The sequence below is a fragment of the Parabacteroides sp. AF48-14 genome (assembly GCF_003477465.1).
GTDB classification, from domain to species: domain Bacteria; phylum Bacteroidota; class Bacteroidia; order Bacteroidales; family Tannerellaceae; genus Parabacteroides; species Parabacteroides acidifaciens.
In genome coordinates this window covers 1-57,098 of the sequence record NZ_QUDI01000036.1, presented here as the reverse complement: position 1 = coordinate 57,098, position 57,098 = coordinate 1, and the positions used below count along the sequence as shown (strand labels likewise).

Genomic DNA, 57,098 nt, shown 5'->3' with positions numbered 1-57,098 from the left:
GTCCAAATCGCCATTACGACCGTGCTAATCTTCGCGAGGTGCCGAGTGCACTACACATAGCACGTCGTAATGGCAAAAGAGGACGGTCGTAATGGCTGGAAACACTCAAAAAAGGCGAAAAAGTCCCTTTTTGAGGTCGAAAAAGTGGATTAACATTTGTTGGGTTTCGGGTCTCTTTCGGGCCTGAAAGATGCGTTTTATACAATAAGCCCCCCCGCCGCAGGCTCTCTTTTGCCAAATAATGAATTTATTTATCCCCAATGATTATCAGGTGAGCTTGAATGAATCCTTAATCAAATTTCCTGAAAAGAGCATTTATACCTAATATTATTTGTCGCATCCAATAAAAGGCTTATCTTTGCAAACAATATGACCTCCCACGCTTCCCGTTAGAACAGCGCACCCGGGGAGGTCTTCGAGTTTTATAAAAACCTGAACTTAAAATGGAAAAAGAAATAGAAAGAAAAGAATATTCCAAAAAACCTTTGTCTATTAAACAACAAGTTGCAAAACTTAAATCGAGAGGCTTAATTATAGATGATGAAAGTTTAGCAGAAGGCTATCTTTCGAATATCAGTTATTATCGCCTTCGCGCATATACGTTTCCTTTTCAAAATAATGTTGATAAAGATGCAGATCATAAATTTATCAGAAAATCGATTCGTTTTAAAGACATTATAGACTTATATTGTTTTGACAGACGTTTGCGTTGCTTGATTTTTAATGCACTGGAGAAAATAGAAGTTGCCATACGAACAAAGATTATTCAAATCTATAGCGAGTCTACGGATGACAGCCATTGGTATGAAGACGAAGCCTTATTCAATGATGATATTTGTTATCTTCGAAAAAGGAATGAAGAAACCGGATTGATTGAGACAATAAAAGAATATAAATACAATATTTTAGAAGAAGAGATATTACGTGAGGTAGATCGAAGCAATGAAGACTTATAGAACATTACAAGAGTACTTATTTCACTCCTAAAACTCCTCCTGCATGGATGGCATTAGAGGTTATATCGTTTGGAACATTAAGCCGTTTATATGAATTACTCCTGAAAGACGATAATAAAAAAGACGTTGCAAAACAGTTTGGTCTGAAGAAGATCGATATTATGGAGAATTGGTTGCATGCACTGTCTATATTGAGAAATAGTTGTGCTCACCATAGTCGTATATGGAATAGACGTTTTACTGTACGGATATTGCTACCTTACAATACCGTTTCCCCTTTTATAGATCGGGTAACTATTTCTACAGTTAAACAGAATAAATTATTTGCATACCTTTGCTGTGTAAAATACATTTTGGATATAATCAGTCCCGATAATGATTTTCAAAAAAAGTTATTAGCATTAATAGATGATGGGGGAAATCTGCTTTCGCTAAAAGAAATGGGATTTCCTGATAATTGGAAGTTTTTGAGTGTTTGGAAATAACAAACAGACAATTCTGCCTACATGAATAGCGGTAGAATAAACGGATAGTCTTTTTTTGCTTATATTTGTCTCTCCTAAAAGGATTCATTGTAACAATATATCATATTATGGAAATGTATAAAGCAAAAGAAAGCCGGTATGCCGATATGGTTTACAGGCGTTGTGGAAAGAGCGGATTACTGTTGCCCGCCGTTTCTTTGGGATTGTGGCATAACTTTGGCAGTGTGGACGTGTTCAGCAATTTTATACAGATTGCACATGCTGCTTTCGACAATGGAATCACGCACTTTGATCTTGCCAATAACTACGGCCCTGCTTATGGATCGGCGGAAGAGAACTTCGGCCGTATATTAAAGAAAGGTTTGGGGCATTACCGCGATGAGCTTGTCATTTCCACAAAAGCCGGATATGATATGTGGCCCGGCCCGTACGGGAACTGGGGAAGCCGTAAGTATTTGATGGCGAGCCTGGACCAGAGCTTGAAACGGATGGGGTTGGATTATGTGGACATCTTCTATTCGCACCGCCCGGACCCGCAGACGCCTGTCGAGGAAACGATGGGAGCACTCGTCGATATCGTGCGCCAGGGAAAAGCGCTCTACGTAGGTATCTCGAATTATAATGCCGAGCAAACGGAAAAGGCGCTTGCCGTATTGAAGGAACACCGGGTGCCCTGCCTGATTCACCAATCACGTTATTCCATGTTGGACCGTTGGACAGAACCCGACCTGCTGCCTCTGCTGAAACAGGAGGGAGTCGGGATGATCGCTTTCTCTCCGCTGGCACAAGGAATGTTGACGGACAAATACCTGAACGGTATTCCTGAAAACTCCAGAGCTGCTAAATCCACGGGACATTTGCAACGGGAACAGGTGACGGACGAGGTGGTTGCCAAAATCCGTCAACTGAACGAACTTGCCGGAAAACGTGGTCAGACGTTGGCCGAGATGGCACTTGCCTGGTTGCTGAAGGATGAGCGGGTGACAAGCGTCCTGATCGGTGCCAGCTCCGTAGCCCAGTTGATGGACAACCTGAAAGCATTGGGGAATATCACTTTCTCAGAAGAAGAATTGCAAACGATAGAAAATATATTAGCTTAATACTCAGCTTAATGAAACCATTCTTATATCAGGTCGCCTCCCTGTTTTACTCTCAATACGGGGCGGAGATCAGCCGGTTGGCCTTTGTTTTTCCGAACCGCCGTACAGGACTTTTCTTCCAGAAATACCTGTCGGAGGTAGCCGGGAAGCCGCTTTTCTCACCGACTATCCTGACGATTAACGACCTTTTCGTGCAACTTAGCGGTAAGCAGACTGCCGACCGGATCAGTATGCTGTTCAAATTATATGGCATTTATCTGGAGCACAGCGGTTCGTCCGAAACGTTCGACGAATTCCTCTATTGGGGCGAAATGTTGTTGAACGACTTCGATGACATCGACAAATATATGGCGGATGCCCGTATGCTGTTCACGAACGTGACGGACCTGCGCGAGATTGAGAATGATTTCAGTTTTTTGAGTCCGGAACAGATTGCTGCTATCCGGACGTTCTGGTCGTCCTTCTATCCGAAGGGAGATACCCCGAATCAGGAAGAGTTCCTGGCTGTCTGGCAAATCCTGTATGCTCTGTATGCAGACCTGCGGGAAGCATTGTCTGCTGAAAATAAAGGTTATGAGGGGATGATTTTCCGGGAAGTGGTCGAGCGGATGGAGAAGGAGGAATGTTGTGACCTGCCTTATACGAAGATTGTATTTGTCGGTCTGAACGCCCTGTCTGTGGCTGAAGAACGTTTCCTCGCCCTACTGCAAAAACAGGGTATCGCAGATTTCTATTGGGATTATGCCTCTCCGAAGGTGACTGATCCGGATAATAAGGCTTCCTATTTTGTGGAACGAAACTTGAAGCAGTTCCCCTCGCAATATCCGTTGGCAGTCGGTAATGAAGACACAGACGAACACGGTTCACCTCAAATCGAAGTGATTGGTATCCCCTCCGGTATCGGGCAGGCCAAACAGGTGTATAGCATCCTGAGCGATCTTTGCAAGGAGGATGAGATGAGTGCCGAAGAGGCCTTGAAGACTGCTGTAATCCTTCCGGACGAACACCTTTTGATCCCGGTCCTGAATGCAATTCCTGAACAGATCAAACGGATCAATGTGACGATGGGGTATCCGTTGGCAGGTACGCCGGTGGCTTCCCTGATGGAATATATTCTGGCTTTGCAAAAGAATGTGCGTTATGTGGACAGACAACCGGTGTTCTATTTCCGGGATGTTTTGCCGATCCTGAACCACCGTTACATAATGACGACTTCCCCGGATGTGATTTCCGGACTCGTGAAAGATATTTCGGAGAATAATAAGATATACATTTCGTATGCGGATCTGAACAAGACCGCTTTGCTATCCATCCTTTTTACTCCGGTAACGGCTGTAGAAACATTCTCCGATTACCTGATCAATGTTTTGCAGGAGTTGAACAAAGCGATTGGTAGTGAAGAAAGCGACGATGAAGAGAGCCGCTTGTCAATTAAAGACGTGGAGCAAGAGTTTATCTTCCATTACTTTACGACAGTCAACCGAATGAAGGAAGTCATGCAGGAGGCCAACGTAGAGATGAAGATCGACACCTATTTCCGTCTGCTGAAACGGGTGACGGATACGATTACGATTCCTTTCCATGGTGAACCTCTTTCCGGATTGCAGATTATGGGTGTGTTGGAAACGCGTGCGCTCGACTTCGACCGCCTGATCATCCTTTCCATGAATGAAGGAATCTTCCCGTTGAAGAAAGCGGCCAATTCGTTTATTCCTTACAACCTGCGCCGCGGTTTCGGTCTGCCGACCTATGAGCATCAGGACAGTGTCTGGGCCTACCATTTCTATCGCCTGATCTACCGTGCCAGCCATGTCAGCCTGCTCTATGACACACGTAGCAACGGATTACAGACAGGAGAGGTGAGCCGCTTTGTCCACCAGTTGCATTATCATTACGAGGAACCGATACAAAATAAGTTAGTTGTCTATAATGTCTCTTCCTCCAAGACCCCGGCCCTGCAGGTCGCCAAGACGAATGAAGTCATGAACCGTCTGGCTGTCTTTCGTAAAGACGGGCCGCGTGCGATTTCGGCCAGTGCGATCAATACGTATCTGGATTGTCCGTTGAAATTCTATTTCTCGGTTGTCGAAGGCATCCAGGAAGAAGAGGAGGTGAGCGAGACGATCGAAAGCAATGTCTTCGGGAGTATCCTGCATAAAGTGATGGAGGAATTGTACAAGCCTTTCTGCGGAAAGATGGTAACAGCCGATTTGCTGAAGGCGATCCGGAAAGATACGCCTGCTCTGACGGGAGCCGTTGCCCGCGCCTTTGCCGAAGTGTTCTTCAAGACAGATGTTGTCCGTCCGCTTACCGGACAGAATTTCCTGATCGGTGAGATGATCCGCAAGTATGTGGAGAAGGTGCTCGAGCGTGACGGCAAACTGACGCCTTTCCGGTATATCGAATCGGAAAAGAGGATTAACAGACTGTTCACGCTTACGGATAAGAGCGAGATACAACTCAAAGGCTTTATCGACCGTATAGACGAGGTGCGTGATGCCGTCCGTATCATCGATTATAAAAGTGGGAGCGGCACACCTCAGTTTACATCTGTCGACGCCCTTTTCGATAAAGAAGAAACGGACCGCTCCAAAGCCGTCATGCAGGTGTTTATGTATGCCTGGATGTATGGCATGGCTCCTGCCGGAAAGGTGATACAGCCAGGCATATATTATATGCGGACGCTCTTTTCTCCATCCTTCGATGCCGGCGTCTACCAACGTATCGACCGGAGTAAGACGGAGCAGGTTGTCGATTTCGCCAATTACTATACGGACTTCGAGAATGGCCTCCGGAAGTGCCTGGACGAGATATTCGGAACAGAAACACCGTTCGTGCAGACACCTAACGGAAAGGCATGTACGTATTGCCCGTTTAAAGATATTTGCGGGAAATAGTATTTTTATTTATTATGAAAGGAGAAGGAGATTATAACTATTTTTCAGATGAAGATTTATTATCCTTGTTGGGTAAGGGTGATGAACAGGCATTTACGATTATTTATCAGCGCTATCATAAATTGTTGTATGTTGTGGCTTATAAATATCTAAAGAATGATTGTTCAGCAAAAGATTCCGTGCAACAGATTTTTTATAGATTGTGGGAGTCTCGTTCTGTATTGATTATAAGCATTAATTTAAGGAATTATTTATATACTATGCTGAAAAATCATTTATTGAATGAGATTCGTAATAACTATACAGCTATGGAGAAAAATTATGAATTAGCTCAGGAGAAAGTGGAATATGAAGATGATTTGTTGGATAATATAGAGAAGAAAGAGATAGAAGAACAACTCTATCGGGCAATAAATGATTTGCCGGAACAAAAAAAACAGGTATGCTTGTATAAGCTAAGAGGTAATTTGTCGAATTTGGAAATTGCCAATAAATGGGAATATCAGTTCCGACTGTTAAGACTCATTATACGCAAGCTGTTAAAATGTTACGTGAGCATTTTAATAAATTGTTGTTTATACTTTGCTCATTTTGGTTATCTTGAAATCATACTAATTTCAATTTTATGTGTCTATTAATAAAAACAATCTGATAGAAGATGAAAATGCCTGATAAACATACTATAGATAAAGTTCTTAGAAACGCAGCTTCTAAAGAAGAAGCAAAAGAAGTTATTTGTTGGTTTGCCACATCGGAAGGACGTACCTATTTGGAGAATCTGATCACGGAAGATGAAAAATATATTTTACCCGGGACGGAAGAACATTATATAGATGTGCAAATACCGTCTGAAGACATATATGATCGGATTATGTCAATGATACGTTGGCAGCGCCGTAGACGCACATTGTTCCGTGTGGCCGCTATTTTGATCCCTTTTATATTACTTGTCGGGCAATTCTGGTATCTTGATAGGAATATTGATCTGTTGGGCAATTCTGATCTGGAAGAGGTGTATGTACCTAAAGGAGAACGTACATTGATTGTCTTCCAAGATGGAACAAAAGCTTATATAAATTCAGAAAGTCGGATTAAGTATCCTCGAAAGTTTGGGTTATCGGAAAGAAAAGTTTATTTGGAAGGCGAAGCCTTTTTTGAAGTTTCTCCAAACAGGAAACGTTCGTTTATTGTGAGCTTGGATGATTTAGATGTCAAGGTATTAGGGACAACATTTGATGTGAAGGCTTATCCGGAAGATTCGGAAATATATGTGATGTTGGAAACCGGCCGTGTATCGATCTCTTCTTTTTCCCAGCAGATTGCTCATTTGAGCCCGGGAGATCAAGCTATTTATAATCGAAAGACCAATATTTGTAAAATAAATAGACCTGAAAATTTAACCAATAATTCAGTCTGGAGAAAAAATCAGATTGTTTTTGAGAATACTTCCTTAAAAGAAGTGATTGAAATATTATCACGTTGGTATGATGTAGAATTTGTCATTGACGATCCGTCTACTTGCCACTATAGTTATACATTGACATCTTCAAAAAAGCAGATTCATCAGATATTGGAAGAGTTGGAAAAAATATCTCCGGTTCGTTTTACGGATCAGGATGGAAAAATACGTGTCTCGATGAAAAAATAAAAAAGTTGTGATAAGACTCATCCTTTTTTCCTCCATATGTGTCTACTATATGTAGTGGAGATTGGAAACGATATATTCTTCCTTTTTTGAAGAATGATATCATTGTTGAACTTAAATAGAATGCTTATGGTAAATATGATTTAAAAAAATAACCGGAAATGCCCCACATCTCCGGTTATCGAACCGTACTGAAATTCAAATTAATTTCTAATACTTAAAAACAGTTTCAAATATATGCAAAAAAAATATCAATGCCTAAAAAGGCGAGGCCTTTTAATATTAATTGAGAAAATCCCAAATGCCATGAAACTTTCATTTCTTTTCATGCTTATTTCTTTTATGAGCTTTACAGCAAAAGCTACAGCTCAAAAGGTTTCGGTTACATTTAATAATGTGAAAGTAGAAAAGGTTCTGTCGGTAATAACGAAACAGACGGGGCTTAGTGTTGCTTATAGTAAGCAGGTCGTGAATTTGGACCATCGGGTGAGTATCCATGTGGAAGATGCAGAAGTAAACCATGTATTAGACCTTCTCTTTGCAGAAACAAATATGGGTTATGAAGTAAAAAATGGAAAAATCTATTTGTTCGATAAGAAAAATGAGCATGCAATTCAACAGCAGGAGAAAAGGAAAATTACAGGTGTTGTAAAAGACAAGCAAGGAGAAGCTATTATTGGGGCAAATGTTGTAGTTAAAGGTACAACAATTGGAAACATGACAGATATGGATGGTAAATTTAGTCTGGAAGTTCCGAAAAATGCAACTTTACAAATTTCTTATATAGGATATAAATCTACAGAACTGCCTGTCGGAAAACAAACTTTCCTAAATATACTTTTAACAGAAGATACCGAAATGTTGGAAGAAGTTGTTGTTGTTGGGTATGGTACAACGAAAAGGCGTGATGTTGTCGGTTCAATTTCAAAGATAAGCAGTGACGATATAGTAAAAATACCATCTACAAATTTAGCTGAAAGTTTACAAGGAATGTCCAGTGGTATGATGGTAACTAATAATAGTGGTCATCCTGGTTCAGCTCCACAAATAAAGATTCGTGGTTTGAATTCGATTAATTTAAGTACAGATCCGCTGTGGATTATAGATGGTATGCCTATCCATACGGGATCAAGTGAACACACCCAAAATGGAGTGAAAGGAATTTCTCCGATTTCGATGATTAATCCAAATGATATAGAATCAATAGAGGTTTTAAAAGATGCTGCAGCAACTGCTATTTATGGTAGTAGAGCTGCCGGAGGTGTGATATTGGTGACAACGAAGTCTAATAAAGGAAAACTGACTGGTGTTAAATTGAGTTATGATGGTGGTGTATCTAAAATTCCGTTCTCTCAGAATGATATTTTTGTAGATTCTCCAATCTGGTGGCAAATGATGGATAAAGCGCAAGCTAATGCTGGCAATGTAGCAACCGATCCAACTCAGATTATGGCAACTCAATTTTGGGGAGAACGCCCTGATATGACACGTGAAGAAGCAATTGCAACCAATACTGATCATTTGAAGGCATTAACTCAAGATGCTTATTTTCATCAGTTTAGCCTGACTGCAAATAAAGGATTTGAAACTGGAGGAGTGATGTTTTCTGCTAATTATCGTGATGAAAAAGGTTTGATTAAAAATAATGATTTTAAGCGTTTTACAGGTCGATTTAGTTTTAATTTCAAACCTCTTAATTCGGTGGAGATGGGAGTTAATGCCAATTTTATTTATTTGAAAACTAACGGAGTGAAATCTTCTCAAGGAAAAGGTAATGGAGGATGGGCCAACTGGCGCTATACTTTACCTTGGTATAAAGTTTATGATGAAAATTCACAAACTGGATATTGGGCTGTAAATAGTGGCTATAATATGGCTGCTTTTTCTGATCGAAAATTAACACGTAATGATGTTGATCAATATAGAACATTGGGAAATGCTTATTTACAATGGAATACACCTCTGAAGGGATTAATGATAAAAGGGGAAGCTGGTGTTGATTTAATTGTAAATAATAGTACCTTTTGGCAGTCATCATTATTAGCTCCTACCGCACCGTTTGTTTCAAGGGCTTTTGAACAGTCGGTCACAAAATCTAACATAAACTATGATGTATATGCTAATTATAATAGGACGCTTAATGAAATACATTTTTGGGATGTAACGATTGGAGCTGAGGCCTCACGTAATTGGTCATATACTCGTTATGCAGAAGGACAGGATTTGCAAACAGTATATCCGGAACTAATTAATCCGCTAACGATGAATTCAATGGGAGGACGCCGTGGAGGAGATGCCTATCTTATGGGGCTTTTCGCTCGCGCAAATTATAAATTAATGGACCGATACTTATTGAATGCAAGTGTTCGTAGAGATGGTCATTCCGCATTTAGTAAAGAGAATCGTTGGGCTAACTTCTATGCTTTTGGAGCAGGTTGGATTATGACGGAAGAAGATTTTATGAAAGATTTAGAATGGTTGAATATGCTAAAATTGAGAGGTAGCTATGGTATAACAGGAAATACAGCCGTTTCTAATTCAATGACTTATTTATCTTGGGGACTGGATACTAATAAAGTGTTTGGTGTAGACTATTTGCATGGTGCTACTACTGTTGGACCAATGGGTAGTAAAGACCTAAAATGGGAAACAACTGCAAATCTTGATTTAGGTTTTGACTTTGGGGTATTAAATAATAGAATCAATGGTTCTTTTGCATATTATACACAAAAAGTTTCAGACTTGATTTTGTTAGGGAATGTCCAACCTTCTATTGGTTTTGATAAAAATCAAATATATGAAAATGTAGGAGATTTGAAAAATTGGGGAGTTGAATTTAATGTTTCATCTGTAAATATTGAAAATAAAAATTTTACTTGGAAGACTGATTTTAATATTAGTACGAACAAAAATAAAATTCTTACATTGAATGTTGCAGAACAAGGAAAGGGAAAAGAAGAATCGACTAGTATTCGTAAAGAAGGAGAAGCCATTAATACTTATTATTTGGCAAATAATGTAGGGGTAGATTCAGAGAGAGGTATCTATATGATAGAACAGAGAAATAAAGAAGTTTGGGATAATACCTATGAAACGACTTCTACAGGAAAGATTATTCCTATGACAAACAATAACGTTTCTAATAATAAAATGATTCAACATGGAAAGACTCCTCTTCCTAAATTCTATGGAGGCTTGAGTAATACATTTTATTATAGAAATTTTGATTTAAATGTTATGCTTAGTTTTGCTGGAGGACATTGGTTGCTAAATAGCTTATATACTACTGGTACACAAATGAGCAGTGAATGTAATACTGTTAAAGATATGGTGGGTAATACATGGGAAAAAGCAGGTGATAATGCCAAATATCCACAATTGGTATCTGGAAATAATTACCATTATGATAATGATGGCAATTATAGTGAAAAAACAGTTGCTTATGGTAGTGTTGGCCAAACAACTCGTTTCCTCCAAAGGGGAGATTATATTCGTTTGAGGAATTTACAATTGGGGTATACTTTGCCTAAATCTGTATTGAATGCCATAAGATTGAGCAATGTAAGGTTTTATGTCGGTGTGACAAACTTGTTTACAATAACAGGTTATGATGGATTGGATCCGGAAACCCAGCAGGATTTGCCTATTCCGCGTACTGTGAACTTTGGACTTTCGTTGAACCTATAATTTAATTGAAATATGAAAAGTAAATATTTGACTATATTAGCTTGTGTTGGATTATTAAGCTTTTGTTCATGTGATGATTTTTTTGAGTTAAAAAGACCTCAGGAAACACAATGGACAACAACTGCAACATATGAACAGGGACTTTCTTCTGCTTATGTGAGTTTACAATGGACAGATGCCGGAAGGGGATTTCCTCAGTATATTGATTTTTTAACATCTGGAACAGCTTCTTTGATGGACGGTAATACTCCTGGTTTGGATGGAGAAAAATATTTTTACAGAAGCTTTGATGAAAAATTAGGGAGAATGACTACAATTTGGAGAACCCATTACAATGTAATAACCAAATGTAATTTAGCTCTTGATGTTGATCGAGATGGTAATGGTAATCCATTTAATTTGGATATGAGAAGTGATGATTTTATTCATAATTACACAAGACAAGTTGCTGAATATCATTTTTGTCGTGCGTTTGCTTACTTTAGTCTAATTCGTATTTTTGCGGCTCCTTATAATCATAGTGGTGAAAATAATCAGAAGGTTATTCCTCTGAAAGAGAGTGCTGCTTATTCAAAAGAAGATGTTTATAATGAAGAGCTGGGTACGGTTGAAGAAGTTTATGATTTGATTATTTGTGATTTAAAATATGCTAAAGAAAATCTGCCAGATCAATTTACATTAACTTCGTGGAATAATGTTTCTGGATATGAATGTGGGCGTGCTAATAAGTGGGTTGCTACATCTTTATTAGGAAAGGTCTATTTTCTTATGGGAAAGTATGCCGAGGCAAAAGCTGAATTTGATGCAGTTATTAATTATGCGGAGTCAACAGGAACTTATAAATTAGAAGCTCCAAAAGATCCATTTAATAAAGAAAAAGCACAAGATGTCCCGAAGGAGTCTATTTGGGAATTTAATAGTGGCTTTTTGGATGGAAAGTTTGAAAACCATAATAATTACATGTATTGTGGAATGGTTATGGGATTACGTTTTCGAGATTCGAACGGAGATGAATTAGAAAGTCTTCCGGGGAATAATGAAGGTACTGTTATCAGTTCGTGGAATGGTTTTGGCATCGCTTATACTTCATTGAAAGAGATGGGATGGATGAAAGATCCTATGAATGGAGATTATACGGTTACCCCAGAAGCTGAAGCTGATTTACGATATCAACAGGTATATCATTTAATGTTACCTTATAAAGAAGGTATTAAAAAAGGAGATCTTGAGTATATAACGACTGAATCTTTGGCTGGTCATTCGATGGTTAAGACACCTCATGTATATATTGATAAATTTTTTCGTGGTGCAAAGCCTTATGGAAAATTCTCTAAATTTCCGTTTATCAGATTAGCTGATATTTATTTACTACGTGCTTGGTTAAGATGGAACAGTAATGATTTACAGGGGGCTGCGGATGATCTGAATATTGTTTGGAATCGGGCTAATCCTCAAAATCCGAATATTTATACTACTTCTAATGTTAATCATGATGCGATTTACCATGAATATCTGCGAGAGATGACAGGAGAAGGGTGGACTGTTGATTTTATGATGGGAACTCAAATGACAATTCCTGCAGGTGACAGTAAATTGAATTCATCGGTTGCTCCTCCTTATTCATCTTGGTATTGGTCAATACCGGATGACGAGGTGAATTTAAATGACAAATATCAGTAATTTCAGAGAAATGAGAACCTGTATATTGTTGATTGTTTCTGCTCGTTTATTTGTGAATATGTTGGAGTTATACGCTCAAGACAAAGCAAATGTAAGTGGTGTTTATCCTCGTTTGGTGATGGTGGCAAAGCAGATTCCAAGAACAGAAGTAGGAACAAGGGTCTTGTTTCCCTATGTCAATCGTTTTTTGCATGGACTTACGAATCAATTGATAATCGGACTTCACATTATTGACTAGAATGGAAATGTAAGGACTTTTAAAATTTTGAATGTTGGACCAGAAGAATATTATTATTATGAATTTTCTGTAAGTTTTTCTGCTCGTTGGGTTCGTGTGACTTCAACTAAGAACAGTAAAGCTACGGTTTAGTTCATTTATGATAATTGAAAAAAGAGCGACCAATAATAAGTACTTGTTTGTGTTTTTATTTCTAATAAGTTAGTGGTATAAATGCCACTAACTTATTTTCTACAATCGAGTGCTATGGGATTGTTGTGTTTAATAATTAAAAATCTCATGTATATGATGATGAAACTTTGTCTTTTGTTTTTTCCTTTTTTCTTGATTTCATGTCAAGGATATGTACAAACAGAGAAATCTCCTGTTGAATATGTAAATCCTTTTGTTGATACCCATAAAAGCCGTTGGTTTTTCTTTTCGTCTGCAAGTAGGCCCTTTGGAATGGTAAATTTAAGTCCTGATACAAATGTAGATGGATCATGGAAATCTGGATATATGTATGATAGTACATATATCCGTTGTTTCAGTCATGTGCATGCTTGGCAACTGTCGGGTATACCTGTGATGCCGACTGTTGGAGATTTCAAAGGACATTTGGGTATGGAGGCTTATAAATCTTCTTTTAGCCATAGAGAGGAAATTGCAGCTCCTGGATATCATAAATTATATTTAGAAGATTATGATGTGTGGGCGGAATTAACTTCAACATGTCGAGTAGGTATGCATAGGTATACTTTTCCTGAAAGTGATCAAGCTTATATTTTATTTGATACAGGTGCATTTCTTGCTCATGCGGATATGGATTCTTCTTTTGTTAGAAAAATAAATGATTGTGAAATAGAAGGTATGTCGCTGATGGCTCCTACTGGTAGAAGACCCAAAGCAACTCCGATTTATTTTGTCGCTCGTTTTAATAAAAGAATGAGTGCTTTTGGAGGATGGAGAGATAATACAGTATTAGATGAATTGACAGAAATTTCCGGAAAAAATATAGGAGCTTTTGCCCAGTTTGAAACGTGTGAAAGGGAGAAAATCATATTAAAAGTGGCTATTTCCTATAATAGTCCAGAACAGGCACGAAAAAATATGGATGCTGAATTATGTAATTGGGATTTTGATCGTGTGAAAAAAGAGTCGTTTGACGAGTGGAACCGGGAATTGGATAAGATTCGTGTGGAAGGAGGTTCTGAAAAGCAAAAGATAAAATTTTATACGGATTTGTGGCATGCTTTGTTAGGACGTCGGATTGTGAGTGACGTAGATGGAAAATATTTAGATATGACTGGTGATACTCCTGTAACCTGTCAAGCCCCTTTGGACAAAAAGGGAAATCCTTGGCCTCATTATAATTTTGACGCATTATGGGGGAGTCATTGGTCTCTTAATATTCTTTGGTCGATGGTTTATCCAGAGGTGATGGACGGTTTTTGCAATACGATGGTGAGTATGTATGAAAATGGGGGATTGATACCACGTGGGCCTTCTGGGGGAAATTATACTTATGTGATGATCGGAGATCCTGCGGTCTCTTTTTTTGCAACAGCTTATAATAAAGGAATCCGCAATTATAATGTGGTAAAAGCCTATGAAGGACTCCGGAAAAACGCTTTTGTCGGAGGCATTCGTGATCATGCTGGGTATGAGCATGAAAATCCTGCTTTTGGGGGTGGTATGGATTATTATGTTCGGCAAGGATGGATTCCGGAACACATTAAAGGCAAAGGTGGGCACAAAGATGGCTGTGCGATGACACTGGAATACGCTTATCAGGATTGGTGTTTGGCACAGCTTGCAGCTAATTTGGGGAAATGGTCTGACTATGAGTTGTTTATGGGAAGATTCCGGAATTATAGAAATGTCTGGAATCCGGAAAATAAATATATGCAACCACGAGAGATAGATGGAAGTTGGTGTAAAGAGTTTAAACCCATTGGCTCTGAGTTTGGATTTACAGAAGCTAATGGGGCTGTTTATACACATTTTGTTCCCCATGACATGCAAGGATTGATAGAGTTATTTGGAGGAAAAGATGTCTATGTGGAACGATTGAACCGACAATTTGTAGAAGGAGAGAAAAATGGTTTTAAGCATGACCGGTATTATACAACATGGACTGCTTACACTAATCAGCCCGGGACAGGAATGGCACATTTGTTTAATCATGCTGGTTATCCGTGGCTGACTCAAAAATGGGTACGTAAAGTGAAAGACGCCTATGGTGACATCACTCCTTACGGAGGATATGAAGATGATGAAGATCAGGGACAAATGGGTGCATTGGGAGTCTTGATGGCAATCGGTTTATTCGAAGTTGACGGTGGTGCGTCCCGGTATCCCGTGTATGAGATTTTTACACCTATTTTTTCTAAAATCAGAATCAAACTTAATCCGGATTATTATGATGGAGAAGAATTTACTTTGATCACGAATAATAATACTCCCCAGAATATGTATATCCAATCTGCTCGTTTGAACGAAAAAGTACATGATAAGTATTGGTTTTCTCATCAGGATTTTGTGAATGGAGGTACTTTGGTGCTGGAACTTGATTCTGTTCCTGATAAAACATCCAGATTGTAGTTTATGTATAATATTTTAATTGTTAGTAGTATAATGAAAAAAATTATAAGTTTGTTCGGTGTTGTATGCATCTTTCTACAGTACTTGCACAAGATACATTATTTGTTTCTCCTATAGGGGCGGGTGAATTATTTACGCGGGAAGCACCGGGTAAAATAGAAGATATAAACCATAAATTAGCTTCTGTCACAGGGCCTCGACACAATGTTGTCGTTTTTTTTGAAGGAGGACTTTATGAATTAAAAGAACCTTTGCTCATTACCGGAAGAGAAAAGAACCGGAATGTTGATACTTTGACATTGCTCGGTAGTACCTCTAAAGTTGCAATTTTATCAGGTGGACGTCGTGTTTCCGGGTGGAAACAGACAGGTAAAAAGGTTGTGCAAGCAGTCCTTGCTGAAAATGTAGATTTCCGCCAGCTATATATAAATGAAAAAATGGCAATACGGGCACGTACTCCTAATAGAACGAATGAAAATGACTATTCCCCATATAATAGAGTAGCTGCTTTTGATGAAAAAAAGCAGACCGTGCTCATTACAGAGAACAGGATCGAACAATGGAAGAAAGCTGATGGTCTTGAGATGATAATCAATCATCATTGGTATCAGAGTCGCTTTCGTATCGATTCGATGTCTATGAAAGATAATATAACAGAAATTAAACCGGTGATGCCGGCATGCAAACATCTTTTTCAGCTGACATATGCCAAAATGTTAGCGTCGGGTAAACCCTATTATTTTGAAAATTCCCGGGAGTTTCTGGATCAGGAAAGAGAATGGTATTTAGATAAAAAAACTTTCACATTGTACTATATTCCGGAAGAAGGAACAAGGATAAAGGATCTTTCGGTGACGTATCCGGTATTGGAACGGATCATAAAAATAGAAGGTAATGAAGGAAAACCGATAGAAAATGTCCATATCCGGAATCTTAAATTAGGATTTACGAACTGGACAGTCCCGACACGTGACGGTATTATTGGTACACAGGGTGTACAGGGCAGGGGATATACAGGCGATATGGAAAGAGGCATTTTGGAAGTAGAATTTGCCCGTAATATTCAGATTAGTCATTGCCATTTTATAGGGGCAGGAGATAATGGCATTCTTTTTATTCGAGGAGTAAAGGAAAGTAAAGTGAAATCGTCTCATTTTGATCAAATAAGTGCGAATGGAATTGTAATTGACACATACCGGAAAGGTTTACAACCTGAATCCTATTTGTGTGAGAAAAATCTGATTGAAGATAATTTGATTGAAAATATCGGTATGCACTATACGAATGGAATGGGGCTAATTGCCAGTTTTGTTGCTAAGACGACCATTCAGTATAATGAAATTAGAAATGGACGGTATACCGGAATGCAAATAGGAAACCATTTTGGAGATAGGATTTCGGTAATGAGGGATAATGTTATCAAGAGAAATAATATTCACCATGTTATGCAACTACATGATGACGGCGGAGCAATTTATACTTTGTCTTTGCAACCCGGCACTCGTATTAAAGAAAATTGGATGCATGATTTCGGGAGAAGCGAGTGGGCTGATAATTTTCCTGTAAATGGTATTTTCCTAGACAATAATAGTGGATATATTCGGGTGCAGGACAATGTGTTTACGGATTTGAATACGGTTGACCGGATCAAGGAACAATGCGCGGGAAATGCTACGACACGCGATAATATACTGGACAATAATAATAGCCAGAATATGGAAATTAAAGAAAATGCAGGTTATCGTGGAATGGTAGGAGTTCTTATAAATAGAGATTAGCAAACCATATACATTATGAAAAGGAAAATTATGAAATTGAAGGTACAGGATATTTATAAAGGCATTCTTTTACTAATTTTTTGGCTGTTCAGCCTGCCCTTTGCTATGGCTTCTCAAAAAGTATATAAATGGGGTGAGGATGGTATCCGAATTGAGTTAAAAGAATATCTTGATATTCCCGAAATGAAATGGCCTGTCACTTTACTTCATTATCGAATTGATTTATCGGGGGCACAGATAAGTGATCCGGGAAGCCTGTCGCTGATCGGAGACACCGGGCGACCTGTCCCTTTTCAATTGATCGATATACAAGCGGAAAAAGGAGTAATCCGGTATGCAACATTGTGTTTCTTATCGGATTTACCATCTGGTTCGACAAAAGTATTCCGGCTTCTCCCGAAGGTAGATGAAAAGCAAACTTTTCGTTTATCGTATTCTGATCGGGTGAAGGTGGTTTCTTCGTTATCTTCCGAACTGCTTTCAAATGGATTGGTTCGTATACAAATCAGTAAAGTGTTGGATGAGAATCATCCGGTTTTTGTGAGATTTGGTACGGACGAGGATTGGTTAGGAGAACTTTCGCTTACTCACGAAAATGAACTTACTGGATTTGAAGTAGAAAAAAAGGTGGAATGTGAGATATTCTCGGAATATTGTATTCATTTATGTTTTGAAGATACGAAAAGATATGATTTGACTTTACGTATGATTTCTGGTATGGATTATGTGGAAATGGACGAGAACATGAGTGGCTTTAGCCAATCGGACCGGCTTTCGGTTATCTTGAACTGGAATCGGTTTCAGCCGGAGGTACGGTATTGTCCGACTCGTGCCGTTCAGATCGATAAGTCAGGAAAGGGCTATTCTAACTTTCAGTGGGAGCCGATGGAGGGTTTGAAAACAGTAATGTCGGCCGATAGACATCCTTTGGCTAATTTCGATCAGCGGAATGGAGAAGATGGGAAGTTGCCTTTTCGCCTTTCTTCTTATCATAACTGGATGACCTGGTGGCGATTGCATACGGCTGCATTTTGGAATGAAAAGACTGGTCAGTCTGTTGGTATCTATATCCATGATTTTGAAAAATGGAAAGATCCTTCTTATCCGTTATGGGGTAGTAAAGAATATCTATCGGTAGAATATTATTATAAAAAGGACCACTTTTATTGGAAGTTCCCTTTGGTAAATGGAGAGCGTTCCGTTTCTATTGCTCTGTATCCTCATCAAAAAGATAAAGATATAGTGGACGAAACTAATAAATCACTTGTCTATATCGATTATTTGCGTCGTTGGTACGGGTGGATTTCTTTGGATAAGACGAAGGACTGGATTCTTGATTATGAATCAAACCGCTCTGTTCATCAACCATTTTATAAATCAGCAAAACAGGAGATGAAAGCGAATCCTGAAGAACTCATCCGAAAATTTAGGAGGAATGTACAGGCCATGGCAACTGCAAACGAAAGATATTCTGGCCCTACTCCGGTAGGAGCAAGAGAATATCTGGATCATTTGACCCCCTTGTTCGAAATATCGGAAAATCAGCTTTCTATTTCTGATTATAAAAAAGTAAGGGCCTATTATCTTTTTATGAATTATGTTTTTATGGACGAAGCACTTATGCCAGTCCGGACGATGCTTAGTGGGCATCCTAATTTCTTGGGGGATTTGAAATCTATAGCGGGAGCTGCCACTTTCCTGTTTCCTGACCATCCGGAAGCCCGGATGTTTGCAGACCATTTTGAAAAATCAATAGCCTTGAATCTGAATTATCACATTCGTCCGGAGGTAAAGTTTTGGGATGCAAAGGGAGGACGTTCTACTGAAAATTTGTCTTGCTATACATGGGCTTTTCTGAGGCCAACTTTGAAAATATCTTTTCTGTTACATCATTATTATGATGGAAAAAACCGGATATTGCAACCGAATATTTCGCTTTATTGCGATTGGTTGTTAAACACGTTGACCGCTCCATTAGATCAGTTGGATGGCAGGCGCGCCATACCTCCGCAAGGAGCACATTCCAGAAAGCCTGATATTCCTGATTTATTGAACACATTGGGACAGGAGTTAAAATATTACGATCCGCTGTTAGCGGAGCATATCTTTTGGGAAACGCATCCTAATGACGGAAGTTTCGAGTCTCGCAAATCTGCGGATACCTGGGCGATAGCATCCAGAGATAAACGGCCTTATGAAAAGGGAACTAATCCCCATTTACAATCTGCAAAGTATACGGGATATGGTTATATTCTTCGCCGCAATTATGGCGCATCTGATGAGATGTATGTGAATTTGCAACAGATAGATGACGGTCCGAATTATCGTTGGGGACGTGCCGGGAAAGGTGGAAATGGTATTATCTATTATTATGCAGATGGTAAAAGATATAGCCATAACGGGACGGAAGACGTCGGGGACGGTCCTTTCGGAGATACGGAACGCTGTACGAATTTCGGTGTGAAAAAGGAAGGTGTTTATCGAGGAATTGGCGAATATCGGAGTGTGGGGCGCAATGATCTGTCTGAACCTTTGTTCGATTTTGGGTTTGCCCAGTTTGCTGCGGTTAAGGGAGACAAAGATATTCGGTCTCTCTATAAGTCGAGGAGTGTTTTAATGGCTGAAAATGACTATATAGTTATTTTCGATGATGTTGCCAATTCGAATGTTGACGGACGTTTTTCCTGGTTTGTCGGAGTAAATGATGATTTTCCTGAAATTCATCAGTTAAAACCAGGGGTTCAAGGGGTAAACGCAGATATCCAGTTGACTTCCAGTCCTTATCATAAAGATGCAAAATCTCCCGAAACAAAAGGTATGTATTTTGACGGGAATGGTGATTTCTTAACTTTGGTGACCCATAAAAAGAAATTGAAGGTAAAGTATATATCGGATGTTTGTGAGGTATATCATCCATCAGGTAAAGTTGATTGGGTGTTTCGGAATGACCGATCGGTTGTATATCATAAAGATGGAATCTGCTTTGAAGGAACGTCCGGTTTTATTCGCCGTCATTCGAAACGACATTATCAGGCTGCCTTATTTGATGGAAAGATTCTTTCTGTTCCCGGGATGACAGTACAGTTTGATTCAGAAAATAAAAATAACGGATTGAGTTTAGAAGCGATAGGTGATCGGTATTTCGGGAAAATGCAGATTTCAAGTCCTGCACTGATACGCATTTCATTGGATAAGAAAATAGATCCCGCGTATGAATTTTATTTGAATGGCATTTCTTCCGTGTTACAGAAAGAAGGGGATAAAACCTTTTTATTGCGTCTGGATGTAGGCATTTATGATTGGCAGTTGACAGATAAAGGGGTGATCCCAGGGCAACCGGTTATAGAAAAATGTATTAGTGGGCGTGATTGGTGTGAGCTGTCTTGGAAGGCAGTTCCGGGAGCAGCCTTTTATCAGGTCTGGACAAGTGAGGATTTTGGAAAAAACTGGCAACTGTATAAAAAACGAATTTTAGAAACAGTTTGCCGGGTGGAAAATCAAGGTACGGATAAAAAAATACATGTCCGTATCGTTGCCGGTACTGAAGGAGGTTTCAGTCTGCCATCAAATGATTATCCGGTTTATTTATCCCCGGAAAACGCACATGCTCCGGAAGGGCTGAGGGTTGAACTTGAAGGAGATATTGCGACGTTGAGCTGGGGGCAAATCCTGGGGGCGGATCAATATATTTTATATGGTCGCAAACGGGGAGCGGATAAGTTCGAACAGATATATAAAGGAGATGAGCGAAGCACGCGGATTAAATTGGTGGATACAGCTGTGTATGAATTTGCTGTCACGGCTACTAATGGCAATGGAGAAAGTAAGAAGAGCGTGATTGTCGATACGGATCGGACTCGGTTTATCAATTGGTCTCCTATACCGGGCGAAAAATTCAGACGTGATCCGGAAAACCAGGAAAACGGATATATAGAATATAACCCGTGGATTGAAGATCAAATGAAATTATTAACATATCCTAAATGAAGATTCTGTTATATGAAAAAGATTTTTTATGGCACATTGTGTTGCTTGTTATTATATACGGTACAATCGGATGCACAAAATAAATTGTCGCAGGAACAAGTCGAACTTACCCAGTTAAGGAAATATGAACAAAATAATCCTTCGAAGATGAGTATGCCTGTTCCGGGACCGGAAGAAAACGAGCAGCTGTTTGGAGCCCGTTTAATGCGTTCAGCAACTTTGTTGGAAACCAGTAACCCGAATCGGAAGTTACCTGTATTTGTCCTGATTTATGGACAATCAATAACCGGTAGTAAAAGTTTTACCGATAATGTGCGTGAATATCTTGAAGGTAAATTCCCTTATGCCGATATCCGAATCGAGAATCGTTCTATAGGTGGATTTGGTGGTGAACAGTTGATTCGCCCTGCTGTACACGATATCTATCGTGCTTGTCCGGACTTGATAATCTTTCATGTGTATGGTGGAGAAAATCATGGTGAACTGGAAACTTTTTTCAGTAACGTCCGTCGTTATACGACTGCTGATATTATCCTGTTGAACCATCATATAAATGGAAGCAAGGATGTGATAAAATACAACAAATTTTCCTATGATTATTTACGCTATATAGCTAATAAATATAATTGCGAATTGGTGGACCTTACTCGTAACTGGAGTCGCTATCTGGTAGATAATAATCTGAGTGTGAAAGACTTGCTGCGTGATAATACACATCCTAACCGGGACGGCAACTGGTTGATGGTCCAGTTGATAGGGCGTCATATTCGTTTAAACACCCTGTACCCGAGTAATTGGTATGAAGTTGTCCGTAGCTATTATGTAAAGAATGCTTATGACATGGATAGCGAGAACCCTTTGAAATTTCATGGTGAGCCTTGGAAAATGATAGGAGGTGTGGCATGTGGCGAAAATGAGAAGGGCTCTCTGTGTTTAACATTTGACGGAAGCCGTATCGATTTGGTTGCCGGTATTGTACCGGAAGGGCGTAAAATGGGGACGGCTCGTATTTTGATAGATGGCAAACCTGTTTCTCGGAATACATCTTTGTATACGATTACCCGTCCCAGTGCTGGTCCCGGAACTTGGTTTCCTTTGGTACGCCGTATCGAACATAAAACTGTGTTAATCCCGGAAAAATGGACGTTGAGAGTGGATGCAGTCAATGCCGATTCTACAGTTTGGACATTCAGTGTATATGGCTCTAAAACAGGTTTTGACGGTTCGGGGACCAGTGATAGGGCGTTTGTTTCAAAATCAGGTCGTGTAGTTATCGCTCCAGATGATTTTATGTTTGTGAAAATTAAAAATACATTTAAGACGGTTGCCAAACCTGGATTTGAGTCGACTTGGACGGTGGAGCCTCTTTATAAGGAAATTTATTCTACCCCATTGATTGATGATGCGAAAAAGGTTTATAAGACGACAATCGTACAGGGGTTGACAAATACTTTGCATACGCTTGAAATAGTACCGGCAGGCGATGGTATTGTTCCAATAGAAGCGATAGAAGTTCATCGTCCGCCATTGCGATAGAGAGGAAAAATTTAATAATACAATACTTAAATCGTGAAAAATGCTAAAAATCAATGTGTCTATATTTATCGTTTTGCTATCGGTATTCTGGGGTGTTGCGGAAACCCATGCGCAATGCTCTCCAGTAGTCTTTAATCATAATGAAGCAGCCAGACCCGGCGAGGCTTTTAATTTACAAGGAACCGGTTGGGGAAAACAGGTAGAGTTATGGGGAAGTATGGTCCAGGGAAATGAAAATGCACTTGCTCCTTCATTTCCGATTCAGATTCTCAGCAGTGATGATTGTAGTGTGACTGGATTTTTCCCTTCGAACAAACAGTTTCGGAGGAATGCGCTGATTGCAGTTTGGGTCAAGAATGGAACGAATATCAGTGAACCGGTATTTTTGAACCGAGCCAGGGCTGTAACATTAGAATTTGAAGAGATTATGCCGGATTATGTGTTTCGTGTTTTCGGAAGAAACCTTTTTTTGCCTGGATGCAAACCTGTCGTAACGTTTGTTCATCCGGATAGTGGGACACGGTCACAGGCCTCTGTCTTGGATGCAGATCCGTATGTATTGACGGTACAAGCGCCGGATAGGTTGGAGGCTGGTGTACACTATCGTATAATGGTTAATAACGGGGCTGGAGGAGAATATGGTAATTCTTTGGCTGAAGAAACGATGTTGGCACGGGTGAAAAGTGCGGATCCTTTTTCTTTGCATGTCCCTTGGGGATGCGATTTTATTTTTTACAAGAATGTATATAATGTAAAATCAGATACCCGTTTACAATTTCATGCCAAAGGTGATGGTCTTGTGAATGATCGGATAGCTTTGCAGGAAGCAATCGATAAAGCGTATGCAGATGGAGGAGGAGTTGTATATTTACCTGCCGGTACATATAAATTGGATTTTCAGGAAGGAAGTGGACTTGTGATGCGTTCGAAGGTCGTATTGAAAGGGGATGGTCCGGAACTGACTGTTATCCAATATGGATTTGGAGTTCCTCCGGCTTATCCGGACCCGATTGGTGTCGGTGGATGGCCGGATCATACTACGGAAGGGGTAGCTTTTTTGTGGCCGTTACATACGGAACTTAGTGGACTTTCTGATTTGAAGATTCAAAATGTAAATACTTCAGGATTGTGGCGGCATAGTTTGAAAACGGTTTGGCCGGATTCTGAAAAGAAGGCGCCGGGTGCATCCGGTTCCCGTTTCTTTGCTATTAATTGTCATTTCGATTTGTCGGTTGCTTGGGGGCTGTCGTGGGGATATGTGGACAAGATGTTAATCTCGAATTGCAATTTCAGGAGTTATGCGAATATAACGTGGCCTTGGATGTGGCACTGTGACGGATCGACAAATTTTGTAGTTCGTAATAACCGTGTGTTTTATAGTGCCGGACGTTTTGGTTTCAGTAACGGTTGTAATGGAATCATCGAGAATAATCACATCACTCGTATGGGCGATTTGCAAGCGTTTAGAGGAGAAACCGGAGGTTTCAATATAGATTTTACCAAAGATGTGGTTCTAATGAACAATATATTGGATGTAGAGGGAGACTCTATTGTCGACCGGAATATGGGAGAGACTATTTTGAGTCAGGGAGGAAATCCAGTAGGGCAATCTCTTGGAAGGGTAGAGGAGGCTTCTTCAACTTCATTGACTGATCGGTCGCAAAATTGGACGCAGATTCGGACATCCGATTATTCAACTTGTGCTGTACTTGCAATAGTAAAGGGTAAGGGTGCGGGACAATGGAGGAAGATTAAAGGCAATAACCAACATACCATTTTTATAGATGTTCCTTGGACTGTGATTCCTGACAGGAGCAGTAACTATGTCGTAACCCAATGGTCGGCAGAAGATTGGCTGGTAAAAGGGAATATCCTTAAAGAGAATAACCGGGGTATTTGGTTTTATTGCGGAGGAACGGATGTTGCTATAGTTGGCAATGAGCTGGAAAATTCGGAAGGAATTTATTTACGTTCAGATCAGCGGGTCGAAGTGGGACGGTATAATTTGATGTGGAATGCGATTGTTGAAGAAAACGTGATAAGTCGTACAGCCCGAAAGCGCCCTGCTCATATCTGTTCAGTTCTGGCTGTCCAGAAAAATGATACATTGATAGGATTAGGCAGCTTAGGTATAGAAATTCGCAGGAATACGATTGTTGCATCTAAACCCAATATTGGTTCTTTTATTCCGGGGGAGGGGTATTGGAATGAAGTGCGTTCCCCAAATGAAGATGTATTGAACCATGTTACGGGGATTGTAGGGACGGTGTTTGACGGAAATAAATCAGTCAATATGAATTATGCTTATCAGTTGAGTCAGAAAGGAACTTCACAAACAACGATTAAAGATCCTGTTGATCTGGATGTTGATTTGCTGACAAATATCCCTTTATCCGTAAATTTAACGGACGCTGTTGTATATAGAACTGGGAAAAAGGAAAACAAAGACCCTTTTTTTCCCTATTTGACAGAAAAAGCGCCTTCTATATGCCAGGATCTGGGAGTTGAAACGATTGATGGTATATCAGTTCAAAAAATCATTTTCCATTCGCGGGAGTATTTGTCTCCTGCAGGAATGGATTCTACAAGGATTTTCGGGGTGATAGCCCGGCCGGAAAAGCCAGGTCGCTATCCGGGATTATTGGTGCTGCATGGGGGTGGTGGAGCTGCAGAGGTCGAAAAAGCAAGGAAGTGGGCAGCTCATGGCTATGTAGTGGTTGCTGTTGATGAGCCGGGAGTGGCTGATACGAAAAATACACCTCTGAGTAAAGGACCGTGGAACCAGTTTCGGTATGGTGAACATCGTTTCGTTGTCGAGCCGGATGTCACGTCAAGCACTATTTTTGATGCAGTCTTGGCTTCTTTGCAGGGACTTTACCTCTTAAGGAATCAGCCGGATGTAATTCAGGATAAGATTGGAGTCATAGGTATTTCCTGGGGTGGTTATCTGACAACAATGATAACTGGTTTAGCAAGTCCGCTTATTGCCGCTTCTTATTCTGTTTTCGGTTCTGGATTTTATGATGCCAGTTCCGTATTTTTGAAAGAGTTGGACCGGATGGAACCATTGCATAAAGCTGAATGGTTGAAATGGCTGGATGCCGGAAGAAGAGCTCGTAACATTCGGACCCCATTTTTCATAGCAGCAGCAACCAATGATAATTGGTTTTATCCACAAGCTGTAAAAAATACGCTTCAGCATATTTCTGCTCCGGTGAACCATGTTTTTTCCCAAAATGTGAGTCATAAGATTGCTTTGCCGGGAGGAACTGAAAATAAAAAAGCGGATTTCCCGGGCTGGACTGCGATGGAAAAAAATTATTTTGACTATTATTTGAAGGGTAAAGGAAAGAGATTTCCTAAGATAGGTACGATTCATGCAGAGAAATTCGGAACATCTCATATACGGGTGGAATTTTCGGTTGATAGTGATACTCCGATAAAACGAGCTGAAATAAACTATTCTCAAGTAGGAGAAGTTCCGACAAAAAGAAAATGGACTACAGTTCTGGCGAAACAGGTGCGGAAAAATGTGTATGAAGCATTGATTCATATTCGAGACCTGGGGACTGTTCCTGTTGAATTTTATGGAACAGTCTCAGATTCTCGTCCTGTTTCGGTTTCCAGCTATATGATTTGGTATTCGAATTGATATACCGAGAATTTACACAACATATGAATCATACTATTTGCCGGAAATAGACCAGATTAGCTTCTGCTGAATGTCTGGCTGACAAACTTCAGGACTTCCGGCAAGGCTGTCCGCCAGTACGTCCAGGAGTGCCCGCCGCCGCGTACGCGAAATTCGTGTTTGATGTTCTTCTGCCGCATGATCTGGTGAACTTGGAAATTTCCTTCCAGCAACCCGTCTTTGTCACCGCAATCGATATAGTAACGGATGTTGGGCAGTTTGTTTTCGTCCCAGTCGGAAAGTATCTTTTCGACGCTGTTCTTATGCCAATGTTCGTCGCCCGGCCCGAACAGGCGGTTGAACAGGTCCTTGTGCGATTTGGCTTTCCGCGTATCCATGACCGAATCATCGAAGACTGCGGCGCTTAGCGGGGCGCATGCACAAAACATATCCGGATGGTGCAGGCTGTAGAGGAATGATCCGTATCCGCCCATCGACAGGCCGGCAATGGCACGGCTTTCCTGGTTGCTGCGAACGCGATAGGTCTTTTCCATATAAGGGATCAGTTCTTCAAAAAACATATCTTCGTAAGGGACCTTTCCGTCATACTGGTTCACATACCAGGTATCCCATGCGTCCGGCATAACGATGATCATCGGGACTGCCTCTTCATTGGCTATTGCACGGTCGGTAATCGTTTTCATCTGCCCCATATGTATCCAGTTTGTTTCATTGTCTGTGTAGCCATGCAGAAGGTAAAGGACCGGATAATTCCTCTTTGAGGTGTTGTAGTCGGAAGGCAGGTAAATGGAGTAAGAAACTTTCCTTCCTAATTTCTGGCTGTCGAATGAGAGCGATTCGAATACGGCACTTTGTGAATATCCTGCAAGATTGACTAATAAGCACAGGATAAGAGATAAGCATACATTGTTTTTCATATAATATTGATAATTAGATTTGCCAGTTGTTTCCATGGGGAGGCAAAAACTTGTCCTCGCGCTTGACGCGGGGCCGCAAAAGAACAGGCCTTATTAATCAGTTTATATGGTCGGTTTTAATGCGATCCCGCGTCAAGCGCGGGAACAGGGCAGTTTGACGCACCCTCACGGATTAAAATTAATCGACAGGATAAGGGAACTGTGTCAGTCCTTTATACATGAACTGGTAAGTAGGCACTTCAACCCCCAATTCTTCAGCGGTCCGGACAACATAGCCTGTCAGTGTCTCCACCTCCGTACGGCTACCCCGTTTGAAATCGCTGTGCATGGAAGTGGTGGAATTATTCGGCATGATCTTCTGTGCTTCAATAGAAGAAAACACAGGATTATCTTTAAACCGAATACCTTTTGCCTCTGCCACGCTTTTCAGTTCATAGCTTAATGTAATATACAGATCGATATGACGGTCGAGCACTTCACTTATCGTTTCATTAAAATAAGATGTGGCGGTTGCGGCTGTCGAGATCATAAAGAACTTTTTCCATATCTCCAGATCGATGTCATCCGGCACAGTTGTCAGAATACGGGCGTTTGCCAAGATCTCCTGCAATTCCTTCAACCGTGTTTTGTCTTCCTTATTGTTCCCTAAAAAGACACGGTCTTTGATTGTGAATTTCTCGATTCTTCCCGGTCTGACCAGGCGGGAACCTATATATACGCATCCTTTCCAGACTTCGTTGTCCGGTAATAATTTCTGTATGCGCTCTGTTATGTCCGCCCCGTTCAGGAGAGGGATGATAACCGTATCAGGTCCGATTATCGGAGCCAGTTGGGCTATATTCTCGTCCAGGTCGTAACTCTTGGTACAACAGAACAGATAATCGACCGGACCGCCTATCTCGGCTGGCTTGTCAGTCGCAAGGGTAGGCCTGGCTTTGATCGTCAGGAATGTATTTTTGACTTCGATGCCGTTTTCCCGGATTGCTTTCAGGTTTTCACCTCGGGAAATGAAATAAACATCTACATTGTCTGAATCTTTGTAACGGGCGGCCAATAATCCTCCGTAGTAACCGCCTACGGCTCCTATGCCGGAAATTGCTATTTTAGTTTTACTCATGTTTTATACTATTATTCTGCAAAGATGAAAAATAAAATTGGAATAACTATATCAGTTTGAGTTCTTTTAGAAAGTCAGGGATACATTGTTCAAAATTAACACCGAAACGGTAATCTGTTTTTGCTTTGTAGGTCCGGCGTATGCTGTCTGCCGTAAAGTTTACGGCTATCTGCGCCGATTCGTTTAAGCTGAAATTATTCAGCAGCCCGGATAGCAGGGCGCTTGCAAAGATATCGCCTGTCCCATGATAAGCCCCCGGTATCCTTTGGGTGAACAGGAAACCGACTGTCTCTTCTTTCCTGTCGTAGGTCGCGGCTCCCAACTCTTCTTCTCTGAAGTAAACGCCTGTCAGTACGACTTTTTCCGGTCCGAGCTTACTTAGTTTCTTTAATATATTTTCGATATATGCCTGTGTGTAAGGTCCGGGATGGTAACTTTCTTCCAGCAATAACGCTGCTTCAGTGAGGTTGGGGACGATGATATCCGCCTTCTTGCATAGTGAACGCATGCCTGCGGCAAACTCCGGTTTGAATATCCGGTATAGTTCGCCGTTGTCTGCCATGACCGGGTCAACCAGGATCAGATTGTCTTTGGACTTGAACAGGGTGAAGAACTCTTTGACAAGATCCAGTTGGTCGAATGATCCTAAAAAGCCGCTGTATGTGGCGTCGAATTTGATGTTCAAGGATTTCCAGTGCTGCATGAACGCCCGCATATCGCCTGTCAGGTCGCGATAGGTATATCCGTTGATACCGCCCGTATGGGTGGATAAGATGGCTGTCGGCATGGCGCATGCTTCTATGCCGGCTGCCGAAAGAATGGGTAAAGCTACTGTCAGTGAGCATTTCCCGAAACCGGACAGGTCATGGATGGCTGCTACACGTTTTTGATGTTCTTTATTTTTCATATCTGATACTGATTTATCCATATAACAGCCAATCGGGGGGAATCGTTCTCTGGTGGCAGGGGAAATGCCTGACTGTATGTCGAATAGTTATTTTTATTACTTTTGTGGCAGGCTTATGTTTACTAATATGACTCATTAATATTAAAAGAGAATATGGAAAGAAAAGAAAATGCTGAAATATACCTGGCTGGCGGATGCTTCTGGGGAACGGAACATTTCCTGAAACAGATCAGAGGTGTGGAGAGTACGGAAGTGGGCTATGCGAACAGCCATGTTGCAAATCCGACCTATAAGGAAGTCTGTACCGGAAATACCGGGGCAGCCGAGACCGTCAAAGTTGTTTATAACCCGCAAATTGTCAAATTGCAGTTGCTGCTGGAGCTTTATTTCCAGACCATCGATCCGACCAGTGTCAACCGGCAGGGTGGCGACAGCGGCTTGCAGTATCGTACAGGCATTTATTATACGGATAAAGAAGATATCCCGGTTATTGAAGCTGCAATACATGAATTGGCAGAAGAATATACCGATCCGATTGCGATCGAAATAGAACCGCTCGTTAATTTCTATGCGGCGGAAGATTACCACCAGGATTATTTAGATAAGAACGTAAACGGCTATTGCCATATCAACCCGAAACTGTTCGAGTTGGCACGAAAAGCGAATATGTAGTTCGTATTTTAGGGGACGCAGACTACGCAGACGAGCGCAGAATAACGCAGAAATATAATTTAAATCTGCGTTATTCTGCGCTCGTCTGTGTTATCAGCGTCCGGTAAATCAGAACTTTTGCATATTCAGGTTCTTGTCCACCAGGATGCCGTCGATCGCTTTCAGGTTGAATTTAACCTTGCGTTTCGCTTTCAGCTTGATGGTGAAGAGATCCGTTGAACCCTCGAGCGTCGCCTTGTCGCCCAGATTGACGAAAGTAGGATAGAGCGCTTTCTGGCCGCTTGTGTGCAGGCGGTCGTACGTCAGGTTCTCCATTGCACCCAGACCGGCAGGTTCAATACCTGCGAAGTCATAGTCTTGCTGGTCGTACGGAAGGGCGAAGCTCAGTGCGTTGACAGCTTTGAGATCTTTACCTTTCACGAGGATTTCTATTGTCTCGCCTGCGTTGTAAGTCTGCTTCGGAGTGCTCAACTCGATTGTTCCGGCTACGCGATCCGTGCCCGGATCTTCAATGCCGTCTTCCAATTGGGTGGCAACAACCGAGATGTCGTATGCATCGATCAGTCCGTTGCGGTTGATGTCGCCGGCGCTGACGTAGTCGAAATCGCTGTCACCACGACGCAGACCCGTGTAGTTCATATACGAAGTCAGGTCGTTTGCGTCGATCTTCTTGTCGTTGTTGATGTCGCCCGGCAGGTAGCTTTCGGTTCCCGGAACCTTGAATACATACAGTTCGCGGCCGGCACCGTAGTTGCCAACGCCTTCCGTGATGTGCAGCTTGATGTAACGGGCCTTCGGCTGTTCCTTGAATGTGAATGTCTTCACGTCGCCGGTGCGTTCCCAGCGGAAGGAGTCGACAGCTGTCCAGTCTTCTTTGTCCATACTGTAGGACACAGAGCCGGCGAGGATCGTACCGTTGCCACCATCCTGGCGAGGCAGGTAGTCGAACTTATCCAACTGGTTGATCGTGCGCAGGTCGATAATCATGTCGAACGGCATTGCGTTCTTGCGGTATTTCGTATGGAACATATCGCCCAACTCAGCAAAGTCGAACAGACGGAAGATTTCGAAGCCTTCCTGTTCTTCGGCTGTTACTTCGCCGCGAATGCCCTTGATCGCAAATTCCAGCGGGTTGGACTTAGTCTTGACAGAGACGGTAGACCAGTCGGACTGGCCATCTTTGTTGACTGCACGGACTTTGAATGTATAATCTGTTTCGGCACTCAGATCGTCGAACAGCAGTTCGGTGTTCTTGATCTGCGTGTACAGCATACCGTTGAACTCGATTTCGTAGAAGTCGGCGCCGGAGACCTTGTTCCAAGTCGGTTTCAGCGTGTAGGCTTCGATGTTTTCATCCGCCACCTGTACTGTCGGTGCAGTCAGTGAACCGGTAGAGATGCGGTGGCTGTCGCCCATTTCGAACTTGTAACCGTCGATGTTGACAATGGTTTCATTTTCGGTGATGTCCGTAGCGGCCAGCTTCACTAACAGCTGCGGGTTCTTGGTGATCGTAACCTTTTCAAATTCGCTTCCTTTGGTGGCGAACTTGTTCAGGTTTGGAGTTGCGTCGTAGAAGTAAACGTCTGTGCCGTTCAGGTATTCGGCCATCGAACGGGCTGCGGTCAGTTTCACTTTGGAAGAACCTACTTTAGCTGTGATCTTCTTCGGCATTTCCGAAAGGTTGATGCGTAGTTCGGTTGCCTTTTCCTTCACGAAGCCGTCGAAGTTCCCTTTTGCCGGGTGTATCGTGATGGTAACTTTATCCGGATTATTTTTACCGTTTGAATCGATGATGGTCTTATTACCGATCACTACTTTCACTGCCGGATCATTGTTGTTACCGATCTCTATCAGTGTCGTAACACCTTCACCTTTCTGGTAAGCTTGTGTAATACCATCGTCGTCATATTCCGTGAACGAGCTGTAGCCCGACGGATAGAGTTCGTAGATACGCAGGTTCTTATCGATTTCCTTTACATTATTATTCGGGTTCGTCATCGGGATGATCGCACCGGCTTTCACGAATACCGGAAGTTTCCAAAGCGGAGAGGCGAAGTTGTTGACAACGCAGCCGCCTGTATATTGTTCACCTGTGAAATAGTCGAACCATTCGCCTTTCGGCAGATAGATACCGTCGCGGATGTCGTTACCTTTCTCGTCTGCCTGTGTTTCCTGGTAGATCGGGGCAACGAGGAAATACGGGCCATACATAAATTGGTATTGCGTAGCCTTACCGTATGTATAAGGATTCGGATCTTCGAGGAACATGGCGCGGATCATCGGCTTGCCGTCAACTGCTTCGCGGGCGATGCTGTAGGCATACGGCATCAATTCGGACTTCATTTTCAGATACCAGCGGTTGATGGAAGTAGCCGGTTCGCCTAAGGCATGCGGGTATTTCTCATTCGATCCCCAGCCGTCCATATTCAGTTCCATCGGCGTCCAGGTCTTCCATTGGAAGTCGCGGGTGTTCATTGCCAGGTTTTTGCCACCGAAGATACCGTCCATGTCGGACGTGATGTTCGGCTGTCCGGAAAGTCCGGAACCGATATAAGTCGGGATGTGGAAACGGATGTATTCCCATTGTCCGCCCGTCTGGTCACCCGACCAGACACCGGCATAACGCTGTGTACCGGCCCAACCGTCGAGGGAGATGATAAACGGACGCGCATCGTTTCCGTAATACGGCATGATATGTCCGACGTCGGACACACCGTTCAATCCGAACGAGTAGCCCCAGCCAACCCAGGCCACGTCTGTTTTCAGGACACGTACACCTGCGTCGCGCACTTCTTTCACGATATCGCGTTGCAGCAGGGCGCTGATACTGTCTTTCGGATGCAGGTCCGATTGAGTCCAGAGACCGATTTCGACACCGTTCTGATGTGCGTAATCTGTCAGGCTCTTCAGGTTCTGGATGTTGCCGTCCAGCGTTTCGGTCTGTCCATAGCCGGCTCCGTAGCCGTCGTTAGGCAGCAGCCAGCCGAGCGGCATATCATGATTCTTATAGCGGTCGATCACGGCACGTGCGGAGAACTGGTAGTTGTTCTTTTCGCCGTTCAGCGATTCTTTGATACCGCCGTTGTCTTTCTGGCTTTCCTTGTAGCGTTTGCCGTCTTCAAAAAGGATACCTTTTTCGTCTTCCACCCAATAGTCGCGGTTGTAGGCATTCAGGTGTCCCTGGTAGAAACCGAATTTAGGCAACAGCACCGGGTTACCGGTCAGCTGGTAGAAATCGTTCAGCAGGGCGACAGCGCTGTCGTTAACCATATAGAAGGCATCCAGATAGTCCGTGTCGTGTGACAGTTTCACCGTACCTTTCTCGGCTGCACCGAAATCATATTTTCCCTGTTTGAAGGTGTACCACATGAAGCCGTAACCGTTCGTTGACCAGTAATAGGGAGTAGGAGAGGCCACGCCTCCGTCCGTCCAACTGTTCTGGTTTTCGATGGCGATTGCTTTCCCCTTATGTGAGAAGCGTCCGTTTTGCACGCCGCCACCGTAGAAGTATTCGTCGGGATTTTCTTTCAATGTCAGGATTGTCTTCCCTTTTTCGTAAGCCACCGGTTTCACCTCTTCGAAGGCCACTGTGTTTGTGGCAAGGTTGGTGACTTTCAGCAGGGCTGTCGATTTGTCCAGTTGCAGCCGGACTTTTCCGGTTGTGATGGTCACTTGTCCGTTCTCGTCCTTGATATCCAGTGCGGACACCGGGCGGCGGGGATTGTTGACCAGGATTTGTGCTTCCGGTTTGGCTTCCGGATCGCGGATAATACCGCCATTGTTGTCCTGGAACACGCGGAAGATGTTATCTCCGTAGAAGTCGAATGTCATTCGCTGGTTGTTGGAGAAGATTACGTCGACCGTTGTCGGGTTGATTCGCTGCACGCCGGTTATTGCTTGTCCCTGTTGGGTGATAGCCATCCCGTTTCCCGGGGTAACCATTGCCATTACTGGCGCAGAGGACAGCATGAACGGCACAGCTAAAGCGATCAGGATCGCTTTTTTCTGTTTACGATTAGCCATTAAGCGTTTCATGTTTAAATTAATTGATTTATTCAGGTTTTTATATCTGAAGACAAAAGTACGTAAAAATAATTTTACTTTCAATTTTCAACTCTTAACTCTCAACTATATTAGGGGACTTATTGTATAAAATGTATTTTTCCGACTTGAAAGACATCCGAAGCTAAACAAATGTTAATCCTCTTTTCGGCCGTCAAAAAGGGACTTTTTCCTCTTTTTTGAGCGTTCTCCGCCACAAAGATGACCTTTATTTCATTTTTCTGGTACTTTATCGCCCTGAAGACGGTCGTTGTACCCTATGAAGACGGTCGCCATCCTGATGAAGACGGTCGCGAGGGCGATGAAGACGGTCGTCGTGGCGACAAGCTTCTGGAACTTCTTTTGGAATATTTGGAACGCCGTCCGTTTTGTTTTGAAATATTCGATTCTCCGGGAGTTAAGGTTTATCACTTTGCCGGTGTTTCCGGTTTTCAGTAATCAAATTGCACGCTTTTTGGAGTGGGCTTAGCACCTCATTTTATCTATTGTTATCCGATCAGGTTAAAATCATGAAAAGAGTCAATCCAAAATCGATCAAGATTTCGGACGAAATAGAAAAATGGCCGAAATGGGGGTTATTGTATATTCTTCAAGTTTGCTTTTTCTTTTCATTGGCATATTGACATATTATCTAAATGATATTTAACATCTAAAAGAACGGAAACTGTGACGGGGGATAATGAAGCATTTGAATTTTAAATATTCAATCCTAAAAGCCTGGCAGATTGAGGAACGGGATATGCCTGTTTATTCATAATAATGTATAAGGACACCTTTTTTGAGGCTCACTTTTAATCCCTAACTTCACCCGCTATTAATGTTGAATTAAAAAAGATTTTTATGAAAAAAGGTGTATTTTGTTATGCTATGGCATCACTTTGTATTGTATCTGTTATGTCGTCCTGCGATGATGATGACGATAATAAACTTGCGCCCGGTTATTCCGGCAAGGATATAAGCGGACAGGTGGAGCTTGTGCGTGATGCTAAAACCAAGAAAGCGGTTTTGAATGTTTCTACCGATAATGCCTGGCAATTATATGCGGGAACGGCTGAGGATGATATCGATTTAAGTGCACCTTATCTGGATGGAAGCGGGAAAGGAACTTTCGACGTGGACGCAGATACGAAGACGAGGTCCCTTTTCCTGTTTACGACCTCGGAAGGGCAGGGATTCGTGGCCGAAAAACACTTGCCGATGGAGGGCGGATATAACTTCCGTGATTTGGGAGGTATCAAGAACAGCGAAGGGCGGTTTGTGAAATGGGGAAAAATCTTCCGGACCGATGAAATGAATAAGTTGACCGATGAGGACTTGGCCTATTTGGCCAGCACCGGCCTGAAAACGGTTGTCGATTTTCGTACGGAAGCCGAAAAGAAAGGCGGTATGGGAGGTATGATACCGGAAGCATACGACAAGAATCCTTCGACTGTCGAAAAGACATATGAGTTGCCGATCAATGCCGGTAATATCTTTTCGGACGAAGTCATCGGCTATATAAGCGGTGGAGCGACAGCCGAACAACTGGAACCGATCATGGTCAGGACGTACGAGGAAATCGTGAGCGTGGATGAATATGTCGATATGCTGAAACAATTCTTTACGTATGTGCAGAATGAAAACTGCCTGCCGCTGAGCTACCATTGTTCCGCCGGAAAAGACCGTACGGGAGTGGCAACGATGCTTATCCTCTCCGCTCTTGGCGTGGACAAGGCGACGATTATGAATGACTATATGTTCAGCAAAGAATGTATTGCCGGGAAATATGACCGGTATGTCGCCATGCTTCCCGCTATCGCTCCGTTGGTGACGGTAAAAGAAAACTACCTGAATGCTGCTTATGATAAGATTACGGAGAAATATGGTTCGGTGGATAAGTTCCTGACCGAAACCTTGCAGATCGATATTCAAAAGATGAAAGATTTATATCTGTATTGATATAGGCATTTGCTCTTCTCTTTCCTGGGAAAAGGCGTGTTGTAATAAATATTACTTATCAGGTGATAGATAAATCCTATCCTTGCATCTGATAATAAGTAATATATAAATGATTACATTGCACAAAACACAATTAAACCGGAAATCCCATGAAAGAGAAAATTGATCAGTTAGAGGCTCTCAACCATCAGGCGGAATTAGGTGGCGGAGAAGACCGGATCGCGAAGCAACATGCGGCAGGAAAGCTGACTGCACGTGAACGTATTGAACTGCTCCTTGAAAAAGGCAGTTTCGTCGAAGTAGACAAGTTTGTCACCCATCGGTGCACCGAGTTCGGACTCGAGAAACAGCGTCCGCTGGGCGATGGGGTCGTGACAGGCTACGGGATGATAGGTAAGCGTACCGTCTTTGTCTTTGCCCAGGACTTCACGGTCTTTGGCGGTGCATTGTCGGAAACATATGCGCGTAAGATTTGCAAGATTATGGATATGGCCATGCAGTTGGGGGCCCCGGTGATCGGGCTGAACGACTCCGGCGGGGCGCGTATCCAGGAAGGAGTCCGTTCGTTGGCGGGGTATGCGGAGATATTCCTGCGTAATTCCCTTGCTTCGGGCGTGATCCCGCAGATCAGCGCTATCATGGGCCCGTGTGCCGGGGGAGCGGTCTATTCGCCCGCGCTGACTGATTTTATCTTTATGGTGAAAGATTCCAGCTATATGTTCATCACCGGACCGGAAGTGGTGAAGAGTGTGACGCAGGAAGAGGTGACAATGAACGATCTGGGAGGTTCGGAAGTGCACAGCACGAAATCCGGCGTGGCCCATTTCACGGCGGATAACGACATGGAGTGCGTCATGAAGATACGTGAACTGATGTCGTTCCTGCCGAACAATAATATGGAAGAACCTCCCTTCGTCCCGACGACCGACAGCGCCAACCGTATCGACGAACAGTTGAACAACCTGGTTCCTACCAATCCGAACCAGCCCTACGACATGAAAGACCTGATCGTGTCGGTGGCAGACGATAATAACTTTTTTGAAGTACAGGAAGAGTATGCCCGTAATATCCTGGTCGGCTATATCCGCCTGAACGGGAAGACGATCGGGGTGGTGGCTAACCAGCCGGCTGCCCTGGCAGGGACGCTCGATATCAATGCGTCGGTGAAGGCGGCCCGTTTCGTCCGTTTCTGCGATGCGTTCAATATCCCGCTGCTGACGTTTGTGGATGTACCCGGATTCCTGCCGGGCGTGAACCAGGAGTATGAGGGGATTATCCGTCATGGTGCCAAACTGCTGTATGCCTATTGCGAGGCGACTGTCCCGAAAGTGACCGTTATCACACGCAAAGCCTATGGAGGCGCCTACGATGTGATGAGCTCTAAACATATCCGGGGCGATATCAATTTTGCCTATCCGACAGCCGAGATTGCTGTGATGGGCCCCGACGGCGCCGTCAATATCCTGTTCCGCAAAGAACTAAAAAAGGCGGAAGACGTAGAGAAGAAACGTAAAGAATTGCAGGACGACTACCGCGAGAAATTCGCCAATCCTTACCGGGCGGCCGAGTTGGGATATGTGGACGAAATTATCGAACCTTCGGTGACCCGCCCGCGCCTGATCCGTAGCTTCGAGTTGTTAGCTAACAAACGGCAGTCCAATCCGCCGAAGAAACATTCCAATCTTCCACTTTAAAACGCAGCCAGTTATGATTAAGAAAGTATTAGTAGCCAACCGCGGCGAGATCGCCATGCGTATCTTTCGTACCTGCCGCGTGATGAATATCCCCACCGTCGCCATTTATACGCACGTCGACCGGGGTGCCCTGCATGTCCGCTATGCAGAAGAAGCCTACTGCATCTCCGAGGATGCAGCCGACACTTCTTACCTGAAGCCGGAACTGATCCTCTCGATAGCCAAAAAGACCGGCGCCGCTATCCATCCGGGTTACGGTTTCCTGTCGGAGAATGCCGATTTTGCCCGCCGTTGTGAGGAGGAAGGCGTCATTTTTATCGGGCCGAGCGCCGACGTGATCGCCCGTATGGGGGTCAAGACGGAAGCCCGTAAGATAATGGCCGCTGCCGGTGTCCCGATCGTTCCGGGGACGGAGGAACCTGTCGCCGGCCTGGAAGAAGCCCGCCGTGTGGCGCTCGAAGTCGGTTACCCGATCATGCTCAAGGCGCTTGCCGGAGGGGGTGGAAAGGGAATGCGCCTGGTCCGCGATGAAACGGGGCTGGATGAAGCCTTCCGTCTTTCCCGCTCGGAAGCCGCCAACTCGTTTGGCAATGACGCGATTTATATAGAGAAATACATCGAGCATCCGCATCACATCGAGGTGCAGGTGTTGGGTGACAAATATGGGAACGTGATCCACCTCTACGACCGCGAGTGCTCGATCCAGCGCCGTAACCAGAAGGTGATCGAAGAAGCTCCTTCGCCTTTCGTGAAAGACGAGACGCGGCAGAAAATGTTGGCCGTGGCCGTCGAAGCCTGCCGCAAGATCGGTTATTACAGTGCCGGGACGCTCGAGTTTATGATGGATAAGGACCAGAATTTCTATTTCTTAGAGATGAACACCCGCCTGCAGGTCGAACATTCCGTGACGGAAGAATGCACCGGTGTCGACCTGGTGCGCGACATGATCCTGGTCGCATCCGGCAGCCCGCTTCCCTATAAGCAGGAAGACATCGAGTTTCGCGGGGCGGCCATCGAATGCCGTATCTATGCCGAAGACCCGGAGAACAATTTCATGCCTTCGCCCGGCATCATCAAGGTGCGCGAGGCTCCCGAGGGACGTAATGTCCGCCTGGACAGCGCCGCCTACGCCGGCTTCGAGGTATCCCTGCACTACGACCCGATGATCGCCAAGCTATGCGCCTGGGGGCGTAACCGCGAGTCGGCGATCTCCAATATGGTGCGTGCCCTCCGTGAATATAAGATTTTGGGAATCAAGACGACCATTCCGTTCCACCAGCGTGTGCTGCATAACGAGACATTCCTTTCCGGCAACTACGACACGACCTTCATCGATACCAAGTTCGACAAGGAAGACCTGAAACGCCGCCAGAACAATGACCCGCTTGTAGCCGTGATCGCTGCCGCTATCAAACATTTCGAGCAGGAGAAAGAGGCTGCTGCACGGGCAACAACTGTTCCTCTCGTAGGCGAATCTCTGTGGAAGTATTACGGCAAGTTACAGATGACTGCCAATAATTATTAAGGAGGATTTATTATGTCAGCAAAAGCATTAGCGACTTATTTCGCAACAGTAAACGATATACCCGATACCGAGTTTAAGGTGGAAATCCTGGAAGACGGTCCGGTTAAGAAAGTCTCCGTCAACGGAAAGATATACGAGGTGGATTATAACATGGGAGGCGACACGATCCATTCCATCATCCTGAACCATAAATCGCATGGCGTACAGATCTCGAACACTGGTGTCGACACGTATGAAGTGAAGAATAAAGGCGACCTGTTCCAGGTCCAGGTAATCGACGAATTGAAGAAGATGCGCCAGTCCCGCATCCGCTCGCAGGCTGCCGGACGCCAGGTGATCACAGCCCAGATGCCGGGTGTCATCCTCCGCGTCCACGTCAAACCGGGCGAGGAGGTGACGGCAGGCACTCCGCTCTGTGTCCTCGTCGCCATGAAGATGGAGAATGAGATCCGCAGCCCGATCGACGGTGTCGTAAAAGAAGTCTACATCGCCGATGGCGACAAGGTTGCCGTAAACGATAAGATGTTGGTAGTAGAATAGTTTTTTGTTCATTTTGCAATTTTTCATGGTGGTAAAAGGGAGTTTCTGCGAAGATTCTCCCTTTTTTGAATTTAAGGGGCAGTAGCGCTTGATTGCTAATGAAATATTGTTTGGACAGAGTTGTCTATTTTTAAGATTGTACAGGCTGTTTTTGCGGAAATATTAAGATTAACTTTTTTATCGTTGCTTAAGTTGTAAGTATTCTTTAGTTTTGTCACCAATCCGAACCTTGAACACAAGGTTCTATGTTTAATTAAAAAAGATGACTTTATGAAGAAAATTTTTACTTCGATTAGTATGGCGCTATGCCTTGCTGCGTCTTCCTTTACTACCTCTGCGCAGACAGTGCAGTTGAGCGAAGCTCAGAAAAAACAGATACAGAAAGAAGTTCTGCCTGTCGTATTCGAACAGATCAAAGAACAAGCAGGTCTTGACATCTTAGGATTGGCACAGCCACAGTTGACATCCGATTTTATCGGAAGTTTGCCTATTTTTAATGCACAAAGCGGTTTACGGGCAGATGCGACTGATCCGTTCAAGTTGCAAGTGGACAGTATCATAATTAGTACTGCTGCTATTCCTGGTATTCCCGCCTTCATCGCTCCTATACTTGGGGAGAAACTGAAAGTGGAATTTTCGGACTTCAAGACAACCACGATTCCAATGGTAAGTATGTTCATAGGACGTGACTTAAAGATCGAGCTGCCGGGTACTATCAAAGCTGGGGCATTGGCAGAGATTAATATCACAACCACTGGTAAAGATGGCGATTTGGCTCCGTTTACAATGACTATGACAATGTCTTTGTTAGGAGGTGCTGCTACGCCGTTGTTGGAATACTCCATGATCCAGAATCCGACGACTTCTTTGCTTGAGGCATCGTTGGATATCCAGGAAGGAATGAGAGCCTTATGGGAATGTTGTCACCGGCCGAGCCTGGACAGCCTGAGACGCCGGCTATGGATTTCCTGGTAACGATGAATCCTGCCGGCTTCTTTACCGGTGCAATCCCTATGTCGCTCTACGGTATTCTTGAAGCAGATCCTACTGCACAGAGAATCCCGATGGGAGATGCTGCCGTTGCTCTTGATTTCAGCAATCAGCAGATGCCGATTAAATCCATCGGGCTTACTTCTTACGAAAACGCACAGGCTAAAGGATGGCGCGATCTTATGTTCAAGATGGAACAGAAGGACCAGGATCTGGTGCTGACGATCGATAATATGGTATATAGCTCTGCTGATAGGAATGATGCTAAGTTGGCCAATTCAACAATCGTTACGATGACCGATAATACGAAGGATCTGACTTTGAAAGATACGAAGTCTGCCGTACGTTCTGTCATTAACCGCGTTGTTACCGAACTGGCAACAGAAGGTAAGGTTGCCCCCTACAGAATGCTTGTAGAGACAAACCAGGATATGAATGGAGACGGCGTGATTACCGCTGATGAAAAACTTCCGGTGATGGACGTCGAAGTGACTCCGGCTATCGTCGGAACAAACGCTGTTGCCGAAATGAATATCAAATCGTATGCATATGATGAAACAACACATGCTCAGACCGTCACGAATATGACTGTTAATGCAACAGCCGACATGACAAGCGAAATCATTAAAGTCGACGTAATTCCGGAAGGCTCACCAGTTTCGATTGCCAGTGCTTATTTCAAATCGAATGCTTTAGGAATTGTTACAAGTAATGATAATATCGCTGTAAGCGATCTGAAAGTAACGCCTGTAGAAGGTGGCTTGTATATCGCCAACAACGGAAAAGCAACCTATCGCATTATCAATATGACGGGTGCAACTCTTGTTAACGGAACTGTTTCCGGTGATAACGCTTACATCTCTACCTCTTCTTTGGCAAAAGGTATTTATATAATTGTCGTAACTGAAAATGGCGTTAGCCAGTCTGTGAAGTTTGTTCGTTGATCAGTATTTTGATCTGAAATATTTATTTTAATGACGCCGGCTGTCTCTTCGGATTCAGCCGGCGTTACTTTTTTTGCCTCACCCTTTGGGGAGAAATTAGAATCAGTAAAGGTTTTGTGTGTCAAAATAATCCATATATTTGCAATGTAGTATAGTAAAAATATATCGTATATGAAAACAACGCAAGAAATCATACAAATATTAAAGGACTTCAAAATACGCCATGCCAGCCAGTATGGTATTTTGAGGATGGGAATATTTGGGTCTGCCGCGAGAGAAGAGCAGGTAGAAGGTAGCGATGTTGATATATACTATGAAGGGGAATTATCTGGATTGTTTGCATTATCGCATCTGAAAAATGAATTGGAAGAACTATTAGGTTGTAAGGTGGATATTGTACGCTTGAGAGACCGCATGAATCATTTGCTTCGTAAAAGAATAGAACAAGATGGCGTATACATTTGATAAAGATTTAGCTGTTGATACTCTCGAATTAATAAAGGAAACTTTATTAACTGTTATGAGGCGAACATCCCATATCAATACAGTCGATGACTTTTATGCAAGTGAAGTTGGGATGATTCTTTTAGATAGTGTTTGCATGAAGCTGGTTGCTGTTGGGGAAAGTGTTAAAAACTTGGATAAGATAACAAATAAGAGTTTATTAGAAAACTATCCTGAAATCAATTGGAAAGATATCATGGGCATGAGGGATATTATTGTGCATCATTATTTTGATATTGATGCGACAATTGTAGTTGCAACTCTCCGAAATGAAATACCTCAGCTCTATAGAGTAATAGAGCTTATTATTGAGGATTTAATTTGAACTTCACCCAACAAGCATTCCTTTTTCTCTCCTGCCATCTTTACCTCGGCGCCTTCTGATACAAATAAATAGCGATGAACGTGTATAATATATTCGGAATCCAGGCTGCCATGGCAGGGCTGAGGTTGCCGTTGATGGCGAAGGTCGAGGTGACAGTGGTAAAGAGGATATAGGAGAAGCTTAACGCCAGTCCGATACCGATATTCAACCCCATGCCGCCTTTGATCTTGCGCGAGGAAAGAGAGGCTCCTATGGAGGTCAGGATGAAAGCCGCCATAATCGCAGCATATCGTTTGTGATATTCGATCTGGAACGTCTGTATGTTTCCGATACCCCGCTTCTTTTGGCGGTCGATATAGGTCGATAGTTCGGGCGAAGTCATCGTTTCGCAGTCATTCACGGAGATCAGGAAGTCAGAGGGAACGATCGTTAGTGTCGTATCCATACGGCTACCCTGGGTGATGTGTTCGCGCATGCCGTCGAAATCGCGGATCATGTAGTCGATTACCGTCCAATTATAAAGCGAATCGTATTTGATGGACTTTGCTGTCAAACGTGAAATCATCTTCTTATCCTCAAAATGCTCTAAGGAAAAACGGTAGCCCATACCCGAACGTGCGTCATAGCGGTCGAAATAGGCAATTACACCCGGTTCTATCTCCAACTGGGCGGAACGGACATAATCTACTTTTTTGTTTTTGATGTATGTGTTCTGGAAATCGATACGCGTTTCATTGGCCGGAGGGATGATATATGCATTCAGGACGAAGGTACTGAGCGCGATGATCCCTGCCGAAATAGCATACGGCAACATCAACCGCCGGAAACTCATCCCGCTTGCCAGCATTGCGATGATCTCCGAGTTGTCCGCCAGTTTCGACGTGAAAAAGATTACCGCGATGAAGGTGAACAGCGGACTGAACAGGTTCGCGAAGTAGGGAATGAAGTTCATGTAATAGTCGAAGACGATCGCTTTCAGCGGTACGTCCGGACTCAGGAACTTGTCGATCTTCTCATTTATGTCGAACACAACCGAGATAGCGATAATCAGGGCAATAGCAAAGACGTATGTGCCCAGAAACTGCTTGATGATGTACCAGTCTATCCGTTTCAGTTTGAATTTCATGTGACAGCTTTCTTATAACCGGTTTGATAATTGGCGGACCATTTCACTTTTCCAAGTGGTGAAATCGCCGGCAATAATATGTTTACGCGCCTCTTTGACGAGCCACAAGTAAAACGCAAGATTATGGATGGAAGCCAGTTGCAGCCCCAGCATCTCGTTCACCTTGATCAGGTGATGCAGGTAAGCCTTGCTGTAGCGTGTGTCGATTGCCGAATGTGCATCCGGGTCGATAGGAGAGAAGTCGTTCTCCCATTTCTTATTACGCATGTTGATCGTACCGAAACGGGTAAACAGTTGCCCGTTGCGTCCGTTGCGTGTCGGCATGATACAGTCGAACATATCAACACCCCGTTCGATCGATTCGAGGATGTTGATCGGTGTACCGACCCCCATCAGGTAGCGGGGTTTGTCTTTCGGTAGGATTTCGTTGACAACCTCGATCATCTCATACATCTTTTCAGTCGGTTCACCCACTGCCAGTCCGCCGATTGCATTGCCGTCGGCTTCTTTGCGGGCAACGTTTTCGGCTGCTTCCCGGCGCAGATCCGGATAGACACAGCCCTGTACGATCGGGAAGAGGCTCTGCCGGTAGCCGTATTTCGGTTCTGTCGAGTTGAAACGCTCGAAGCAACGATCCAGCCAGCGTTCCGTCAGGCCGAGCGATTTCTTTGCATAATCATAGTCTGCATCGCCGGGGCAACACTCGTCAAAAGCCATAATGATATCTGCTCCGATAATCCGTTGGATATCCATTACTTTCTCGGGCGTAAACATATGTTTGGAGCCGTCGATATGCGAACGGAACATTGCGCCTTCCTCATGCAGTTTACGGTTTTCGGATAGTGAGAACACCTGAAAACCTCCACTGTCGGTCAAGATCGGGCGGTTCCATGTATTGAACTTATGCAGGCCACCGGCTTGTTCCAGTATTTCCAACCCGGGACGGAGATACAGATGGTATGTATTTCCTAAAATAATTTGTGCGTTGATATCTTCTTCCAACTCGGTCATATGCACCCCTTTAACGGTGCCTTGTGTCCCGACCGGCATAAAAATAGGCGTTTCAATTACTCCATGATCAGTGGTAATCAGACCCGCCCTTGCATTTGATTTTGTGTCGTTATGTTGTAATTCGAATTTCATACTGCAAAGAAACTCATAATTCTTCTAAGAAAAAAGAGTTTGCGGGAAAGATAATCCGATCATATATTCAGCGGGCCCGAATTGGAGACAGGTAGGGGGAAAGATGCTTCAATTGTGGGGTCCTGCTCCTGCGAGAATGTTTGATAGAGGTAGATTTCCTCTTTTCCTTCAAAAATCTGGTTTCGGATCGTATAGTACATTTCGAAATTCGTATTCTTCCCCAGGTAGAAAGGACCGGCAGCAATGATATGGAGGTTATAGTGCCCCCGTTTATCCGTACTCTTCGCTTCGAACCGGTGTGAACGGACCTGCTCCCCTTTGGCATCACGAACGAATCCGCTATTGACATAAGCGACATATCTCAATCTTTTCATATCCGAATATTCCCAATCCTTTTCCTTTCCATTAACTGTACGCTTGCATTGGCACGTAAAAGGAATGAAAAATTCACCTCCTTCTTTGGGGATTATGAAGGGGTTCTGTTCGGATTCGATTTTGTATATATATGAGATTTCGGAGGCGGATTGTTTTAGCGCTATTTCTTCTGTTTTTGTCACAGCCCCGTCAAGGACGGAAACAAGAAGAGAGGCCTGCACCAGAGTGTCTGCCTGGTTTTCTTCTACACTGATGTCGAATAATGCGGCAGAAGAGGTGGTGAGTTTGAATTCATCCGACTTAATTGTAGCGGATATTCCGGATTCCGAAACCGGAACCCACTGGTCGGTAGCAATCCCATCCGCATATTTCTGCTTTAATGCAGAGATGGTGAAGGTGCGTTTTTCTCCGATATTCTTGAAAGTTGTTGTGTCGCCTTCAAAGACAATTTTACAATCTGCATACGTGATTTCTTCATTGTCACAAGAGATACAGAAAAACAATAAGACAAATAAGGCAAAACTACATACTTTCATGACGAATGGAATTTATGGTTTACTATTCAATGTGTGGCAAACATAATGAAAAAGCCTCACTTTCGCAAGCGAGGCTTCGTAATATACTGATTTATGAAAATATTCCATCGTCAGAACCCGAAATCGTCAATTTCGACCTCTTTTACCTCTTCTTCTTTCGGCTTTTCGACATATTTATGTTCCACATTCGACTTGACGATAATCGCACGCATCGGACGGACCGGACAAATCGATTCGCATCCGCCACATCCGATACAAAGATCCGGATTGATCTGCGGAATCGTCAACGTCCCTTTGTAGGGAACCATATGCACGGCCTGAGTCGGACAGTGTTCCGCACAGGCGCCACAGTCTTTTTCTTCCGTGTTCACGACACAACGGCCTTTGAAGAAGGTGGCGATGCCGACCTGAGTCGTGACTTTCTCTTCAACGGTCAGCGGTTTGATCGCACCTGTCGGGCATACATCGGAACATACCGTACATTCATAGTTGCAATAACTGCTGATGTAGGCGAGGCGTGGTTTCAGCATATAATCCAAACCGTATTCCAGTCCTGTAGGACGGAGCACCTGGCTTGGACAGCGGACTACACATATCTGGCATCCCGTACATTTGTCTTTGAAACGTTCCAGGCTGATAGAACCCGGCGGGGTGAGGGGCGGCCATTTCTTTCCGCCTTTTCTGTGTTTTTTACCTTTTCCCGCTTCTTCGGCAATGGCCGATACGATAGGCAGGGAAGCGGCTATTGTCGCACCTGTCGCCAGGAATGTACGGCGGCTGTTGGCTGCCGAAGGCTGTTCGATCGGTGACGATTGTGCAGCCAAGACGTCAGCGGTTGCTCCTTCCTGTTTCTTTCCCGGAAGTTGCAGGCGATATTGCAACCCGCTTTTTGCGCAGGATGATACGCAGTTGAAACAGTCCACGCAACGGGATGTGTCGACCGTCAGGCTTTTGCTGTCGATCGCTTCCGCCTTGCAGGTATGTTCGCAGTTTCCGCAATGTGTACAGCTTCCTTTATCGAAAGAGATACGGAAAAGCGAGTAGCGCGAGAAGATGCTCAACAGTGCTCCCACAGGACAGATCGTGTTGCAGAACAGCCGTCCGCGAAAGACTGTCATCACAATAAATACGATTAGTGCGATACTTGCCGCTATCAGACCGGATACCGTAACAGTGCTGATCGTCACATGGAACAAAGAATAGTTGTCCATTTTCATCAGCAGGTCGGCTGCAATATTGTTGCCCCACATCACGACGGGACGGAACAGGCTGGCTGCTATACGTCCGAAATTGCTATACGGATCCAGTAACAGGCATAATCCGCTGAAACCAAGTACCGCCATAATAGCTGTAATTGCTAACAGAATGTAACGTAACCAGTTCATTGGTTTATGATAGGCAAAACGCCGGATACCTTTTTTCTTCTTCTTCCCGATGCAGAACAGACGGTTGATGATGTCCTGCAATACTCCTGCCGGACATATCACAGAGCAATAAATACGTCCGAATACCAGCGCCAGCAGGAAATGGAACACGATGAGCCCGATCATTCCGCCCAACAGCGCCGGCATCAGTTGCAGATGCAGCAACTTGTGTATGTCGCCCGGTAAAACTCCAGAGAAATCGACAAAGAACAGAAGTATGGGTACGAAAAACAGGATTGCGAGCAGTACCCTCAATCCTTTTAGATAATTCGGTTTCTTCATCAGATCTTAATACGTTTGATGTTTATTTTTTTCAGATCGGTAGAACCTAATTTCAACTCTTCACCTTTGCCCAAGTGCCCAACTGCATCCATATCTAACTTTTTCACCTGGTTGAACAACGCGAGGGCAGCCGTATCAGCAGCAACAATGTTAGGAGATACGATCATTGATTTCAAGGTAGCCACGTCGGCTGCGCTTTTTCCTTGCGGACCGTTCTGGTGCATCATGCGGTAAGCGTCTACGATGTGCAGAACCGGTTTTTTCTGCCAGGTACAGATATCGGCGATACATTGCTGCAAATCGTTCTGGTGGAAGAAACGACGGTCCCATACGATACCCATCATGTTTTTCATCGCGCATGAGAGTTTGGCCCCTCCGTGATTTTTCAAGATAGGAACGTTGATCCAAGCGTCTGCTTCGATCAGTGATTCATGTATCTTGGCATTTTTCAGTGTTACACCTCCGGGGATGGCCACTTCTTTGAAATACTTTTCGTCGTTGCCCGGCATGATGATACCGCCGGCTTCTTTTACGGCTGCAGCAATACCGCTTGTTTCGTAGCATTTCTGCCAGTTGTCGCAGGTATGATCGAATACGGTTACCTTTTCCGCTCCCGCTTCGAAGCATTTCTTTACGAGCGCTTTTATCAGTTGAGGATTTGTATTTCCTGCCAATTCAGGCGTACGGTCCCATCCGATATTTGGTTTGATAACTACTTTTTGTCCTTTTTTGATATATTTATTAATGCCACCAAGAGCTTCTAATGCTTTGTCGAGCATTACTTCTGGCTCTCCACCCATCACTGCGACCAAGTCCGGGGCCTGTTCTACTGCAACAGTATTAGACGAAAGGGCAGCCTGTAGTCCTTCAAAATTCAAAGATAAAGCAGCACCTGCTACAACACTGGTCTTTAAGAAATCACGACGTTTCATTTTGTTCAATTGGTTTTATGTAGTTTATAAATGTTTAAACAAAGATAGATAATCTCTTATATAATCCGTATATTTGACCTCGAAAAAAAATATAAAAGATGGATTTATATTCCTATGTTTCAGTAGAATCCTTTGTCCGGGGATGCCAACTTTCCCAGACACCCTGTTCTTTCAGCCTTCGGGTTCCTAATTTGATGTATCGTTTGCCGGAGCAGGAAATAGGCTATGGCCTGTCTCTTCTTCGTCGTGCAATCGTTTTGTATGAAGAGCAAAAAGGAATCGGCGCGGAGCATAGTAAGCGTGAAATTCCTTTTTTCAGGACAAACCGCCGGATGCTGATCGGGCCGGAAATGGAAATGTATGCCCTTCCTGTATATCAGAGTCCGGAAATACCTTCAGGGTTGAAACAGGGAAAGAGTCCGTATCTGCGGTTGACTTTCGATTATGGTGCGATAGGAGAATATAGTTTGTCTGACGACAAATATTTGCTTCAGTGTAAATATAATGAGGAAGAAAATTTGAAGACTTTTGTCTCGCAGATGGAACGGGAGTACGATAAATTCTTTTACGACGAAGAACATACCGGGTTTACGCGGGATTCCCGCCTCTTTTCGATGCTTTGTAATGCCTGTCTCGAAGTACGGGAACCTTGTTTTGCATCCGAACAGGAGTGGCGGATCGTGCAGTTTTGCGATCCGGTTAATGCCGGATATGATTTTACGGATGGCGATCTGGTCCCTTATGTCGACTATACGATACCATTCGATTGTCTCCGTCAGATTGCTTTGCAGAACCGGGCGGAGAACAATTTGACTTACAGTGCCCTGGCTGGTTTTCTCCAGCGCATGGGGCTGGCTCCCGAGCGTTATCTGGAAGGGATGCAGGAGGAGTAATTGCTACTCCTCTTTTTTATCCAGCTTGTAGCTTAATGCGCCCGAAGGACATTTCCCGATCTGGTTGATCAGTTCTTCGGTTGTCGCATTTTCAATTTTGATCCAGGGACGTTCTTTGGGGTTATACACCTTCGGTAACATCTTAACGCAGATCCCGGCGTGCTGGCAAAGGTCAGGTTGCCAGACAATGGTGAGTTCACCATTTGAATACTCATGAATTTTTCCCATACTCTTTTTCTTATTACCCTATATTAATACCTCTCATAATTAAACTTTTCCATTCCGGGTGCTTTTGTATGTACCCGGCTACAAAAGGACACATCGGAACCAGACGGAGTTTCCGTTTCTCTATTTCCGTGAGTACTTTTTTTACCAATTGGCTACCGACACCTTTCCCTTCCAGTTCTATCGGAACTTCCGTGTGGGTCAAGTAGATCTCGCCGTTCTTCGATATGATATATTCGATCAGCGGTTTGTACTTGCCGATATGAAACTCAAATTGTTTCTCTTCGGTGTTGTCTATAAGTTCATAATCTTCCATCATGTATTTGTTTTAATTGATGTTTGGTTTTATTTAGAACAACAGATACAAAGATTTTGTTTTATGGAGACGAAGATTTGTAAGGCGTTAATCCTTTTTTCTTCATTTTAATGTTGATTTACACAGTTTTATAGAACTATTTTGGGTGTAGAATTGTTCAATTTTTAAAGCGAAAAGTATTTGGCTTTCTTAAGAAATGGTGAGGAATAATTTACATTTAAAAGCAAAGTATTATGAACAAGAACGATGTTGTTTCAGAGGCCGGTCAGATCTGGTCTTTGTTATCGGAAAGAAAGACTCTCTCTGTTGAAAAGATAGGTGAGATGACTCATCGTCAAGAGTCTTTGGTTTGTTTGGCTTTAGGATGGTTAGTCAAGGAAAAGAAAGTGCGCTTGGTAGAAAAAAGCGGTGTGCTGCATGCTGAATTGAATATTTCGATTCCAGAAATGTATTACTAAAATTGAACAGCAGTCTTTTTGATAAGATTCCTGAAAAATAGAAAAGCCTGCAAACGATTAATCTGCAGGCCTTCCGATTTTTGTTTTGCGGAGAAAGAGGGATTCGAACCCCCGGAACCTCTCGGTTCAACGGTTTTCAAGACCGCCGCAATCGACCACTCTGCCATCTCTCCAATATATTTTGCAACAGTATTTTTTTTTTCTATTGCGGTGCAAAGGTAGTGATTATTTTGGAATATCCTATTTTTTGCGCTGATATTTTTTATTTATGAGCTCATACTTTTCTTTTAACCACAGGGATTGAACGTTTGTGGTTTTTTATTGTTATTTTTGTAGGTAGTAATAATTAAATATAGTAACGAGGTTTATATGAGAAATTTGAAAAGTCTATTGATGGTGGCTATGGCGCTGATTTTGGTTAGTTGTTCCATGTCTGCAAAACCTGAAAAGAATGAAACAGAAAAGGCGGCTGCATCGGGGGAAGTGGTTGTCTTAAATAAGGCGGACTTTCTGACGAAAGTATATAATTACGAAAAGAATCAGACGCAATGGGTGTATGAGGGAAACAAACCTGCAATTATAGATTTCTATGCAGACTGGTGTGGGCCTTGCAAGCGTGTGTCTCCGATCCTGAAAGAACTGTATAATTGGCAAAACGACGGGTACAACTTTTTGGAACGAAAAGTACAAAAATAAAATGGCGCTTAAACATCGTGCAAAGTCTGTTTAAACGCCATTTTATTAATAGACATTCTACTTACTCAGTAGGGGTTTCTTCCTTTAGCGGTTCATCCAGAATTTTTACATACGTCGGCATTGTAAATTCCGAGAACATACCGTTTTGATCTATGAACTCAATACGTTCTTTGAGGTATGCAAGCTCTTCATCCGTTAGTTCAATACTTGTTTCGTCTGAAATGGCAGATGCGTCAGTAAAGCCGATATTTATCTGGCCACCTCCCAAGTCTTTAACAACAATTCGTTTCTGATCAACTTCCGAAATGGAAATCTTACGATCAATCGATATTTTCAGTTCCATGTTTTTTCTCGTGTCAAACTGTGGTAACACGGTGTTGAGTATTAATACTCGGTCTTTTAATGTTAAGTTCATATCTTTTTCCGTCTATGAGATTTTTAAAATTTATCAGTATCCAGATCAACTGACCTTGGATAAGAGCATGCGACACAAATACCATTATCAAATACAAACCAAGTGTCACTATTGTTAATACGATATGCACCTTTCAATCCACCTCTGATATTACCTTTCGGGCTTTTGGTAAAGTAACCATCCGAGTAGATATAGCCGTCAAACCATCCAGCCCAAACGGTATCTCCCGCAGGATAAGAAGGAGACGTTTTACTGGAACCGTAGATTGCCGCTGACCCAGGAGCACGCCCAACCGCTTTCACGCCAAATCTACCTTGCGTAGAAGCTCCGAATGCAACATCCAACAAACCATCATTATTATTACCATATCCAAGCTTAATGGTACGGGATGTATCTCCAAAATAGTCGCGTCCTTCCCATACCAGGCGATTGTTGATTATCTCAAAGTAGCCAATCCTGCCACCTGTCATATAAGCCATACCGTTTTGCGTAACTCGGAACGGGGCGCTTTCAGGAGTCGAGCTACCAGCCCAGAAACGGACAGAGGTTGCGGCTGTACCAACTCCTGTAAGTCCGGCCATGTTATTCTGTAGGCGAATAGCCGTTTTTGCAATCACCTCTCCAGCGTTAGAGACTTGAAATGTCGGGTTGTCTTTCGTCCCACCACACCAGAGCCGGATCGGTCCATCGGCGCGCATCCCGGCGGTTGACCCAAACGTAAGGAATCCTAAAGCCGTCACTATGCCACGGTCGATTGCGACTTGTGTATTACCATCGATATCGGCTTTTTGCCAATCCGAAGGGTTGTAGCTTGATCCTGCGGACCGAGATGTCTTGCAGATGAACATGCTGCTTCCAGCCGTCCCATACGTGATCCACTGGTCACCCACGTCGTACGGAGGACGTGGGGTTGATGTGAATACACGACGTTTACTGTCTGCTTTCACGTCGGCGGCTTCTGCTATAGCTCTGGCTGCTGCGACTGCTGCCGGATCGACGATTTCCCGCCAAACGTTGGAAGATGGACCAACATACGTTTGCAAGACTCCGGTCGATGTGTTATACCACATATCCCCGACGTGTTCGGGTTCCGTCCCGGACGGCCAGCTATTCCAGGGATTGGACGATTGGTAGTAGGTATCGATCTTTCCATCTATTTGGTTCTGGAGATTGTCTTTGACTGAATTAAGCAAGTCTTTCGTTCCATAGACGGACAGGTCAGGCTTGTCGGTAATATTATTATAGCCAGACGCGGACTTGAATACGAACTTTCCCCCGAACTCTCCTTGTGCAACATTGAAATAGGTCTGTCCATCCGGACTCACAATCATGCCTACTGTTATGCGTCCCGGTAGGATTTCGGTAAAACCATAAACTGTGACAAAACTCCGTTCACTCTCGTATTCACTTGATAAAGCCCCTGTCAAGAAGTAATAATACCCATCGCCTGGGTCCATCTTATAGGGAGTCTTGCTTAATAGGAATGATCCTGTTGTTCCGGACTTACTGCATTTAGAATAGAGATACATCGCATTAGTTTCGTCCAAAGGCGGTGACACGTAAGCCGACATGTTCCAGTATTTATATTCAGATGCGGTATGAGAAGAGGACAATTTAGATACTCCAAGTGTCATGTGCTGCAATATTCCTGCCGGAATAGTAAAAACCTTTGTTTGCTGATTGTATTTAAAATCAGGATATATTTCCGACGGATTTGTCTTGCTGTTGACGAAACGAAACTGAAGGCTTTCGTCACCGACCAGCATCGCCATCGTCTGGATCGTGATCGGGTTGATAGCAGCACTGAATCCAGATATGGCGGCTTCCAGCATGGACAATGCTTCAACAGCATCGCGATAACGGCGTTTAGTAAAAGACAAGACATTATTATGCCGTTCTTCCTCCTTTACCTCATTACCTTCAAGTTTACCGAGATCGGAAGACAGAAAGCCGGCAACGGGTGTGTTTGACAGTTCCAATTCCGGGCTATGGGGATTGTTGATATAGTCCTTTATACCAGTGATCCGGATCGGTAGACCGTCTGGTTGGAACTGTGTATCGCTAAATAGTATATAACTGCCAGGTTGTAGTTTTCCGCCGATTTCCAGCCATTTCTTTTTCGCCCATATCCCGTCTAATTCCCCTTTAAAGGAGAAACTCTCTTCTTCATTCTCATACATGTATTGGACAGCTTCACGGAACATCTCCATGATGCCCCGGATTTACTTTTATTGTCACAAACATAGGCATCAGGAAGCGATATGTTGAAAATGGCATATGTGTCACCAACGGCAGGCTTGAATGTTTCATTGGGCATGATTGTACCATCAATTTCTTGCGGAACAATTTTAAATCTGCGCTCTGTATGGACATAGCCAGTCAAGGCATCATCTGTTTGTTCAAGATCAAATTCCTTTCCGGTCATGATTCCACTTTGGAAGATGATCGTTGCTTTTTCTCCCGCAATTCGACATTGGGAATAATCTAAGACATCTGGAATAGTGTTGTCTTTGATGTCGTAAAAATTCTTCTCAGCATCTACCACAATGACTTCACTGATCGTTCCTACGCGTGACGGATAAATATTGGAAGCATCGTATCCGTCCTCATTGTGATCTATTAGTTCCCTATCGGCACGTGTGATAAACATACCATCGGCATCAGTCTTATAGCGTCTGCCTGATACTCCAGTTCTTGGCTTTTTGGCAATAATAAGGTAGAACTTCCGTAAGCTGCCACATCAATATTCCGATCTCCACCTTGTACATATAATATAGTAACAGGGGCTTTCTCGCCCTGGTTTTGGCGGCCAAGGCCTATTTTAAAACCATTACCTTTACCGTATGACAGCGGAAGTGGATCATCCTTAAAACGTTCAACTTTACCGAAGTTCACCGTTTTACCGACAAATTCGAACTCTGTGTTCCATTCATCAGCAAACCGGTTAATGACTTCCATACAAGATTCATGATTAAATGCCAAAGCCTTCTCGCTTGCATCGATACAGGTTCCCAGCGTCCAACCACTGTCATGCAGATTCAAGTTGTCGATAAGAAGTTGCATGAACATACGCGGTTTAGCTGTCAGTGGAAACTTCAATTTATGAGGCTTGCCGGAGAGTAGCTTGTATTTCGTCCGGTTCAGCAATTCCCACCAACCATCAAACACGACGGTATATTCCAGGTTGCGCTCTCCATGTTTGGTCAAGTTTTCCGGTTTCCAGAGTGTATAGCGTTGTCCTTGGAAATCTATATAACTATAGGTAGGAATTTCGATATGCTCTGTTAGAGAAAAGTAAAGATAGACTTTATCTCCTTGCTTGATGGCCCGGTAGCGATAACTTGTATCATCAGCCTGAATATCAAGGATAATCGCATTATTTTTATCGTATATAATCATGTATCAATACTATTACTGTTGTGATTAAAGCTGTTAAAGAAGCTATCTCTACCCAGAACATCGGACGTGTACGGATAAAGTCTATAATGAGAGTTTGTGAAACATGCCGTATCATGTACCAAATTGTATAAATTATATATACTGCCCAGACTGGCATTAATACCCACCAGAATGGAGTAAGCGCAATCCATACCTGCGAACAGATCAGCATTACGGCTGCCGAAGTACAATGTACTTTATTTATCCACTCATTTTTAAAGTCTGGGGCAAGACCTACGCCAAGTAAGCCGGCGCAAGCTACAATTGCCAGCAACTTCATTGCGAACGTTGTACTTAAAGCCAGATTACAGGGAACAGGAACATCGCGGCCAGAGTCATACAAGCACCAAATATCAGCTTATGTTCCAAAGTATAGTAAGTTGCACTAATAGAATAGGGAATACCTTTCGTTTTGATACACACTGCAGACGTATAGCCCGCTATCACTATGATAAATAAGATTACTAATGTTGTCATAATATCATGTTCTTTTATTTTATGGCCGAAGCCTATTATTCTATATATATTATTATCGCTCCTTGACATCCATCTCCTCCAATAGAATCATCATGACTTGAACTGAAGGCTGCTCCACCGCCGCCGGCACCAAAGACTGTTCCAGGGAGCCCTCTATTTTGTATAGTGTTATCATTTCCATATCCACCATCTCCGCCTCCGTCAGAGCCGCCTCTGGAAGGTGTTTGAACAGGAAACAGATATGAGCTATTTTGTTATTTGAAAAAATGGCCTCACCATCCAAGTTACATCCGAATTAGCGTAGTAATCCTTGTGATAGTCTGCATCAAGTCTTGAAAAGTAATACCGATATATCCACATATTCGTAGAGCTATATTGAGTAGACGTTTGAATGTTTCGCCATAAACTATTATAATAGTTTTCCATTTGTACACCTCCGACTGCTGCTATAGATGGATTGATCACATTCTTTTGTGATAGCGCAGCAAGTACTTCCCCGCCTCCAGGTAGATACCACTGCTGACCAGCAAGTCCATAATTCCAACAATAGCCAGCTGCATAATTAGAGGCATTGCCAAGGGCGTTGACAATCGCTTTTGTATTACTGTAACCAGCGAAATCATTACCAGCGGTTGATCTTGACGAGGTAGTTGTACATCCAGAGACTAATGTTCCATAACCGCCCCATTTCATGCCCGTTTGGATATTCAAGGCCATTACTCCTATAGTGTTACCTTGTATGTACGCCACAATTCCTATAGCCGTTCCTTTCGATATATTCCATTGCGAAAGAGTTGAATACATCAGCCTATTGTTAGTCAGGTAAACGATATCTCCGACTTGGGCTTTACTCCAATCTGTTTTACCTCCTAATATCGCCCGTCTCTTCATGACTCACTATTTTTGGGATTTGAACTATTACCTTATATCCGGGATGATCACCGTTGTCACACTATCGTTACGCACTACAACTTCGCCCTCTTCGATTTTAGAGGTCGGGAAGTAGTGAGGTACACTGATTGATTGCGCTGCCATGATGAGAGCGCAGGAGACGACTGCCAACAGGGTCAGCAGGTCGGATTTGTTTGATTTGATTGTTGTTTCCATATTAATCTACTTTATATTGTTCTGTGGGTGGAATAAAATCAGATGTCCATCTGGCTACATTCGATATTCTAAACTCGTCATAATAACCTTTACAGTTGCCATCACCACCATCTCTACCCCCGATGCATAATTTATGATTCTTTAAATAAGGCGAATAGCTGCTTTTTGAGGAGAATAATACACCATTTATGAAAATTCGAGTATATCCATCTTTACATGTTATGGCAATATGATTCCAAGAACCATCATTCTTGTAATAATTCAAGAAATTATAAGACACAAATGAGGAATAATTCCCATATCGGATGAAATTTTCATTTATTCCTTGCTCAAGGTTGATCATGAATCCTGTTGTGTCTCTATTGTAATCATCAGAAAATGGTTCCTCATGAGTGTCAATAACAAATGTAAGTTTCATCCAAAAATCAATAGTATAGTTTCCGGATGCCAACAAATCTGCAAACCATTGTTTATCGGTAAAATAAAGATAGCCATTGCGAAAATAAGCCCCACCTGTCCCAAATTTCTTATTGCTTGTATTAATAACAGCACCTGTATTATTCAATACGAAATTGCCTGTCGCATCATTAAAATTACCATCAAAATGAAGCAACAGTAGTGTCTTTCTCTTATTTTCTAACATCAATCGCCGTTTCATACGCCCAGGTCTAAATTGAGTTCAAAAGTCAAGAAATGCGGATAGTTCGCCTTTACGTCGATTTGAGCCAATTCAGCTTCCGACGTAGCGGCATAAGCGGCGGCCTCGTTGCTTGCGCGGCGGTCGTAGGTACGTTTAGCATAGATTTCCAAGTATGGCAAATACTTCATTGCCCAACTGATTGGCACATCGATTGACTGCGGCGGCGTTCCGGTCGTCCAGAGCTTTGTCTTTGTTT

43 protein-coding genes, 1 tRNA gene and 3 pseudogenes are annotated in these 57,098 nt (G+C 43.2%); 26 read left to right on the top strand and 21 right to left on the bottom strand.

Annotated features, from left to right (window positions below):
* The first annotated feature begins 443 nt into the window (after nucleotides 1–443).
* From DW083_RS23415 to DW083_RS16150, 13 genes and pseudogenes are all read left to right on the top strand, one after another.
* Entirely contained in the window at nucleotides 444–956 is a 513-nt protein-coding gene (locus DW083_RS23415; protein WP_255419835.1) for an Abi family protein, read from the top strand.
* 47 nt (nucleotides 957–1,003) lie between these two features.
* Nucleotides 1,004–1,441, top strand: a complete 438-nt coding sequence (locus DW083_RS23410) for an Abi family protein (protein ID WP_255419834.1) — start codon at nucleotides 1,004–1,006, stop codon at nucleotides 1,439–1,441.
* Between the two features lie 107 nt (nucleotides 1,442–1,548).
* Nucleotides 1,549–2,541 carry an L-glyceraldehyde 3-phosphate reductase gene (gene mgrA, locus DW083_RS16205; protein WP_122333077.1) on the top strand — a complete coding sequence of 331 codons (993 nt, stop codon included), beginning with the start codon at nucleotides 1,549–1,551 and terminating at the stop codon, nucleotides 2,539–2,541.
* An 11-nt stretch (nucleotides 2,542–2,552) separates the two neighbouring features.
* Nucleotides 2,553–5,438 (top strand): PD-(D/E)XK nuclease family protein, encoded by a 2,886-nt coding sequence (locus tag DW083_RS16200; protein WP_122333076.1) that lies wholly within the window; start codon nucleotides 2,553–2,555, stop codon nucleotides 5,436–5,438.
* 14 nt (nucleotides 5,439–5,452) lie between these two features.
* Nucleotides 5,453–6,042: pseudogene (locus DW083_RS16195) on the top strand (RNA polymerase sigma factor).
* Between the two features lie 54 nt (nucleotides 6,043–6,096).
* A complete protein-coding gene (locus DW083_RS16190; protein ID WP_122333075.1) occupies nucleotides 6,097–7,086 on the top strand; it encodes a FecR family protein in 990 nt (329 codons plus the stop codon).
* Between the two features lie 234 nt (nucleotides 7,087–7,320).
* Nucleotides 7,321–10,770 carry a TonB-dependent receptor gene (locus DW083_RS16185; protein ID WP_122333074.1) on the top strand — a complete coding sequence of 1,150 codons (3,450 nt, stop codon included), beginning with the start codon at nucleotides 7,321–7,323 and terminating at the stop codon, nucleotides 10,768–10,770.
* 12 nt (nucleotides 10,771–10,782) lie between these two features.
* A complete protein-coding gene (locus DW083_RS16180) occupies nucleotides 10,783–12,450 on the top strand; it encodes a RagB/SusD family nutrient uptake outer membrane protein (protein WP_122333073.1) in 1,668 nt (555 codons plus the stop codon).
* Between the two features lie 523 nt (nucleotides 12,451–12,973).
* On the top strand, nucleotides 12,974–15,271 hold the full coding sequence (locus DW083_RS16170) for a GH92 family glycosyl hydrolase (protein WP_122333072.1): 2,298 nt from the start codon (nucleotides 12,974–12,976) through the stop codon (nucleotides 15,269–15,271).
* Nucleotides 15,272–15,336: 65 nt separating this feature from the next.
* Entirely contained in the window at nucleotides 15,337–17,049 is a 1,713-nt protein-coding gene (locus tag DW083_RS16165) for a right-handed parallel beta-helix repeat-containing protein (protein ID WP_122333071.1), read from the top strand.
* A gap of 30 nt (nucleotides 17,050–17,079) precedes the next feature.
* Nucleotides 17,080–21,036 carry a fibronectin type III domain-containing protein gene (locus DW083_RS16160; RefSeq protein WP_122333070.1) on the top strand — a complete coding sequence of 1,319 codons (3,957 nt, stop codon included), beginning with the start codon at nucleotides 17,080–17,082 and terminating at the stop codon, nucleotides 21,034–21,036.
* Between the two features lie 12 nt (nucleotides 21,037–21,048).
* Nucleotides 21,049–22,572 carry a hypothetical protein gene (locus DW083_RS16155; RefSeq protein ID WP_122333069.1) on the top strand — a complete coding sequence of 508 codons (1,524 nt, stop codon included), beginning with the start codon at nucleotides 21,049–21,051 and terminating at the stop codon, nucleotides 22,570–22,572.
* A gap of 40 nt (nucleotides 22,573–22,612) precedes the next feature.
* Complete coding sequence (locus DW083_RS16150; protein ID WP_122333068.1) at nucleotides 22,613–26,224, top strand: glycosyl hydrolase family 28-related protein; 3,612 nt, start codon at nucleotides 22,613–22,615, stop codon at nucleotides 26,222–26,224.
* 56 nt (nucleotides 26,225–26,280) lie between these two features.
* Here the strand turns inward: DW083_RS16150 and DW083_RS16145 are convergent, their stop codons facing one another.
* The 3 genes from DW083_RS16145 to DW083_RS16135 form a co-directional block, all read right to left on the bottom strand.
* Nucleotides 26,281–27,141, bottom strand: a complete 861-nt coding sequence (locus DW083_RS16145) for an esterase family protein (RefSeq protein ID WP_122333067.1) — start codon at nucleotides 27,139–27,141, stop codon at nucleotides 26,281–26,283.
* A 178-nt stretch (nucleotides 27,142–27,319) separates the two neighbouring features.
* Complete coding sequence (locus tag DW083_RS16140) at nucleotides 27,320–28,258, bottom strand: ketopantoate reductase family protein (RefSeq protein ID WP_122333066.1); 939 nt, start codon at nucleotides 28,256–28,258, stop codon at nucleotides 27,320–27,322.
* A gap of 46 nt (nucleotides 28,259–28,304) precedes the next feature.
* Complete coding sequence (locus tag DW083_RS16135) at nucleotides 28,305–29,165, bottom strand: pyridoxamine kinase (protein ID WP_122333079.1); 861 nt, start codon at nucleotides 29,163–29,165, stop codon at nucleotides 28,305–28,307.
* A gap of 153 nt (nucleotides 29,166–29,318) precedes the next feature.
* Here DW083_RS16135 and msrA point away from each other — a divergent pair.
* A pseudogene (gene msrA / locus DW083_RS16130) lies at nucleotides 29,319–29,831 on the top strand (peptide-methionine (S)-S-oxide reductase MsrA); the annotation flags it as partial.
* Nucleotides 29,832–29,945: 114 nt separating this feature from the next.
* On the opposite strand, the gene DW083_RS16125 reads toward msrA, so the two are convergent.
* Nucleotides 29,946–33,872: a TIM-barrel domain-containing protein gene (locus DW083_RS16125; RefSeq protein ID WP_122333064.1), complete on the bottom strand. Its 3,927-nt coding sequence runs from the start codon at nucleotides 33,870–33,872 to the stop codon at nucleotides 29,946–29,948.
* A 228-nt stretch (nucleotides 33,873–34,100) separates the two neighbouring features.
* On the opposite strand from DW083_RS16125, the gene DW083_RS16120 reads away from it, so the two are divergent.
* The 9 genes from DW083_RS16120 (at nucleotide 34,101) to DW083_RS16080 (ending at nucleotide 42,359) form a co-directional block, all read left to right on the top strand.
* Nucleotides 34,101–34,337 (top strand): hypothetical protein, encoded by a 237-nt coding sequence (locus DW083_RS16120; RefSeq protein WP_122333063.1) that lies wholly within the window; start codon nucleotides 34,101–34,103, stop codon nucleotides 34,335–34,337.
* Between the two features lie 402 nt (nucleotides 34,338–34,739).
* Nucleotides 34,740–35,837, top strand: a complete 1,098-nt coding sequence (locus tag DW083_RS16115) for a tyrosine-protein phosphatase (RefSeq protein WP_122333062.1) — start codon at nucleotides 34,740–34,742, stop codon at nucleotides 35,835–35,837.
* 149 nt (nucleotides 35,838–35,986) lie between these two features.
* A complete protein-coding gene (locus DW083_RS16110) occupies nucleotides 35,987–37,531 on the top strand; it encodes an acyl-CoA carboxylase subunit beta (RefSeq protein WP_122333061.1) in 1,545 nt (514 codons plus the stop codon).
* A gap of 13 nt (nucleotides 37,532–37,544) precedes the next feature.
* Complete coding sequence (accC, locus tag DW083_RS16105; RefSeq protein ID WP_115500492.1) at nucleotides 37,545–39,056, top strand: acetyl-CoA carboxylase biotin carboxylase subunit; 1,512 nt, start codon at nucleotides 37,545–37,547, stop codon at nucleotides 39,054–39,056.
* A 12-nt stretch (nucleotides 39,057–39,068) separates the two neighbouring features.
* Nucleotides 39,069–39,596: an acetyl-CoA carboxylase biotin carboxyl carrier protein subunit gene (locus DW083_RS16100; RefSeq protein WP_122333060.1), complete on the top strand. Its 528-nt coding sequence runs from the start codon at nucleotides 39,069–39,071 to the stop codon at nucleotides 39,594–39,596.
* Nucleotides 39,597–39,866: 270 nt separating this feature from the next.
* Nucleotides 39,867–40,571: a hypothetical protein gene (locus tag DW083_RS16095; protein ID WP_122333059.1), complete on the top strand. Its 705-nt coding sequence runs from the start codon at nucleotides 39,867–39,869 to the stop codon at nucleotides 40,569–40,571.
* On the top strand, nucleotides 40,508–41,530 hold the full coding sequence (locus tag DW083_RS16090) for a T9SS type A sorting domain-containing protein (protein ID WP_122333058.1): 1,023 nt from the start codon (nucleotides 40,508–40,510) through the stop codon (nucleotides 41,528–41,530). Before DW083_RS16095 ends, DW083_RS16090 begins: the two co-directional genes overlap by 64 nt.
* Before the next feature lie 171 nt (nucleotides 41,531–41,701).
* Nucleotides 41,702–41,995 carry a nucleotidyltransferase family protein gene (locus DW083_RS16085; protein WP_115500495.1) on the top strand — a complete coding sequence of 98 codons (294 nt, stop codon included), beginning with the start codon at nucleotides 41,702–41,704 and terminating at the stop codon, nucleotides 41,993–41,995.
* A complete protein-coding gene (locus DW083_RS16080) occupies nucleotides 41,979–42,359 on the top strand; it encodes a DUF86 domain-containing protein (protein ID WP_115500496.1) in 381 nt (126 codons plus the stop codon). Before DW083_RS16085 ends, DW083_RS16080 begins: the two co-directional genes overlap by 17 nt.
* Before the next feature lie 40 nt (nucleotides 42,360–42,399).
* Here the strand turns inward: DW083_RS16080 and DW083_RS16075 are convergent, their stop codons facing one another.
* The 5 genes from DW083_RS16075 to DW083_RS16055 form a co-directional block, all read right to left on the bottom strand.
* Nucleotides 42,400–43,485: an LptF/LptG family permease gene (locus DW083_RS16075; RefSeq protein ID WP_122333057.1), complete on the bottom strand. Its 1,086-nt coding sequence runs from the start codon at nucleotides 43,483–43,485 to the stop codon at nucleotides 42,400–42,402.
* 12 nt (nucleotides 43,486–43,497) lie between these two features.
* Nucleotides 43,498–44,628, bottom strand: coding sequence for a tRNA guanosine(34) transglycosylase Tgt (tgt, locus tag DW083_RS16070; protein ID WP_122333056.1), 1,131 nt, complete (start codon nucleotides 44,626–44,628; stop codon nucleotides 43,498–43,500).
* A 59-nt stretch (nucleotides 44,629–44,687) separates the two neighbouring features.
* Nucleotides 44,688–45,539, bottom strand: coding sequence for a hypothetical protein (locus DW083_RS16065; protein ID WP_122333055.1), 852 nt, complete (start codon nucleotides 45,537–45,539; stop codon nucleotides 44,688–44,690).
* 110 nt (nucleotides 45,540–45,649) lie between these two features.
* A complete protein-coding gene (locus tag DW083_RS16060; RefSeq protein WP_122333054.1) occupies nucleotides 45,650–47,245 on the bottom strand; it encodes a 4Fe-4S binding protein in 1,596 nt (531 codons plus the stop codon).
* Nucleotides 47,245–48,177 (bottom strand): DUF362 domain-containing protein, encoded by a 933-nt coding sequence (locus tag DW083_RS16055; protein ID WP_122333053.1) that lies wholly within the window; start codon nucleotides 48,175–48,177, stop codon nucleotides 47,245–47,247. The genes DW083_RS16060 and DW083_RS16055 overlap by 1 nt, the downstream gene beginning before the upstream one ends.
* 98 nt (nucleotides 48,178–48,275) lie before the next feature.
* On the opposite strand from DW083_RS16055, the gene DW083_RS16050 reads away from it, so the two are divergent.
* A complete protein-coding gene (locus DW083_RS16050) occupies nucleotides 48,276–49,070 on the top strand; it encodes a hypothetical protein (protein ID WP_115500502.1) in 795 nt (264 codons plus the stop codon).
* 3 nt (nucleotides 49,071–49,073) lie between these two features.
* Here the strand turns inward: DW083_RS16050 and DW083_RS16045 are convergent, their stop codons facing one another.
* Together DW083_RS16045 and DW083_RS16040 are read right to left on the bottom strand one after the other, a co-directional pair.
* Nucleotides 49,074–49,298 carry a (4Fe-4S)-binding protein gene (locus DW083_RS16045; protein WP_115500503.1) on the bottom strand — a complete coding sequence of 75 codons (225 nt, stop codon included), beginning with the start codon at nucleotides 49,296–49,298 and terminating at the stop codon, nucleotides 49,074–49,076.
* A gap of 13 nt (nucleotides 49,299–49,311) precedes the next feature.
* Nucleotides 49,312–49,614 (bottom strand): GNAT family N-acetyltransferase, encoded by a 303-nt coding sequence (locus DW083_RS16040; RefSeq protein WP_199659186.1) that lies wholly within the window; start codon nucleotides 49,612–49,614, stop codon nucleotides 49,312–49,314.
* A gap of 230 nt (nucleotides 49,615–49,844) precedes the next feature.
* On the opposite strand from DW083_RS16040, the gene DW083_RS16035 reads away from it, so the two are divergent.
* Nucleotides 49,845–50,069, top strand: a complete 225-nt coding sequence (locus DW083_RS16035; protein ID WP_115500505.1) for a winged helix-turn-helix domain-containing protein — start codon at nucleotides 49,845–49,847, stop codon at nucleotides 50,067–50,069.
* A gap of 88 nt (nucleotides 50,070–50,157) precedes the next feature.
* On the opposite strand, the gene DW083_RS16030 is transcribed toward DW083_RS16035, so the two are convergent.
* Nucleotides 50,158–50,242 (bottom strand) — tRNA-Ser (locus tag DW083_RS16030).
* A 196-nt stretch (nucleotides 50,243–50,438) separates the two neighbouring features.
* Between DW083_RS16030 and DW083_RS16025 the strand changes: the two are divergent.
* Nucleotides 50,439–50,729: pseudogene (locus DW083_RS16025) on the top strand (thioredoxin family protein); the annotation flags it as partial.
* A gap of 97 nt (nucleotides 50,730–50,826) precedes the next feature.
* Here DW083_RS16025 and DW083_RS16020 read toward each other — a convergent pair.
* From DW083_RS16020 to DW083_RS22130, 9 genes are all read right to left on the bottom strand, one after another.
* Entirely contained in the window at nucleotides 50,827–51,108 is a 282-nt protein-coding gene (locus DW083_RS16020) for a hypothetical protein (protein ID WP_233552245.1), read from the bottom strand.
* 95 nt (nucleotides 51,109–51,203) lie between these two features.
* On the bottom strand, nucleotides 51,204–53,390 hold the full coding sequence (locus DW083_RS16015; protein ID WP_147382148.1) for a hypothetical protein: 2,187 nt from the start codon (nucleotides 53,388–53,390) through the stop codon (nucleotides 51,204–51,206).
* Nucleotides 53,315–53,830 carry a hypothetical protein gene (locus DW083_RS16010; protein WP_122333050.1) on the bottom strand — a complete coding sequence of 172 codons (516 nt, stop codon included), beginning with the start codon at nucleotides 53,828–53,830 and terminating at the stop codon, nucleotides 53,315–53,317. The genes DW083_RS16015 and DW083_RS16010 overlap by 76 nt, the downstream gene beginning before the upstream one ends.
* Entirely contained in the window at nucleotides 53,800–54,579 is a 780-nt protein-coding gene (locus DW083_RS16005; RefSeq protein WP_122333049.1) for a hypothetical protein, read from the bottom strand. Before DW083_RS16005 ends, DW083_RS16010 begins: the two co-directional genes overlap by 31 nt.
* A gap of 333 nt (nucleotides 54,580–54,912) precedes the next feature.
* Nucleotides 54,913–55,095 carry a hypothetical protein gene (locus DW083_RS23030; RefSeq protein WP_233552244.1) on the bottom strand — a complete coding sequence of 61 codons (183 nt, stop codon included), beginning with the start codon at nucleotides 55,093–55,095 and terminating at the stop codon, nucleotides 54,913–54,915.
* A 246-nt stretch (nucleotides 55,096–55,341) separates the two neighbouring features.
* On the bottom strand, nucleotides 55,342–55,986 hold the full coding sequence (locus tag DW083_RS15990) for a hypothetical protein (RefSeq protein ID WP_122333047.1): 645 nt from the start codon (nucleotides 55,984–55,986) through the stop codon (nucleotides 55,342–55,344).
* 27 nt (nucleotides 55,987–56,013) lie between these two features.
* Complete coding sequence (locus DW083_RS15985) at nucleotides 56,014–56,202, bottom strand: hypothetical protein (RefSeq protein ID WP_122333046.1); 189 nt, start codon at nucleotides 56,200–56,202, stop codon at nucleotides 56,014–56,016.
* A gap of 1 nt (nucleotide 56,203) precedes the next feature.
* The gene (locus DW083_RS15980) at nucleotides 56,204–56,860 is read right to left on the bottom strand and encodes a LamG domain-containing protein (protein WP_122333045.1); all 657 of its coding nucleotides are present in this window, start codon (nucleotides 56,858–56,860) and stop codon (nucleotides 56,204–56,206) included.
* The coding region (locus tag DW083_RS22130; protein ID WP_158582124.1) for a hypothetical protein at nucleotides 56,857–57,098 on the bottom strand (242 nt) is incomplete at its 5' end. The genes DW083_RS15980 and DW083_RS22130, both read right to left, overlap by 4 nt.

What these genes read in the sequence shown, in the direction of transcription:
- DW083_RS23410 (WP_255419834.1), top strand. Translation starts at nt 1,004, where the DNA reads ATGGCATTAGAGGTTATATCGTTTGGAACATTAAGCCGTTTATATGAA.
- DW083_RS16140 (WP_122333066.1), bottom strand. Translation starts at nt 28,258, where the DNA reads ATGAGTAAAACTAAAATAGCAATTTCCGGCATAGGAGCCGTAGGCGGT.
- tgt (WP_122333056.1), bottom strand. Translation starts at nt 44,628, where the DNA reads ATGAAATTCGAATTACAACATAACGACACAAAATCAAATGCAAGGGCG.
- DW083_RS23030 (WP_233552244.1), bottom strand. Translation starts at nt 55,095, where the DNA reads ATGACAACATTAGTAATCTTATTTATCATAGTGATAGCGGGCTATACG.
- DW083_RS23415 (WP_255419835.1), top strand. Translation starts at nt 444, where the DNA reads ATGGAAAAAGAAATAGAAAGAAAAGAATATTCCAAAAAACCTTTGTCT.
- DW083_RS16050 (WP_115500502.1), top strand. Translation starts at nt 48,276, where the DNA reads ATGGATTTATATTCCTATGTTTCAGTAGAATCCTTTGTCCGGGGATGC.
- DW083_RS15990 (WP_122333047.1), bottom strand. Translation starts at nt 55,986, where the DNA reads ATGAAGAGACGGGCGATATTAGGAGGTAAAACAGATTGGAGTAAAGCC.
- DW083_RS16045 (WP_115500503.1), bottom strand. Translation starts at nt 49,298, where the DNA reads ATGGGAAAAATTCATGAGTATTCAAATGGTGAACTCACCATTGTCTGG.
- DW083_RS16145 (WP_122333067.1), bottom strand. Translation starts at nt 27,141, where the DNA reads ATGAAAAACAATGTATGCTTATCTCTTATCCTGTGCTTATTAGTCAAT.
- mgrA (WP_122333077.1), top strand. Translation starts at nt 1,549, where the DNA reads ATGGAAATGTATAAAGCAAAAGAAAGCCGGTATGCCGATATGGTTTAC.
- DW083_RS16005 (WP_122333049.1), bottom strand. Translation starts at nt 54,579, where the DNA reads ATGATTATATACGATAAAAATAATGCGATTATCCTTGATATTCAGGCT.
- DW083_RS16150 (WP_122333068.1), top strand. Translation starts at nt 22,613, where the DNA reads ATGCTAAAAATCAATGTGTCTATATTTATCGTTTTGCTATCGGTATTC.
- DW083_RS16015 (WP_147382148.1), bottom strand. Translation starts at nt 53,390, where the DNA reads ATGGAGATGTTCCGTGAAGCTGTCCAATACATGTATGAGAATGAAGAA.
- DW083_RS16160 (WP_122333070.1), top strand. Translation starts at nt 17,080, where the DNA reads ATGAAATTGAAGGTACAGGATATTTATAAAGGCATTCTTTTACTAATT.
- accC (WP_115500492.1), top strand. Translation starts at nt 37,545, where the DNA reads ATGATTAAGAAAGTATTAGTAGCCAACCGCGGCGAGATCGCCATGCGT.
- DW083_RS16055 (WP_122333053.1), bottom strand. Translation starts at nt 48,177, where the DNA reads ATGAAACGTCGTGATTTCTTAAAGACCAGTGTTGTAGCAGGTGCTGCT.
- DW083_RS16190 (WP_122333075.1), top strand. Translation starts at nt 6,097, where the DNA reads ATGAAAATGCCTGATAAACATACTATAGATAAAGTTCTTAGAAACGCA.
- DW083_RS16040 (WP_199659186.1), bottom strand. Translation starts at nt 49,614, where the DNA reads ATGATGGAAGATTATGAACTTATAGACAACACCGAAGAGAAACAATTT.
- DW083_RS16020 (WP_233552245.1), bottom strand. Translation starts at nt 51,108, where the DNA reads ATGGAACTGAAAATATCGATTGATCGTAAGATTTCCATTTCGGAAGTT.
- DW083_RS16035 (WP_115500505.1), top strand. Translation starts at nt 49,845, where the DNA reads ATGAACAAGAACGATGTTGTTTCAGAGGCCGGTCAGATCTGGTCTTTG.
- DW083_RS16115 (WP_122333062.1), top strand. Translation starts at nt 34,740, where the DNA reads ATGAAAAAAGGTGTATTTTGTTATGCTATGGCATCACTTTGTATTGTA.
- DW083_RS16100 (WP_122333060.1), top strand. Translation starts at nt 39,069, where the DNA reads ATGTCAGCAAAAGCATTAGCGACTTATTTCGCAACAGTAAACGATATA.
- DW083_RS16075 (WP_122333057.1), bottom strand. Translation starts at nt 43,485, where the DNA reads ATGAAATTCAAACTGAAACGGATAGACTGGTACATCATCAAGCAGTTT.
- DW083_RS15985 (WP_122333046.1), bottom strand. Translation starts at nt 56,202, where the DNA reads ATGGAAACAACAATCAAATCAAACAAATCCGACCTGCTGACCCTGTTG.
- DW083_RS16090 (WP_122333058.1), top strand. Translation starts at nt 40,508, where the DNA reads ATGGGAATGTTGTCACCGGCCGAGCCTGGACAGCCTGAGACGCCGGCT.
- DW083_RS15980 (WP_122333045.1), bottom strand. Translation starts at nt 56,860, where the DNA reads ATGAAACGGCGATTGATGTTAGAAAATAAGAGAAAGACACTACTGTTG.
- DW083_RS16110 (WP_122333061.1), top strand. Translation starts at nt 35,987, where the DNA reads ATGAAAGAGAAAATTGATCAGTTAGAGGCTCTCAACCATCAGGCGGAA.
- DW083_RS16060 (WP_122333054.1), bottom strand. Translation starts at nt 47,245, where the DNA reads ATGAAGAAACCGAATTATCTAAAAGGATTGAGGGTACTGCTCGCAATC.
- DW083_RS16180 (WP_122333073.1), top strand. Translation starts at nt 10,783, where the DNA reads ATGAAAAGTAAATATTTGACTATATTAGCTTGTGTTGGATTATTAAGC.
- DW083_RS16155 (WP_122333069.1), top strand. Translation starts at nt 21,049, where the DNA reads ATGAAAAAGATTTTTTATGGCACATTGTGTTGCTTGTTATTATATACG.
- DW083_RS16165 (WP_122333071.1), top strand. Translation starts at nt 15,337, where the DNA reads ATGCATCTTTCTACAGTACTTGCACAAGATACATTATTTGTTTCTCCT.
- DW083_RS16085 (WP_115500495.1), top strand. Translation starts at nt 41,702, where the DNA reads ATGAAAACAACGCAAGAAATCATACAAATATTAAAGGACTTCAAAATA.
- DW083_RS16080 (WP_115500496.1), top strand. Translation starts at nt 41,979, where the DNA reads ATGGCGTATACATTTGATAAAGATTTAGCTGTTGATACTCTCGAATTA.
- DW083_RS16200 (WP_122333076.1), top strand. Translation starts at nt 2,553, where the DNA reads ATGAAACCATTCTTATATCAGGTCGCCTCCCTGTTTTACTCTCAATAC.
- DW083_RS16135 (WP_122333079.1), bottom strand. Translation starts at nt 29,165, where the DNA reads ATGAAAAATAAAGAACATCAAAAACGTGTAGCAGCCATCCATGACCTG.
- DW083_RS16185 (WP_122333074.1), top strand. Translation starts at nt 7,321, where the DNA reads ATGCAAAAAAAATATCAATGCCTAAAAAGGCGAGGCCTTTTAATATTA.
- DW083_RS16095 (WP_122333059.1), top strand. Translation starts at nt 39,867, where the DNA reads ATGAAGAAAATTTTTACTTCGATTAGTATGGCGCTATGCCTTGCTGCG.
- DW083_RS16065 (WP_122333055.1), bottom strand. Translation starts at nt 45,539, where the DNA reads ATGAAAGTATGTAGTTTTGCCTTATTTGTCTTATTGTTTTTCTGTATC.
- DW083_RS16120 (WP_122333063.1), top strand. Translation starts at nt 34,101, where the DNA reads ATGACCTTTATTTCATTTTTCTGGTACTTTATCGCCCTGAAGACGGTC.
- DW083_RS16170 (WP_122333072.1), top strand. Translation starts at nt 12,974, where the DNA reads ATGATGATGAAACTTTGTCTTTTGTTTTTTCCTTTTTTCTTGATTTCA.
- DW083_RS16125 (WP_122333064.1), bottom strand. Translation starts at nt 33,872, where the DNA reads ATGAAACGCTTAATGGCTAATCGTAAACAGAAAAAAGCGATCCTGATC.
- DW083_RS16010 (WP_122333050.1), bottom strand. Translation starts at nt 53,830, where the DNA reads ATGTTTATCACACGTGCCGATAGGGAACTAATAGATCACAATGAGGAC.